The 57,671-nt window shown below is 36.6% G+C and carries 54 protein-coding genes, 3 pseudogenes, 1 riboswitch and 1 other annotated feature (1 of these 59 running past the window's edge); of the genes and pseudogenes, 19 read left to right on the top strand and 38 right to left on the bottom strand.

Annotated elements, in window-relative coordinates; translation table 11 throughout:
• The 4 genes and pseudogenes from M3600_RS29370 to M3600_RS13885 form a co-directional block, all read right to left on the bottom strand.
• Positions 1 to 125, bottom strand: a 125-nt coding sequence (locus M3600_RS29370) for a transposase (RefSeq protein WP_396953814.1), incomplete at its 3' end; no start/stop codon positions are given.
• A 74-nt stretch (positions 126 to 199) separates the two neighbouring features.
• Positions 200 to 490 carry a hypothetical protein gene (locus M3600_RS13875; RefSeq protein WP_237943425.1) on the bottom strand — a complete coding sequence of 97 codons (291 nt, stop codon included), beginning with the start codon at positions 488 to 490 and terminating at the stop codon, positions 200 to 202.
• Between the two features lie 356 nt (positions 491 to 846).
• A pseudogene (locus M3600_RS13880) lies at positions 847 to 1,486 on the bottom strand (NAD(P)-dependent oxidoreductase).
• A 67-nt stretch (positions 1,487 to 1,553) separates the two neighbouring features.
• On the bottom strand, positions 1,554 to 2,123 hold the full coding sequence (locus M3600_RS13885; RefSeq protein ID WP_251646443.1) for an NAD(P)H-dependent oxidoreductase: 570 nt from the start codon (positions 2,121 to 2,123) through the stop codon (positions 1,554 to 1,556).
• A gap of 226 nt (positions 2,124 to 2,349) precedes the next feature.
• Here M3600_RS13885 and M3600_RS13890 point away from each other — a divergent pair, with 226 nt between their 5' ends.
• Positions 2,350 to 2,796 carry an Rrf2 family transcriptional regulator gene (locus tag M3600_RS13890; RefSeq protein WP_251646446.1) on the top strand — a complete coding sequence of 149 codons (447 nt, stop codon included), beginning with the start codon at positions 2,350 to 2,352 and terminating at the stop codon, positions 2,794 to 2,796.
• A gap of 69 nt (positions 2,797 to 2,865) precedes the next feature.
• Here M3600_RS13890 and M3600_RS28970 read toward each other — a convergent pair whose 3' ends face one another.
• From M3600_RS28970 to M3600_RS29195, 4 genes are all read right to left on the bottom strand, one after another.
• A complete protein-coding gene (locus tag M3600_RS28970; protein ID WP_267913447.1) occupies positions 2,866 to 2,988 on the bottom strand; it encodes a hypothetical protein in 123 nt (40 codons plus the stop codon).
• A gap of 450 nt (positions 2,989 to 3,438) precedes the next feature.
• On the bottom strand, positions 3,439 to 3,831 hold the full coding sequence (locus tag M3600_RS13895; protein ID WP_251646449.1) for an MFS transporter: 393 nt from the start codon (positions 3,829 to 3,831) through the stop codon (positions 3,439 to 3,441).
• Positions 3,832 to 3,877: 46 nt separating this feature from the next.
• A complete protein-coding gene (locus tag M3600_RS13900) occupies positions 3,878 to 4,741 on the bottom strand; it encodes an MFS transporter (RefSeq protein WP_251646451.1) in 864 nt (287 codons plus the stop codon).
• Between the two features lie 18 nt (positions 4,742 to 4,759).
• Entirely contained in the window at positions 4,760 to 6,775 is a 2,016-nt protein-coding gene (locus tag M3600_RS29195; protein ID WP_237943418.1) for an alpha-L-rhamnosidase-related protein, read from the bottom strand.
• A 141-nt stretch (positions 6,776 to 6,916) separates the two neighbouring features.
• On the opposite strand from M3600_RS29195, the gene M3600_RS13910 reads away from it, so the two are divergent.
• Both M3600_RS13910 and M3600_RS13915 read left to right on the top strand, forming a co-directional pair.
• The gene (locus M3600_RS13910) at positions 6,917 to 7,888 is read left to right on the top strand and encodes an AraC family transcriptional regulator (RefSeq protein WP_233317009.1); all 972 of its coding nucleotides are present in this window, start codon (positions 6,917 to 6,919) and stop codon (positions 7,886 to 7,888) included.
• 297 nt (positions 7,889 to 8,185) lie between these two features.
• Positions 8,186 to 8,662 (top strand): hypothetical protein, encoded by a 477-nt coding sequence (locus tag M3600_RS13915; protein WP_237943414.1) that lies wholly within the window; start codon positions 8,186 to 8,188, stop codon positions 8,660 to 8,662.
• A gap of 69 nt (positions 8,663 to 8,731) precedes the next feature.
• Here the strand turns inward: M3600_RS13915 and ahpF are convergent, their stop codons facing one another.
• The 5 genes from ahpF to M3600_RS13940 all read right to left on the bottom strand — a co-directional run bounded on the left by ahpF (position 8,732) and on the right by M3600_RS13940 (position 12,941).
• Entirely contained in the window at positions 8,732 to 10,261 is a 1,530-nt protein-coding gene (gene ahpF / locus M3600_RS13920; protein WP_233317007.1) for an alkyl hydroperoxide reductase subunit F, read from the bottom strand.
• A 12-nt stretch (positions 10,262 to 10,273) separates the two neighbouring features.
• A complete protein-coding gene (ahpC, locus tag M3600_RS13925; protein ID WP_233317006.1) occupies positions 10,274 to 10,837 on the bottom strand; it encodes an alkyl hydroperoxide reductase subunit C in 564 nt (187 codons plus the stop codon).
• 457 nt (positions 10,838 to 11,294) lie between these two features.
• Positions 11,295 to 11,597 (bottom strand): hypothetical protein, encoded by a 303-nt coding sequence (locus M3600_RS13930; RefSeq protein WP_233317005.1) that lies wholly within the window; start codon positions 11,595 to 11,597, stop codon positions 11,295 to 11,297.
• A 154-nt stretch (positions 11,598 to 11,751) separates the two neighbouring features.
• The gene (locus M3600_RS13935) at positions 11,752 to 12,282 is read right to left on the bottom strand and encodes a Ger(x)C family spore germination C-terminal domain-containing protein (protein WP_311315919.1); all 531 of its coding nucleotides are present in this window, start codon (positions 12,280 to 12,282) and stop codon (positions 11,752 to 11,754) included.
• A gap of 29 nt (positions 12,283 to 12,311) precedes the next feature.
• The gene (locus M3600_RS13940; RefSeq protein ID WP_251646457.1) at positions 12,312 to 12,941 is read right to left on the bottom strand and encodes a Ger(x)C family spore germination protein; all 630 of its coding nucleotides are present in this window, start codon (positions 12,939 to 12,941) and stop codon (positions 12,312 to 12,314) included.
• 245 nt (positions 12,942 to 13,186) lie between these two features.
• On the opposite strand from M3600_RS13940, the gene M3600_RS13945 reads away from it, so the two are divergent.
• Complete coding sequence (locus tag M3600_RS13945; RefSeq protein WP_251646533.1) at positions 13,187 to 14,752, top strand: histidine kinase N-terminal 7TM domain-containing diguanylate cyclase; 1,566 nt, start codon at positions 13,187 to 13,189, stop codon at positions 14,750 to 14,752.
• 70 nt (positions 14,753 to 14,822) lie between these two features.
• Here the strand turns inward: M3600_RS13945 and M3600_RS13950 are convergent, their stop codons facing one another.
• The 11 genes from M3600_RS13950 to M3600_RS14000 form a co-directional block, all read right to left on the bottom strand.
• Positions 14,823 to 14,942, bottom strand: coding sequence for an anti-repressor SinI family protein (locus tag M3600_RS13950; RefSeq protein ID WP_233317003.1), 120 nt, complete (start codon positions 14,940 to 14,942; stop codon positions 14,823 to 14,825).
• 15 nt (positions 14,943 to 14,957) lie between these two features.
• Positions 14,958 to 15,039: riboswitch (cyclic di-GMP riboswitch) on the bottom strand.
• Positions 15,040 to 15,165: 126 nt separating this feature from the next.
• Complete coding sequence (locus M3600_RS13955) at positions 15,166 to 16,593, bottom strand: sensor histidine kinase (protein ID WP_237943408.1); 1,428 nt, start codon at positions 16,591 to 16,593, stop codon at positions 15,166 to 15,168.
• Positions 16,583 to 17,257, bottom strand: a complete 675-nt coding sequence (locus M3600_RS13960) for a response regulator transcription factor (RefSeq protein ID WP_237943406.1) — start codon at positions 17,255 to 17,257, stop codon at positions 16,583 to 16,585. Before M3600_RS13960 ends, M3600_RS13955 begins: the two co-directional genes overlap by 11 nt.
• Before the next feature lie 95 nt (positions 17,258 to 17,352).
• Positions 17,353 to 18,048, bottom strand: a complete 696-nt coding sequence (locus tag M3600_RS13965) for a M50 family metallopeptidase (RefSeq protein ID WP_237943404.1) — start codon at positions 18,046 to 18,048, stop codon at positions 17,353 to 17,355.
• A gap of 80 nt (positions 18,049 to 18,128) precedes the next feature.
• On the bottom strand, positions 18,129 to 18,797 hold the full coding sequence (locus M3600_RS13970; RefSeq protein WP_237943402.1) for a PspA/IM30 family protein: 669 nt from the start codon (positions 18,795 to 18,797) through the stop codon (positions 18,129 to 18,131).
• Positions 18,798 to 19,223 carry a hypothetical protein gene (locus tag M3600_RS13975; RefSeq protein WP_237943400.1) on the bottom strand — a complete coding sequence of 142 codons (426 nt, stop codon included), beginning with the start codon at positions 19,221 to 19,223 and terminating at the stop codon, positions 18,798 to 18,800.
• Between the two features lie 171 nt (positions 19,224 to 19,394).
• Positions 19,395 to 21,221, bottom strand: coding sequence for an ABC transporter ATP-binding protein (locus M3600_RS13980; protein WP_251646458.1), 1,827 nt, complete (start codon positions 21,219 to 21,221; stop codon positions 19,395 to 19,397).
• Positions 21,214 to 22,941, bottom strand: coding sequence for an ABC transporter ATP-binding protein (locus M3600_RS13985; RefSeq protein WP_251646459.1), 1,728 nt, complete (start codon positions 22,939 to 22,941; stop codon positions 21,214 to 21,216). The genes M3600_RS13980 and M3600_RS13985 overlap by 8 nt, the downstream gene beginning before the upstream one ends.
• 33 nt (positions 22,942 to 22,974) lie before the next feature.
• On the bottom strand, positions 22,975 to 23,340 hold the full coding sequence (locus tag M3600_RS13990; RefSeq protein WP_233316995.1) for a hypothetical protein: 366 nt from the start codon (positions 23,338 to 23,340) through the stop codon (positions 22,975 to 22,977).
• 830 nt (positions 23,341 to 24,170) lie between these two features.
• A complete protein-coding gene (locus M3600_RS13995) occupies positions 24,171 to 24,845 on the bottom strand; it encodes an SOS response-associated peptidase (RefSeq protein ID WP_233316994.1) in 675 nt (224 codons plus the stop codon).
• A gap of 82 nt (positions 24,846 to 24,927) precedes the next feature.
• Complete coding sequence (locus M3600_RS14000; protein WP_237943392.1) at positions 24,928 to 26,109, bottom strand: pyridoxal phosphate-dependent aminotransferase; 1,182 nt, start codon at positions 26,107 to 26,109, stop codon at positions 24,928 to 24,930.
• A gap of 254 nt (positions 26,110 to 26,363) precedes the next feature.
• On the opposite strand from M3600_RS14000, the pseudogene tnpA reads away from it, so the two are divergent.
• Together tnpA and M3600_RS14010 are read left to right on the top strand one after the other, a co-directional pair.
• Positions 26,364 to 26,756, top strand: a pseudogene (gene tnpA, locus M3600_RS14005) (IS200/IS605 family transposase); the annotation flags it as partial.
• 6 nt (positions 26,757 to 26,762) lie between these two features.
• The gene (locus tag M3600_RS14010) at positions 26,763 to 28,076 is read left to right on the top strand and encodes an IS200/IS605 family accessory protein TnpB-related protein (RefSeq protein WP_237943390.1); all 1,314 of its coding nucleotides are present in this window, start codon (positions 26,763 to 26,765) and stop codon (positions 28,074 to 28,076) included.
• Positions 28,077 to 28,386: 310 nt separating this feature from the next.
• Here the strand turns inward: M3600_RS14010 and M3600_RS14015 are convergent, their stop codons facing one another.
• From M3600_RS14015 to M3600_RS14040, 6 genes are all read right to left on the bottom strand, one after another.
• On the bottom strand, positions 28,387 to 29,064 hold the full coding sequence (locus M3600_RS14015) for a zinc metallopeptidase (RefSeq protein ID WP_233316992.1): 678 nt from the start codon (positions 29,062 to 29,064) through the stop codon (positions 28,387 to 28,389).
• Positions 29,065 to 29,085: 21 nt separating this feature from the next.
• Complete coding sequence (locus tag M3600_RS14020) at positions 29,086 to 30,138, bottom strand: hemolysin family protein (protein ID WP_237943388.1); 1,053 nt, start codon at positions 30,136 to 30,138, stop codon at positions 29,086 to 29,088.
• A 44-nt stretch (positions 30,139 to 30,182) separates the two neighbouring features.
• On the bottom strand, positions 30,183 to 31,514 hold the full coding sequence (locus M3600_RS14025) for a hemolysin family protein (RefSeq protein WP_233316990.1): 1,332 nt from the start codon (positions 31,512 to 31,514) through the stop codon (positions 30,183 to 30,185).
• Between the two features lie 42 nt (positions 31,515 to 31,556).
• Positions 31,557 to 31,946 carry a MerR family transcriptional regulator gene (locus M3600_RS14030; protein WP_233316989.1) on the bottom strand — a complete coding sequence of 130 codons (390 nt, stop codon included), beginning with the start codon at positions 31,944 to 31,946 and terminating at the stop codon, positions 31,557 to 31,559.
• Between the two features lie 186 nt (positions 31,947 to 32,132).
• A complete protein-coding gene (locus M3600_RS14035) occupies positions 32,133 to 32,585 on the bottom strand; it encodes a helix-turn-helix domain-containing protein (RefSeq protein ID WP_237943383.1) in 453 nt (150 codons plus the stop codon).
• 179 nt (positions 32,586 to 32,764) lie between these two features.
• Entirely contained in the window at positions 32,765 to 34,183 is a 1,419-nt protein-coding gene (locus M3600_RS14040; protein ID WP_237943381.1) for a right-handed parallel beta-helix repeat-containing protein, read from the bottom strand.
• Positions 34,184 to 34,801: 618 nt separating this feature from the next.
• On the opposite strand from M3600_RS14040, the gene M3600_RS14045 reads away from it, so the two are divergent.
• Both M3600_RS14045 and M3600_RS14050 read left to right on the top strand, forming a co-directional pair.
• Complete coding sequence (locus tag M3600_RS14045) at positions 34,802 to 35,293, top strand: hypothetical protein (RefSeq protein WP_251646460.1); 492 nt, start codon at positions 34,802 to 34,804, stop codon at positions 35,291 to 35,293.
• A 439-nt stretch (positions 35,294 to 35,732) separates the two neighbouring features.
• Positions 35,733 to 37,154, top strand: coding sequence for an NAD-dependent malic enzyme (locus M3600_RS14050; protein ID WP_233316984.1), 1,422 nt, complete (start codon positions 35,733 to 35,735; stop codon positions 37,152 to 37,154).
• 50 nt (positions 37,155 to 37,204) lie between these two features.
• Here M3600_RS14050 and M3600_RS14055 read toward each other — a convergent pair whose 3' ends face one another.
• From M3600_RS14055 to M3600_RS14070, 4 genes are all read right to left on the bottom strand, one after another.
• Positions 37,205 to 38,152 carry a cation diffusion facilitator family transporter gene (locus M3600_RS14055; RefSeq protein ID WP_251646461.1) on the bottom strand — a complete coding sequence of 316 codons (948 nt, stop codon included), beginning with the start codon at positions 38,150 to 38,152 and terminating at the stop codon, positions 37,205 to 37,207.
• 157 nt (positions 38,153 to 38,309) lie between these two features.
• Complete coding sequence (locus M3600_RS14060; RefSeq protein WP_251646463.1) at positions 38,310 to 38,711, bottom strand: YhfM domain-containing protein; 402 nt, start codon at positions 38,709 to 38,711, stop codon at positions 38,310 to 38,312.
• A 105-nt stretch (positions 38,712 to 38,816) separates the two neighbouring features.
• Complete coding sequence (gene tyrS / locus M3600_RS14065) at positions 38,817 to 40,067, bottom strand: tyrosine--tRNA ligase (RefSeq protein WP_233317078.1); 1,251 nt, start codon at positions 40,065 to 40,067, stop codon at positions 38,817 to 38,819.
• A 43-nt stretch (positions 40,068 to 40,110) separates the two neighbouring features.
• Positions 40,111 to 40,323: a binding site (T-box leader), on the bottom strand.
• A 4-nt stretch (positions 40,324 to 40,327) separates the two neighbouring features.
• Positions 40,328 to 40,813, bottom strand: coding sequence for a MarR family transcriptional regulator (locus tag M3600_RS14070; protein WP_267913446.1), 486 nt, complete (start codon positions 40,811 to 40,813; stop codon positions 40,328 to 40,330).
• Positions 40,814 to 41,027: 214 nt separating this feature from the next.
• Here M3600_RS14070 and M3600_RS14075 point away from each other — a divergent pair, with 214 nt between their 5' ends.
• Positions 41,028 to 41,798: an SDR family NAD(P)-dependent oxidoreductase gene (locus M3600_RS14075; protein WP_233316981.1), complete on the top strand. Its 771-nt coding sequence runs from the start codon at positions 41,028 to 41,030 to the stop codon at positions 41,796 to 41,798.
• Between the two features lie 56 nt (positions 41,799 to 41,854).
• Here the strand turns inward: M3600_RS14075 and M3600_RS14080 are convergent.
• Positions 41,855 to 42,821, bottom strand: a pseudogene (locus M3600_RS14080) (NAD(P)H-dependent flavin oxidoreductase).
• A gap of 202 nt (positions 42,822 to 43,023) precedes the next feature.
• On the opposite strand from M3600_RS14080, the gene M3600_RS14085 reads away from it, so the two are divergent.
• Positions 43,024 to 43,344: a HesB/IscA family protein gene (locus M3600_RS14085; RefSeq protein ID WP_233316979.1), complete on the top strand. Its 321-nt coding sequence runs from the start codon at positions 43,024 to 43,026 to the stop codon at positions 43,342 to 43,344.
• 50 nt (positions 43,345 to 43,394) lie between these two features.
• Here the strand turns inward: M3600_RS14085 and M3600_RS14090 are convergent, their stop codons facing one another.
• Positions 43,395 to 44,159, bottom strand: coding sequence for a MerR family transcriptional regulator (locus tag M3600_RS14090; RefSeq protein WP_251646465.1), 765 nt, complete (start codon positions 44,157 to 44,159; stop codon positions 43,395 to 43,397).
• A gap of 316 nt (positions 44,160 to 44,475) precedes the next feature.
• Here M3600_RS14090 and M3600_RS14095 point away from each other — a divergent pair, with 316 nt between their 5' ends.
• The 4 genes from M3600_RS14095 to M3600_RS14110 all read left to right on the top strand — a co-directional run bounded on the left by M3600_RS14095 (position 44,476) and on the right by M3600_RS14110 (position 50,027).
• Positions 44,476 to 45,891, top strand: a complete 1,416-nt coding sequence (locus M3600_RS14095) for a hypothetical protein (protein WP_233316977.1) — start codon at positions 44,476 to 44,478, stop codon at positions 45,889 to 45,891.
• Between the two features lie 1,231 nt (positions 45,892 to 47,122).
• Positions 47,123 to 48,562, top strand: coding sequence for a hypothetical protein (locus M3600_RS14100; RefSeq protein ID WP_251646467.1), 1,440 nt, complete (start codon positions 47,123 to 47,125; stop codon positions 48,560 to 48,562).
• 749 nt (positions 48,563 to 49,311) lie between these two features.
• Positions 49,312 to 49,656: a hypothetical protein gene (locus M3600_RS14105; RefSeq protein WP_237943371.1), complete on the top strand. Its 345-nt coding sequence runs from the start codon at positions 49,312 to 49,314 to the stop codon at positions 49,654 to 49,656.
• Between the two features lie 62 nt (positions 49,657 to 49,718).
• Positions 49,719 to 50,027: a hypothetical protein gene (locus M3600_RS14110; RefSeq protein WP_233316974.1), complete on the top strand. Its 309-nt coding sequence runs from the start codon at positions 49,719 to 49,721 to the stop codon at positions 50,025 to 50,027.
• A gap of 278 nt (positions 50,028 to 50,305) precedes the next feature.
• Here M3600_RS14110 and M3600_RS14115 read toward each other — a convergent pair whose 3' ends face one another.
• Together M3600_RS14115 and M3600_RS14120 are read right to left on the bottom strand one after the other, a co-directional pair.
• Positions 50,306 to 50,893: a hypothetical protein gene (locus M3600_RS14115; RefSeq protein ID WP_233316973.1), complete on the bottom strand. Its 588-nt coding sequence runs from the start codon at positions 50,891 to 50,893 to the stop codon at positions 50,306 to 50,308.
• Positions 50,890 to 51,315: a hypothetical protein gene (locus tag M3600_RS14120; RefSeq protein WP_233316972.1), complete on the bottom strand. Its 426-nt coding sequence runs from the start codon at positions 51,313 to 51,315 to the stop codon at positions 50,890 to 50,892. The genes M3600_RS14115 and M3600_RS14120 overlap by 4 nt, the downstream gene beginning before the upstream one ends.
• Positions 51,316 to 52,441: 1,126 nt before the next feature.
• Here M3600_RS14120 and M3600_RS14125 point away from each other — a divergent pair.
• The 5 genes from M3600_RS14125 to M3600_RS14145 form a co-directional block, all read left to right on the top strand.
• A complete protein-coding gene (locus M3600_RS14125) occupies positions 52,442 to 52,858 on the top strand; it encodes a hypothetical protein (RefSeq protein ID WP_233316971.1) in 417 nt (138 codons plus the stop codon).
• Positions 52,858 to 54,294, top strand: coding sequence for an FtsZ/tubulin family protein (locus M3600_RS14130; RefSeq protein WP_233316970.1), 1,437 nt, complete (start codon positions 52,858 to 52,860; stop codon positions 54,292 to 54,294). Before M3600_RS14125 ends, M3600_RS14130 begins: the two co-directional genes overlap by 1 nt.
• A gap of 1,141 nt (positions 54,295 to 55,435) precedes the next feature.
• Entirely contained in the window at positions 55,436 to 56,386 is a 951-nt protein-coding gene (locus M3600_RS14135; protein WP_233316969.1) for a hypothetical protein, read from the top strand.
• A 207-nt stretch (positions 56,387 to 56,593) separates the two neighbouring features.
• Complete coding sequence (locus M3600_RS14140; RefSeq protein ID WP_233316968.1) at positions 56,594 to 57,019, top strand: DMT family transporter; 426 nt, start codon at positions 56,594 to 56,596, stop codon at positions 57,017 to 57,019.
• 15 nt (positions 57,020 to 57,034) lie between these two features.
• Positions 57,035 to 57,671, top strand: partial view of a Crp/Fnr family transcriptional regulator gene (locus tag M3600_RS14145; protein ID WP_251646469.1) — the 5' portion only. 65 nt of this gene lie beyond the right edge of the window; 637 of the gene's 702 nt are visible here — the first part of the coding sequence; its start codon is at positions 57,035 to 57,037; the stop codon falls past the right edge of the window.

The raw sequence follows: 57,671 nt of genomic DNA on the forward strand, positions 1-57,671 counted from the left end.
TTAATCCAATCTTGGAATAGAGCATAGCTAACCCCAATTTTTCTCGCTATTGTATTTACGCCATCATCACCATCTATATATTCCAAAACGGCACTAATTTTTTCTTCTATTGAAAATTTGGCCATAAAAAAGGCACCTCCAATTGTTAGACCTTCGTCTAACAATTGGGGTGCACTTCAGGGAGAGCTGTTCATTTAAATTATTTTGAGTTATTCATCTGATCTGTTAAGTTAGCAAGAATCGCACTATTCTCTTGGTCTGCATCAAACTGGATGACATCATCATAGTCAAAGGTAGTTAACGAGTCAGGAAATGATTCCTTTAAATAATGGACAAATGAATGAATGTCATCTCCTACTGTGTTATTGCGGCGATACTCCATCATAATTTGGCGGAATTTATGCGGAGGTAAATCGCATTGAATATGAAAGGATTTGCTAATGCCTAAGTGATCTTCGTCTGAGCTGTATAGATTATAGATGTTAGTCAATATTAACTCTCTCCTTTTGTATAGAATGAACTTGATTATTTTGCCCTTTTAGGCAAGTATTATAAAATTATTGACTATATAAATACTTCCTCACTACATTCATACCCTCATATTCGGCTTATCATTCTCTTTCTTTCTCACTTTGCTTAAACGCTTTGTATTTAAATACTTTCAAATCTAATTCTTTTCACTACATTGAGGTGTGCAGTTATCTGAAAGATTTCTTCTTACCAAAATTAAATACTGCCGCCACTGGACAGGTCTGCTCTACTACCAATTACAATCTGATTTGCATAATTTATTAACATGAATAAAACCGCCCCTATATACAGGTCGGTTTTTGGCGAAATCTAAAATTATTCAGCTTCCCCAACAACAGCAAAGCGTTGGTTTTTATGTTGTGGATTTTCAATTTCATCTAATAATGCGATTGCATAGTCGGCATAACTGATATAGCTGTCACCTTTAGAGTTTAGAAAAAGAACATCTCCGCCCTTTTGATAGAATCCTGTGCGCTTGCCTTCTGGATTAAAGAAACCTCCTGGACTAATATATGTCCAGTTAATATCATTCGTATTTTGCAGTTCTTTTAAGTTTTCTCCCATATTAAAAGCCGTTGGATAATAAGCTTTAGGGAATTCAGATGTTTCCAGCACAAGCATTGTTTTCGTTTCATCTACAAATAAGCTTCCTGCTCCACCTACTACAACTAGTCGAGTGTTTGGGGCAGCTTTTAACGCTTCTATCAGCACCTGACCTGCCTCAATATGCTGGATTTCTTGGCCTGGAGCAGAATTAAAAGCATTTACTACCATCGTAATTTTGAATATCTTCTGTTTTCAAATTGAAAACATTATTCTCAACGACAGTTACCTGATGATTTTGTATTTTTGCAGTGTCTCTTACAATTGCTGTAACCTCATGGCCCCGTTCTACTGCTTCTTTTAAAATTAAGTTTCCTGCTTTACCACTAGCACCAATAATTGCAATTTTCATTATAAACTCCTCCTATAATTATAATTTTAATAGTTACAACTCTTCCACCTAAAGGCTACTTGCTTAGTTAAAACAATGAGTTTACTTCGTTTTTAATTTCTTCAAGCATTCCTTTTCTTGTTGAATCATCCACTGAAGGAACGCTGCCAAAAGTTAAATGACCAACACTTTCAATACCGCAAAATTCAAATATTCCTGTTGTAGAGGTTTTCTTTAGTGCTTCTGTCATTCCAATAGAATCATAAATATCCTTCGGTGTTCCGTGAGTATTGATAATAAGACCTTTCTTCCCTGCTAGCAGCTTATCTATACCACCATCAGTATTGTACTGATAAGCAAATCCGTAGGAGTACACTCTGTCAATATAGCCTTTTAAAATAGCCGGCATTCCTGTCCACCAGATTGGATAAATGAGTGTAATAACGTCTGCTTTGCTGATATATTCTTGTTCTTTTTTAATTTCTGGATCTACTTCACCCTTACCATCAAACTTTAAAACCGGGTCTATCCCAATTGCATATAAATCCCTAACAATAACTTCATGACTTTTCTCTTGTAAAGACTCAACGACCGTACCGAGAATAGCATGGTTAAAGCTTTCTTCGTTTGGATGTGCATAAATAACTAAATGATTCATTACCATTCCTCCACTTTTTTCTATGCTTATCATTAATAACTTCGTTCACAGTTAATCACTTGTATCAATAGTTGTTACAAGTAATAATATAAGTTACATGTATCTAACTTGTCAACAGGTATATAAAATTGTTTTTCCCGAGACTTTTTAAGATTTTTAGGTATAATATAGTTGTAACCAGAATAATTACATGAAAATTGAACTTATCGTTAGGAAGGTGTTTCACATGTCGATCAGCAGTCGTTTTGCTGTTGGTATTCATATACTGACTCTTATTGAAATAAATAAAACAAGTGTTAACTCCTCTGAGTTTCTAGCAAGCAGTGTAAATACAAATCCCGCTGTTATCAGAAAGATAATGGGCATGCTTAAAAATGCCGGCTTAATTAACGTCCGTCCAGGAATTGCCGGAGCTCAAGCAGCAAAAAAGTTATCTGAGATTACTTTGCATGATGTTTATAAAGCTGTAAACGTCGTTCAAGAAAAAGAGCTCTTTAGTATACACGACAACCCAAACCCTGATTGTCCTGTTGGAAGAAATATACAAGACGCAGTACTTCCTCTCTTTACCATTGCTCAATCAGCAATGGAGAAAGCTTTAAGTCATATTACCATTGACGATGTTGTAAAAGATATTATTGAAAAAGAAAAGAATCATGAAAGCATTAAATAGTGCTATAAAAATGAAAAGAAGTCTGTTAAATGCAGACTTCTCTTTTTGTACGCTCCAACTGTTGGATAACTATAAACTCGTATTGTTGTTATTCTTATATTCCTTGCTGTACCTCTTTTCCGCAAAGAATAAAATAAACCCTGCCAGAAGTGAAACACTGAATACAATCCCGTACACTAGTTTATTTTTCATTTTTGTCAGCTCCTTATTTTATTCCACTCGTCCGTATCCTCCTCTATACATTTATTATAAAAGAATTCAAAACAAAAAAAATCGTACAATCAGGCAAATTCACACGTACACTAGGGAAAAAATATTAAAATCATGGAGTAAACATCCATATTAATGTCACTCCCTATAGTTTCCATCGATTATTGATTGTTTTCTTATTCTCCGTAACCCACTACTTAAAGTCCCTTAATTATTCTTTTCGACCAATATAATACTTTAGCCACTTCTTTAACAGAATATCCTTGAAGAGTTCAGAATATAAGTACCTGTCTATAAGAATTCTTTAGTTTTCTAATGAAATCTAACAATAAATTATGTTATCTGTCACTTAACACAAGCAGCAACCAATTAACTACATACAAAAAAGTCTCATGTTAACTCTTAAGAAACATGAGACTTCTTAAATCAAAATCACCTTTGTGAAAGACCAGTATCCTTATTTGTTACAGAATGTCTTATTCCAGGATCGTGAATATTATATTTTTTTACTAATTTTATTGTTGCAGCTGCGAATGCCCAGCAGATGACTAGTGAGGCAACTAGCATCCACATTAGAAGGTCTGGTGAGTAGTTCATAATGACTGGTGTAAATACAGAGCACACCGCTGTTAAAATACGGACAACAGCAATTGAAAAGCCTGTGACGCTTGCCCGCAAATCTGGCGGATAGAATGATTGGGTCCAAATTTTATAAATTGATTCTCCATGTAAGTTATTACAAGCAGAGTAAATAAAGTAAGCGGCAGAGAAAATAATCCATGATGTTCCGCCAAAATTCCAGAAATCACGAAAGACAGAACACAAAGAAAAATTCCGGTATGCATCATTGTGTATCGATATTTAGTATCAGCTAATTAATGAAAAAGAGAACGGCAATTGCAGCAAGGTTGGCAAAGAAGCCTAGTGCAGTTGAATATGATTGGGTCCGTCCGTTAATGGTAACAAGGAAATAATTGACGAACGAGCCCCAAGTATTTGTTGGGATATTCCAAAACAGATAAAAACCAGTAATCGAGATGAGCGGCACCATATACTTTTTGGAAGCAAAAATTGCTTTGATGGAAACTTTTTGTGCTGGTTGAGCGCGATTATTTTCATGTGCATTTTGTTCGTAAAGTTCATGTTCAACTTGACGAAACTTTTTGGAAAACACCCTAATGCCCCAATTAATCATGGCTATTGCGGCAATCCAAATGAACAACACCCGTGTCCCTGTCATATCCATGGTAGAAGTTAAGAAACCAAGTGCTTGTGAAAGGAGAATCCCGAGAATCCAAAACATCTCCGTAATAGTGATAACTTTACCATGATGTTTCGGTGAAACACGCTCCGTAATGACAGCAAGCGATGTTGGCAGATCTGCCCCTGATGCAAGTCCTGCGATAATTAACCCAATGAGTAGCATTGGCATACTATTAGAAAAGGCGATGATAATACTGCCGATTGCTACAAGCAGAATATCGATGTTAAAGACACGGACCCGGCCAAATTTATCAGATAAACGGCCGCCAAACAATGCCCCGATCGCAACAGAAAGGGTTAGCGCTGTGCTGATAACTCCTGTCCACCATGGATTAATGCCGAAATGGTCAGACCAAATTGCTAGAGCAATGCCGGCGCTGACAAGCAATGCGGCATCCAGGTAGGAAGCAACACCTGCAACACTTGCTAAAAACCAGTCTTTACCTGAAAGCTTATCTTGTGATTTCTCCATATTCATTTACTCCCTTTTTTATAAGTTAATAATTAATTCCTGCTCTCTTTCGATAGGAATAATTCGATTAGCTAGATGAAGAACTCCTCCAGATACGTTTGCTGTAACAGTAAGTTGTTGCTTGCTCCATTCAACTTTTACTTGCCCTGCTCCGACTGGCAATTCACAGGAGAAATCTTTAAAAAGGCCTACTTGTGGAGCCACTTCAAAGCTTTTGTACCCTGGTGCTGTGGGCTGAACGCCTAACAGGTAACGCCCGACTAAATAAATAGGACTGGCCCCCCATGCGTGACAGAGACTTTTCCCATATTTATCACCATACATTGCATATTTTTCGGCACCTGTTTCGTTAGGGTCGTAATATTCCCAGAAAGTCGTCGCACCTTCAGCTAACATCCCGCCCCAGTAGGATTTAACTTGCTCAAGGACATACGAATATTCACCAATTTGTGCCATTACTTCAAGCTCCCAAAACTTAAAATACGGTGTATGAATATCATTAATTGCTGGATTTAATAAAACATTCTTTTTAATAATCGCTGCTTTTTTTTCATCAACTATATTAAACAGTATGGCAAAGATGTTAGCATGTTTTGTTATGTTCCGTTTACCAGATTCATAACTGTCTATAAAGCCGCCCTTCTCTTCGTCCCAATAATATTTATGGATATTGGCTATTAGCTTTTCTGATTTTGCTTGTAAGTCTCCATTTGGCATTCCCAATGCTTTCTCAACGCTCATCATGCTTTGATAAGCACGGGCCAGCAGCATTTGTTCTGCACAGAGCGGGCCTGAAATATCAAACTCTGCCCAATCAATATACACCCAATCACCTGGTTTACCGTAAATAAAACCGTGTTCATTCGTTTGGGATTCACAATATTGCAGCAGGGATACCATTTTCGGATAAATTCCCTCAATAAATCTGCGATCACTAAATGTTTGATAATACTCTTCAATGCTTATCAGCCAATACAGGGAATAATCGATAATTGTATTAAGATGTTGTTGCATAAGATTGGTACCGCGGAGCCCAAGAATTGTCCGCTCAACAATTTCTTTGTTGAAAAAACTATAGCGATTAATGAAATAGCTTTGATAGGCATCTCCCGACCATACCCATTTATCCCGTTTAACTCCATCTAAAAAGAAGATATCACTGCAAGTACGGAAAGTGCGATCGGCAACCTCCCAAATTTGGTTGAGCTGCTGATCTGATGAGTGGAACTGACTTACTCCGCCGAACTCAACATATTGCCGGATAGCAGTAATCATTACTGAATCTTCCATTACATTGGGTAAAAAGATATAGCGAAACGCTCGCAGTCGGGTAACAAAAGTGTTTTCTTCCAATAGTTCAAGGTCTTTATCATCACGAGTGTTTATCACTTGTTTGAGGTAACAGTCCTTAACATCAAGTGCTTCTGTCCTGCTCTCACCATAACAACACGTAATAGGTTGAAATCTTTCGGAGAAAGTCACTTTTGTTTTTGCTGTAATGGTATGACCGAAATCTAGCAATGTACCTCCATTTACATATTCAATCTTCGAGGGTGTCTTCTGTTCATATGTGTAAGGAAATTCCATCGGATCTTGCTCTTTATCCACAAAAAGAGCGCTTACACCTACAGCCTGATCTGATTCGATATAGTTTGAAGCCAACCAAGTCTCATCAGAAAATATAGTTTGCCCGCACACAAAGATACTAGGCAATCCTTCCAAATGACAAACAATCACTTCAACCGTTATTTTACCTGGATTACAAGTAATAGTTTGTTCAAATGGGTATTTATCGACTTGTTCACTACCAGCCTCCTCCCGTCTTGTAACAGCTACATGTCCCTTCCCCTTAGCATGTACCGTAAAAGTTGTCTTTTCTTTGAGATGATACGTTTGTTTAAACTTAACATTATGGTTCCAACCAGCTGTAAACCAATAGGCAGGCCAATCAAAGCCACGTTCTTCTCGACTAAAATTTTGTTTCATAATATGGTAAATTTCAAAATCTCCTGGAAACCAAATCCAATAATTCACTATTTTCATCCTTTCTCACTACTTGTGAAACGCTTACATACGAAGTATAATCTAAATAAAATCTAGATAAAATGGCATTTATTCTTGAAAATATGGTCTTTGTTCAGGTTTAGTAAAATATTCGGAAAGGATATTAAGCACATGGAATTATCGACATTAGATGAGTACCTTTTCAGCCATACAGAAGTTGAAAAGATTCAACGAAAAGAAAAACAAAATATTAACGAGTTAAACCTTCCTTATGCCCTTCAAAAAGTCCCGAAAATCCCAAAAGAGGCATTTTTTCTTGAGGGAAATATTTTTATCAATAAACAGCAAAGATTTTCATACACTCCAGCACACACCCACGACTTTGTTGAAATAAACTATATGTATTCTGGAAACTGTACGCAGTATATTAATGATGAAAAAATTGAACTAAAAAAGGACCACATTATCGTAATGGATAAAGATGTGGTCCAAAAAGTTGATAATATTGGAGAAAATGATATTTTAATCAATATTTTAGTACATGAGAATTTTTTCTCGATGGATATTTTGTTTGACTCTTTCCAATCACATTCGATTTTCAGCGAATTTCTGCTTAATGCTATTCGCGAAAAATCCGCTCACAGCACTTTTTTACTGATTGATGTGTCAGGAAAAGAGACGATTTTATCCGTACTACGGAATATGATGGTTGAATATTTTAATCAAAAGCATTTCAAACAGGAGGTTATGAAACATTACTTTTCCATATTAAGTTATGAACTGAGTCGTATACTGGAAAATCGGGCTTGGGGCGAGAAGCAGAACACGATGGACAGTAAAATGATTGAAATCATCCGCTACATAGACTGTCATTATCAGGATGTATCACTTGCTTCCCTTGCAAAAACATTTAAATTTAATAAAAACTACCTGTCTTCTAAAATTAAACAAAATTTAGGGAAAGGTTTTTTTGAATTATTGAACGATAAACGATTAAGCGTAGCAAAAAAACTGCTGCGGGAAACGAATATGCCAATTGCAGATATCACTTATGAAATCGGCTATAATGATCCCAGTTATTTTTACAAAATGTTTAAGCAGAAATATGGAGAAACTCCTTTGCACTATCGGAAAACACGATAAGGAGAGCATACTGTTGTTTTAAAAATCCCCTTCTAACATTAATTTAGAAGGGGATTTATCTTCTTATAAGAGTTAAAAAATCATTTTTCTGAAAATGGCGCGCTAGCAGAGGTTGTGGTTTCTCCATCTAGCATGCTTGGCGTATGAAAATTTTCTCCTTTCATTGCTCTTATTCAAGCTGTATGCCCTCCAATATCAAACAGACTTTTCAGTACTACAGCAGTGTACGGAAAACACTTTTTATGAATAATAAATACTAAAAAAAGAATCCTAATAAAAAAAGTGTGAGGGTTCAATATGTCATTTAAAATTCAATCGCTACTTAATATTTGTATGGTTACGATTTCATGGTTGTCGCTATATTTTATCAGTGTTAAAAATATAAAAAGATTTCTTCCTGCTACCTTAATAATTGGCATTATTGAAATTTTGCATGCAAAAGTTGGCAAAGACCGTAAGTGGTGGGTTTTTTATAATAAGCCAAACACCTATTGGGTCGATGAATTGCCTTTTAATACTGGTCCATTTATTTTCATTTCCATGTGGACATTAAAGATAGCCTATGGGAATTTCAAAAAGTTTATGATAATCAATGCATTAATACATGCTTTTTTCGCATTTCCTTATACTTTTGCTGCAAAGAAACTTAAATACTATACATTAGTTCGCTTTAACAATGTGCAGTTTTTTATTTATTTCTTTATGAAAGCTCCTTTATTGTATTTATTACAATTCCTTGTTGAACGGAGCAGTGACAGGTTACGGAAGCTATGATAGGGGAACAAATAGAAGGTAAAAAAAAGCTTTCGGCAAACTAGTTACCGAAAGCCTTTTATATTATATTTAGTTGCGAATCAGATAATCAAATGCGCCTAGAGCCGCCGTTGCCCCTGATCCCATGGAAATAATAATCTGTTTATAAGCACTGTTTGTACAATCTCCTGCAGCAAAAACTCCAGGAATGTTTGTAGCACCGTGTCTGTCTACAACGATTTCACCGAAGCGAGTACGTTCGATTGTGTCACCTAACCAGTCAGTATTTGGCACAAGACCAATCTGAACAAACACACCTTGAAGTTCAACATGATGAACCTCTTCTGTATCGCGATCGATATAAGAAATACCGTTTACTTTATCTGTACCGGTAATTTCTTTTGTTTGTACGTTCTTTAATACTGTAACGTTTGGAAGGCTGTATAGACGATCTTGAAGTACTTTATCTGCTTTTAGTTCAGGCATGAATTCAAGCACTGTAACATGCTTTACAATACCAGCTAAATCAATTGCAGCCTCAATACCAGAGTTACCGCCGCCGATAACAGCTACGTCTTTTCCTTCAAACAATGGTCCGTCACAGTGAGGGCAGTACGCAACACCTTTGTTTTTAAACTCAGCTTCACCAGGCACGCCTACATTTCTCCAACGAGCTCCTGTAGAAAGAATGACAGATTTACTTTGAAGAACTGCACCATTCTCCAGCTCTAATTCAATTAAATCTTTCTTTTCTAAACGCTTAGCACGCTGTAAGTTCATTACATCAATGCCGTATTCCTTCACATGCTCCTCAAGGCTGGCAACAAGCTTAGGACCTTCAGTATGCTTCACACTAATGAAGTTCTCAATACCTAATGTATCCATTACTTGACCGCCAAAGCGTTCAGCAACAAGCCCTGTGCGAATCCCTTTACGTGCTGCATAAATAGCTGCACTAGCACCTGCTGGACCGCCGCCGACAACTAGTACGTCGTAAGGGTCTTTACTAGAAAGTTCAGAAGCATCTGGACCGCTGCCGATTTTATTAAGAATTTCTTCTAAAGTCATACGGCCGCTGCCAAATGGCTCACCATTTACGAAAACAGTTGGCACTGCCATGATATCTTTGCTTTCCACTTCCTCTTTAAATGCTCCGCCGTCAATCATTGTATGTGATATTTGCGGATTAAAAATGCTCATCACATTCAATGCTTGAACAACATCTGGGCAGTTATGGCAAGTTAAGCTGATATACGATTCGAAATGGTATTCGCCTTTGATGTTCTTAATTTGGTCTAGCAAGCTTTGGTCTACTTTAGGAGCTCTTCCGCTAACCTGAAGCAGTGCCAAAACTAATGAAGTAAATTCATGGCCTAATGGAATTCCTGCAAAGATGACACCAGTGTCTTCTCCGATACGGTTAACACTGAAGCTTGGTGTTCTTTGTAAAGTAGTCTTTTCTACTTTAATTCTTGGCGACATAGTTGCCAGTTCATCTACTAAAGCAAGCATATCAGTAGATACTTTATCAGTACCTGCACTAACCTTTAATAAAACGTCGCCTTCCATCAGCTGAAGATATTGTTCTAATTGTGCTTTAATGTCTCCATCTAATATCATTGATGACACTCCTTAGATCTTTCCTACAAGATCAAGGCTTGGCTTAAGTGTTTCAGAACCTTCTTGCCATTTAGCCGGGCAAACTTCACCTGGATTGTTGCGAACATATTGTGCAGCCTTAATTTTATTTACAAGCGTGCTTGCATCACGGCCAATTCCGTCTGCATTGATTTCAACTGTTTGGATAACTCCGTCTGGATCGATGATGAATGTGCCGCGATCAGCAAGGCCTTCTTCTTCATTCAACACATCAAAGATACGAGAGATTTTTTGAGAAGGGTCACCGATCATTATGTATTCAATTTTTCCGATAGCATCAGAATGATCGTGCCATGCTTTATGTGTGAAGTGAGTGTCAGTAGATACAGAATAAACTTCTACTCCAAGATCTTTCAAAGCACCATATTGGTTTTGAAGGTCTTCTAATTCAGTTGGGCATACGAATGTGAAATCTGCTGGATAGAAACAAACTACACTCCATTGACCTTTTAAATTTTGTTCAGAAACATCGATGAACTCACCGTTGTGAAATGCTTTAGCTGAGAATTCTGCTACTTCTTTACCGATTAATGACATAAAAAATTTCCTCCTAAAAGTGATTTGATGTATTATTAAATTAACAATAAATTTTATAACTTAATAATATTAAATTAATAATTAGTATTATAAAACAATCATTATTTATAATCAAATAAAAAATGTAATTATTTTAATCTAGATAAAATGAAAAGGCTATCAAAAAATCGATAAAATCAACATTTTTTCTCATAAGGACGCTGTAGTTTAATTCATTTATTGCCGAATTTCATTACTATTCATCAGCAGTTATTCTCAATTGAACAACAGAAATCGGCATTTTTTAAGTAGGAATTTTTTCAATTAAAAATTATAAACAATAATTTAAAGTCTTTTTGATTTATAATGATTTTTTTCTTCGTTTCTAAGAAAGATAAGCTTTGAAAATAAGCTGTTCCTCTAATATCTATTGTTACCAATGGCTACTTTTTTATAAATTCATGTGAACAACAAATTTTTAGATAAAATAAAGCCACCGAATAGGTGGTGGATTCCCCGCTTCTCCTAATAGATATATAAAAACAAAATAGATGCAAATCAGCAGCCCAAACCCCATAACAAAAAAGGAAAGCATTATATTTTCTTTTTTTACCAGCCCGATAATTCCGCAAATAAAGCTACCCAAACCTATAAACAACTCAAATAAAGCTACATGATAGATAGAGTATTGCTCCATAACAAAAACGCGCACATGATTAAACATGGTTATCAACAGAACGAATACTATTTGTAATAATAAACCTAAAAAAGATATTTTCATTTCTCTAAACTCCATTCAAAAGTGAAGTACATAGAATATTTATGTACACAGTATTTCTACGTATAATAACGTAAGCTACCATTAAAGTAAATTATTTTAAAAGAAAGTTTAAAACCTCGACATATTGGTCGAGGTTCACGTGAATATCAATTATTTATTTCATCATATATGGATTGCTTCTCAAACCAGTTCTTTTTACTTCTGCAGCGAAAGTAATATTTATATCTGCTTTGGCAAAGCCTTGATCCCATTGAACTCCGTATTTCTTAAAGTGCTTATAATCTTGTTCTCGTAAAAACTCTCCAAAACCAAATATATCCGCATTATACTCTTCTCTAGATTTATTAATAAATCGCATTATCTCGTCTTCCATCATTTTGTTAATAGCTTTTTCCTGTCCTTCAAAAGCAGACTCCTTTTTAAATTCATTTGTACAACCTGTACTTTCTAAATAGCCTTCTGCCTTAATTTTAACATGGAAGGTTGGAAGGCCATTTTTCTCTTTCGCTGTTACCTTTGTTTTTGTGCTAGTAATACGATAGCCAAACTTCTTATCTCCCTTAATACATTTAACCGTCAATTCTGTATTCTTTATTCTTCCCTGAATAAAGAGCATATCTCTAACTTCCTTTAATGTTGCAAAACCAACGAGTTTACCGTTTTTGATTACGCCAATTGAGTCAATAACTACTGAACTCTCAGGGACTTCACTCTTTAAGTTCTCAACATTTCCGCCTTTTTTGGATCACCAATTAATCGGGCTGCTGCAAGGACAGGAGACTGACCTTGTGCATTATATAAACGCACAAAATCATTTAACTTAATATCAGGTGCCCCGCCCCACTCTTTCTGCATCGTATTCAATTGTGTAAAGATTTTTAAGGACGGGCTTTTTTTGTACATATTTGTAACTTCCAACAAACTTCCTGCATCTTGTCCTCTAACGATCACTATACTAAAGTCATCACGCATTTCTCTGTTGCGGTCAAAAAAATCCATGAAGTCCATCGTGCCGGTTTCCGCCACTTCCTGACTAATTGCAAGGAGTCTCATATGAGAGTAAACTAGACGAGATGCATTAGATATATTAAATTTATGAGCAATTTCTCCTACTGCATCCCCCTCTAATGAATAAACAAATGATGGGGCCATGCCTGTTGCAGTTTGGTAATTCATTTCTCTCGCTTCCGTGGTCTCAATGGTTAACCTGTATTTTTTCGTTTTTCCTTTATCGATTGCCACACCTGTTACGATAGACACCTCTGATAGCTCCGCTCTATCCCAGCAGCCTGTTAAAAATAGCAGTGAAAAGCTTATTATGACTGTTAATTTAAATAATTTCATAAGTATCCCTCGCCTGTATAAGGATGTTAAAAGTTTCCTATGTAGGATGTTATTTATTATTTTTTGTATTACTGATGCCTTTTTTGCATGAACATGGTGTACGAAGGTACTCCATCACTATTCAATAGTTTCTAAAATAGCTTACCTAATGCAGTATCTTAAAGTATAATTGAAGAATGACATACTAATATAATCAGCCAAGTTTTTGTTAGATCCATTTAAAATTATTGGAGTACTACAATTTGATGTATAACGAATTGATTTTTTATATACTATTGGTTATTGTTGCAGGTTCTTTAAGCTTATTTCTGTACATATTTTCCTACTTTAAGCTGAAAGGTGCACCAGGTGCCAGATTTTATCAATATGCAACTTTATTTTCCTCTATATTTTCCTTTTTTTATGTCTTTGAGTTATCAAGCACCTCTCTTAAGACAATAAAACTTTGGGTAACTATGGAGTATCTTGTTATGCCTTTTATTCCGGCCTTTCTCTTTTTAATGTGTTTGGAATACGTTGGCCAAAAGCTAAAGCAGTGGAACTATTACATCCTATTTCTAATTCCATGCTTTACAATTTTCATGCAAGCAACCAATGACCTTCACCATCTGTACTACTCTTCTGTTGCGCTAAGAAGCGATGTACCGTTTCCTATCTTAAAGTTGGAATATGGACCATTATTTTATGTTCATGCTTTTTATATGTTCTTCTGTTTAACTGTTAGTATTATTACATTGCTACAACAACTGAAAAATGCTTCCTTTATGTTTCGAATACAAATAGTTACTATGTCAGCAGGCTTAATTTTCCCAATTATTGCAAATTATTTTTACTTAAACAATCTAAGCCCTTATGGAATTGATCTTGGACCAGTATCCATGAGCTTATCCTTTATATTTCATTCTATTGCTCTTCTGACCTTCAAGATGTTCAATGTAATGCCAATATTTAGGGATACTGTATTTGAGAGAATGAAAGAAGGGGTTATTGTATTAAATCAAAATGGTGTAATCCTTGATTATAATGATGCTATACTTCCTATCATTCCAAGTCTAAATGCTTCTGTGATTGGAAAACCTTTAAGCAGCCTTCTTATAGGCAACCAAAAGCTTATGAAGATTATTGATAAAGGTGTAGATTGTGACTATGAATGGAATCAAGGGAATAGAAACATTTATCATCAAGTACATTTCTCTCTTGTCGAGGATAATAGGTTAGGGAAAATAGGGAAAATAGTCTCGTTTGTTAATATTACAGAAAAGATAGAAATGCAAAAAATGCTCAAGCAGCTTGCATCTATTGATGGCCTTACACAAGTATACAACCGTACCTATTTTTTAAAAAAAGCAGAAGAAATGCTTTCAGCTTCAACAATTCAAGCAAATGTCTCTCTCATTATGTTTGATATAGATTTTTTCAAAAAAATTAATGATCAATACGGACATGAAGCTGGAGATATCGTTTTATCTCATGTAGCTAAAGTAGCAAAGAAAACCATTCGTGACGAAGATATAATTGGTAGATACGGAGGAGAAGAATTTATCATCCTCCTTCCAGAAACGTCCTTAAATGAAGCATACCGTTTAGCCAATGTTATCCGCCTGAAAGTTTCAGAAAGCTTCGCCACCGTTCACGAAATAAATATATATACTACTTTAAGCTTAGGTGTTTCCCATACAGCCTTTATTACAAATGATGCTGCCGAAACTATTCAAACTTTAATGCGAGAAGCAGATGCCGCACTTTATACTGCCAAACGGAGCGGACGAAATAATGCTCAAATGTTTTTGCCGGAATTTATCAAACAATAAGCTGGTAATAAAAAAGGTCAAATCTATAGATTTGACCTTTTTTCTATCCATATATGTATGTTAAAAACGCTTAGCTCTGCTGGTTAATAAATTCTTTAATTTGTTCAATCGTTAATCCAAGTTCTTTTGCTTCTACTATTAATTGAATCCATTCCATATCCAATTTTAATTCAGCACTTGTGTCAGCCATACGCCCTCCTGGTTTTTAGGCAGCACAGCCATCATAGAAATCCCTTAGATCTGTTGCTTTGCGCCCTACTCTTTCAAGCAGTTTGCCCTTTACTTATTCTTATATTTTAATTTTACAAAAAATTCTATAAATACAAAACTGTTTTTTATCGACAATTTTCGACTAACGCAAAAAGAGCCTAACCTCTCCTAAAGATTAGGCTCTTTCCCTGTCATCAAACAGATTATTTATCATTTTCTTTTTGTATAGGAATTCTAATGGAAAACACACTTCCTTTGCCTATTTCACTGCTTACGTGAATCGTCCCTGCATAGCTGTCGACAATCCATTTTGCAATAGAAAGCCCAAGGCCATGACCCCCGACTTGTCTTGTTCTTGATTTATCTGTGCGATAAAAACGGTCAAAGATTCGCTGCTGATCTTTCGGGTCGATTCCGATGCCAGTATCTTTAACTTCCACCACTAGTTCTCTCCCATCAGCAGCCAATGACAGCAAGACTTCTCCGCCGTTCGGAGTATACTTAATTGCATTATCTACTAGAATATACAACAGCTGTGTAAAACGCTGTGAATCTCCATGCACAATCAGTGCTTCAGGGGCATGTAAGTATAATTTAATTTGTTTCGAATCAGCAAGCATTTTTAAAGATTGGATTGTTTTTTTTGCTAATGGGCAAAAATCGAAGGTTTCATTTGCCAACTCTATTTTCTCCATGTCTGATCGGGCAATTGTTAATAAATCTCCGACTAAACCGGTCATTCTTTTCACTTCATTTTTCATATTTAAAAGAAGCTTGTGTGAATAATCCTCTTCTTTAAACTCTGCTGTCATTTCCATTGCATTTATAGAAGATAGCATCACACTCAACGGTGTCCGCAATTCATGAGACGCGTCTGCAACAAACTCCTTCTGTCTCGCAAACGTTCTTGAAATCGGAATCATCGCTTTTTTGGACATATAGTAGCTGATATAAATAGCGACTCCCATAAAAAGAACGGCTATCCCTAGCAGGATAAAGGGAAGCATTTTAAAAAGCTGGTACGCAAACGAGATTTCCTTACCTATGTAAAGCAAGCCGATTTCTTGGCCATGATGGTATATAGGCTGTGCTGCTACAAGGAGCCGCACGGTTTCTTGCTTTTGATCTGACTCAAACTCTTCTACTCTGCCTCTCGTTTTAAATCTTCTTTCGGCTGTTATATTGTCCACTTTTATCGTTTCACTGCGAATTTCGTTTTCAGAAGGATCCCAGCCATCCAGCTTGTTTAAAATTTCAGACCGGGAATCAGACACCGTTTCATCTCCCAGAACAAGTGAACCAGAAGTATTAACAACATAAAAGAAAAACTGATCTACATCCTTCTCCAGTGATTTCTGGTTTTGAAATTCAAGAAGATTAGTTTGATTTGTCTGTGTCAAATAGGCTTCAATACTGGTTGCTTCCTGTTCTGCAGTCACCTTCAGCTCGCGTTCTTGCTCCTTAAAAATAGTAAAATATAATAGCAAATAAACAACAATAATGAACAGGAGCAAAAACAGCATTAGCAAGCCGCTGTAAAGTGCAGTCAGCCGATATTGAGTGCTTTTAAAGATATCCTGGTTGTCTCGTCCTTTCCAGATAGAAACAAGTGACGCTATTTTAGCTTTCAAATTTATAACCTACCCCCCTTATACTTTGGAGCAGCCCATTTTGACCAATCATGTCCAACTTCTTGCGGAGCAGCTTGACTGTTGCATCAATTATTTTCATGGATACATCTGCATCCAAACCCCAAATCCTGTCAAGAATCACTTCCCTTGGCAGCACTTGTCCACGGTTTTGCACGAGCAAGTCGAGCATCTGGAACTCACGAGGACTTAACTGTACTTCTTCTGCTCCATTGGAGATTGTCTGGCTGAGCCTGTTTAATTGCATTTCATGAATGGACAGCTGCTCTTCAAGAATAGGTGCATAATTGCGTCGGGACAGAGCACGCAAGCGGGCAAGGAGCTCTTCAATTTCAAAGGGCTTTACAAGATAGTCATCTGCTCCCGCGTCCAATCCGATGATTCGATCCTCTACAGCATCTTTAGCAGTCAGCATTAAGATTGCTCCAGAATAGCCGCTGGATCTTAACCGTCTGCAAACAGACACACCATCCTCATTAGGCATCATCCAATCCAATATCAATATATCATAGTGTGAGGCTTTCGCGTAATCGTATGCGTCTTCCCCGTCCGTAACCCAATCGACCTTATAGCTGCCCTTCTTCTTTAACATATATTCAACTAGCTCACCAAGCTGGAAATCATCTTCCGCTAAGAGTATGTTCATGTAAAACTCCTCCTCCTTTTTTATTATTTCTTGTATCTATTATAAGTCTGAAGTCTTACTCACTTTCTGCCAATCCTAGCAACATATTCTTAAAATTAACTTAAGAAAGTAGTAACAATGAAAAAGCCTGCATAAAGAGATTGGCCAATCAGCACTACTCCAAACATCATTGCTGGGACCCACTTAAGCCTTCCGAAGATTCCTTTTCCTTTCATTAACTTTCTATTAGAAACGCTGCTTTTCAGCTGAACAAAGGACCCGAGGACAGATTGAACAAGGATAATAGCTGCTAGAAATATCGCACCATGCATAATGATCGTTTCATCGCCGTAATACAACGGTGCTGTTAGCATGGCAATAGAAAGAATGGCCCAGACAAAGCCGACAAAGCTGCGAATCCAGAACAACAACGATAACCCAAGAAGCCCGATTAATATATAGAAAATAAATTCGTACTGCTGCTTTGAAACTAAGTAAAATAAACCAGTAGCTGCTATTAAAGCGCCTGTGTGTCCTAAATACATATGAAAAGCAGCTTTTAATGTTTTCCCGTCTGCTTCACCCTCAAGCAGCTGTTTCTTCTTCTTAATGCCCCTGATTTTTCTGCCAGCAGCTATATCGCTGATAATATTCAATAGCAAAGTGTTCCAAATAGAAAAGCAAGCTTTAACAATCGGAATGACAGACACAATTAATGCTATTGCTAGATAAATAAAAATTGGCAGTGCCTTGTCATAACTTAGATAAGATATAGGATTGATTTGAAGTAAGTCTTGAATTGTTTCTCTCATTTTTTTAGCTCCTTTCACGTTTATTAAAGAAGGAGAAGCACCTATTTTTACTTCAGGCACTTCCCCTTCTTGTCAACCACTCATATTGCTTCTTTATCAGCTTTAAGCTTGTCTAGTTCTTTGGCGATTTCCTCATCGCTCACATTGGAAAAGCTTATTTTGTTATAGCTGTTTAGCGGGTTGGAAGTATAGCTGCCTGCTTGCACTTCTGCTTCCATAAAGAGGATTCTTTCCTCTGCTCTTGTTATACCTTTTGTGATTGTTTCGCCATTAAAATCAATAGTAACCTTTTGAATCTGCTTGATTGATTTTGCTGCATTTGCACGGGATGCAAGTAAAATTTTCTTATGCTGAAGCTCATTATAAGTTACTTGGAGCTCATTGAATTTTTCCTTCAAAATATTCGTTTGTTCCTTAAGTGTGATTAGCTGCTGTTCATAAAGATTAAGCTGAGTCTCTAAATTGATTTTTTCTTGCACTGCCAATTTAGCAATCCCTTCATCACCCTTCTCAAGAGCCAGTTTCGCTTGGCGGACTCGCTTTTCCACTAATTCCTTTGTTTGTGAAATAAGTGCCGCTTGCTTTTTTTCCACAAAGATTTGTCTAGATAAAGCGGACTGTGCCTTGCTAAGCTCCTGTTCCATTTCTCTAGTGTATTCATTCAGCATCGCAATTGGATTCTCCATGCTGTCTAATAAACTATTAATATCCGCTCTAGCAATTGTCTTTATTCTTTTAAAAATACCCATTTACATTCTCTCCTTTTTTTCTGCGTTATTCTTTTCCCATTCATCTAAAATCGTTGCATTCGTATAATTCACAGACGGTTTTGGTGTACTCATGATGGAAGTATCAATAAATTGCTGCATCGAAGAAGCTTGCGATTTCTTCCTGAAGCTTTTAACGGCAAGGACAGTCACTGCTATCAGGATGATAATAATAATGAGGGTCCAAATCCACGGAAATGCTGGTTCATTATGATAGCCGACTAAAACTCGTTCACGCACAACTACATCGTGATGATGCAGCACCGTTTCTCCTGGGCCTCCATGATCGTGAAAGCCTGCAGCAAGTGTTGTTGTCCCCCCAATCAGATTAAAGATAAAGCTTATCGCAAGCGTCATAGAAGCAACAATTGCTCCCCAGAAAATACCTTTTTTCAATCTAGCATTCACTGTTTTGTTTCCTCCTTTCTTTGTTCATATTGGTAGTTTAGTAGCCTTTAGTGAAAAGATGGTGAAAAGATAGAGCTATTCTATCTTTTATTGAATTTGTTTATTCTAAAAGCCGAACAGCAAAAAAGACAGCACTCATCATGTGCTGTCCTGTCTTCCTTACTCATTCTATTAAATTACCTTTTTAAATTGGCTAGTATACAAATCATAATAGAAGCCTTTTTGTTCTACTAGCTCATCATGGGCGCCACGCTCGATTATTTCGCCGTCTTTTAGTACAAGAATCTTGTCTGCCTCCCGAATTGTACTAAGCCTGTGGGCAATAACAAAGCTGGTCCGTCCTTTCATAAGCTCGCTCATAGCTGATTGGATCTGCATTTCAGTTCGTGTGTCTATACTGCTTGTTGCTTCATCCAGAATTAACACAGCAGGATCTGCTAGTATGGCCCGGGCAATTGTCAACAGCTGTCGTTGACCTTGACTTAAGTTTCCTCCTTCTGCTGTCAGAACTGTGTCATAGCCCATTGGCAGTTTACGGATAAATCCATCTGCATTGGCAAGCTGTGCCGCTTGTTCCACCTCTTCATCTGTAGCATTCAGGCGGCCATAGCGGATATTTTCCCTAATAGAATCAGAGAATACGTACGCATCCTGCAATACTATCCCTAATTTGCGGCGCAGACTGTCTTTGCTGATTGTTTGAAGCTCTGTTCCATCTATTAAGATTCTGCCATTGCTTATCTCGTAAAATCTCGTTAATAAGTTAACAATGGTTGTTTTTCCTGCACCTGTCGGCCCAACTAAGGCAATCGTATCACCAGGCTTTGCAGTTAAAGTGATATTCTTTAATATGGAGTGTCCCTCTTTATAACCAAAAGAAACGTCCTCAAAAATGACTTCTCCTGTCAAATCCTCTACAACTTTGACAGGTTGCTTTTTGGCATATTCTGTTGGAGTATCAATTATTTCAAAAACACGCTCCGCCCCTGCCACTGCTGATTGAAGCATATTGAATTGGTTTGCTACTTGATTGATTGGATCGTTAAACTGCCTTGAATACGAAAGAAAACTAACAACCACCCCAATTGTAACCATGCCTTCAAGGGCCATCCAGCCGCCTGCTGCGGCAATGATTGCAAAGCTAGCGTTTTTCATTACATTCATGACAGGGCCCATAAACCCTGAATAGATTTGTGCGCGGATAGATGCCTCGCGAAGCTTTACATTAATGTCCTGAAACTCTTCCTTCACCTTTTCCTCCCGATGAAAGACTTTAACTGCCTTCTGTCCAGAAATAGTTTCTTCTATATACCCATTTAGCTCTCCTAAATGCTGCTGTTGGCTAGTGAAGTATTTTCTCGTAAATTTAGCAATTTTTGATGTCAGGAACATGACAATTGGAATTGTTACAAAGCTTAACAATGTCAATCCAATATTAAGGCTAAGCATAAAGCATAATGCACCGATCAGTGTCATAATGCTGGATATTAATGTTGTAAAGCTTTGATTCAGCGTATTTGATACATTTTCCATATCATTTGTCGTTCTGCTCATCAATTCTCCATGTGACTGTCTATCAAAAAAATGCAAAGGCAGCTTTTGAAGCCTGGCGAACATATCTTTGCGCATTGCAAGTACTGTATATTGAGAAACAGCTGCCATGAAATAAGATTGAAGCCAGGTAGCAATAGAGCTGCATATATAAACACCAAGCAAGCCGGCACAAAACCAAACAAGGCCGTTTACGTCGCGAGTGATGATATATTTATCGATTGAAACACCAATTAAGTAAGGACCTAGCAGGTTTAAAACTGCTGTTGTCATTGTCAAGAATACAACCAGCACTAATCCTTTCCGTTGATGACCAATATAGCGCCATATTCTTACCAATGTTTCCTTCATATTGTTTGCCCTCTGAACTGGCAAGTTTCCGCGGAAATGCTTCGGCCCTCCTAACCCCATCTGTTGAGGAGGCATGTTTGTTTTGCGATCATTCATAAACTACTTCCTCCTTTCCCAGCTGGGAGCGGTATATTTCCTGATACACTTCACTAGTTTTCATTAACTGTTCATGCGTGCCTTCTGCGGAAATCCTTCCATCCTCCAGGACGACAATTTTATCTGCCTCCATTACAGAAGAAATACGCTGAGCAATGATGAAGGCAGTGCTATGTTCCAGCAATTCCCCTAGTGCTTTTTGTATGCGGGATTCAGTTCCCAAATCAACTGCACTTGTACTATCATCTAGAATCAAGATTACGGGGCGAACTAACAGCGCTCTGGCGATCGAAATCCGCTGTTTTTGCCCTCCAGACAAATTCATGCCTCTCTGGCCAAGTACAGTATCATATCCATCTGGCATAGTCATTATAAATTCATGGGCACATGCTGCTTTCGCCGCTAATTCAACTTCAGCTTGTGTTGCAGCCGGTTTTCCATAACGAATATTATCCCGGATTGTGCCGCTGAACAGGATGGACTGCTGTAAAACTACACCTACAGATGTCCGCAAATGTTCCAGTTTAATATGACGAACATCTGTGCCGTCAATCATAACCGTGCCGCTTGTCGCATCATATAATCTCGGAATTAATTGCACCATTGTAGACTTTCCAGAACCAGTCGCCCCTAGAATGGCTACAGTTTGGCCGGCCCTTGCAACTAAACTGATGTCCTTTAACACTTCAGATTGTCCATCATAGCTGAAAGATACGCGGTCAAAAGTTACTTCCCCCTTCACGATTGCTTGCTGGTCTGCGTGCTGATGATCCACTAAATCCAGGTCTGTATGGAGAACTTCTTGAATGCGGTCTGCTGACACCTTTGAGCGGGAAATCGTAATCATCATCATGCCAATCATCATCACAGCAAACAACACCTGTGTCACATAGTTAATAAAGGCAATAAGATCGCCCACCTGTAAAGATCCGCTCCACGTCTGATGTGCTCCAAACCAAAGGATAATAACTAGGCTGAAATTAAGAATGAGCATTAACACAGGCATATTGAAGGATACAATGCGAGCTGCCCTGACTGCATTATTTGTATAATCCTCGTTTGCTTGCCCAAACCGGTTATTTTCAAAATCAGAGCGTACAAACGCTTTAACTACTCGAATACCCATCAAATTTTCCTGGAGGACAGTATTAACCTTATCCAGCTTTTGCTGAACTATATTATAGGTAGGAAAGGCTTTTCGAATAAGCAGATAAAGAATAATAAATAAAACAGGAATAGTTGCGGCAAATATTAACGCAAGCTTAAAGCTGATAGTAAATGCCATAATAACACTTCCAATCGTCAAAAGCGGTGAGCGAATGCTGCGCAAAACCATCATCACAAACATTTGCAGCTGGACTATATCGGCCGTCAGCCTCGTAATTAAACTGCCTCCTTTAAACTTATCCAAGTTTTGAAAAGAAAAGCTTTGCACTTTATCAAAAACTACTTTTCGCAAATCGGTGGCAAAATTCATCGATGCCGTACTGGAAAACACCGTACAGCCTGCACCGCCAATCAAACCGATAAATGCGACAAGAATCATCAGCCCGCCAGTGCGCTGAATTGTCTCTAAATCCCCTTTCATCACACCCTCATTGACGATTTGCGCCATTAAAAATGGCTGAAGCAAATCCATCGACACCTCCAGCACCATAAACAGTGGTGCCAGTATGGTTATTTTCCAGTATGGCTTCAGAAAACCCATTAATTCCTTCATAGTACCTCCCCTTTAAACAGGAAACGGACTAGATTATTCCAATCCACTCCTATCTTCCTCATTTAAAGATTCCTCCCCTTTATGCGGATTGGCTTCTTCTGTCTGTATCTTTGCATCGCTAGTGTCATTCACTTCATTTTCTTGAATTTCAAAAAGCTCAGTAAACTCATTAATAACCATATCAATCGCTTTCAATTCTCCGACTAGGATCGGTTGAATAGACTGAAATTCAGGAGCTTCAAGCTGCTGCTTTATGGTAGAGCGTTTTAATTTCATCATCTCCAGAAAGGCAATAGCTCGGCCGCGGCGGAATGTTTTCGCGCCTTTATGTCCTTTATTCTTCCGCTTATGATGTTCACCATGATGATAGCTATCTTTCATAAAATGCTCGTTTCTCATTGTTCACCCTCCTTGTATACATATGTATACATTTTGTTTCTATATTCAATGTATACATTCGTATACAAAATGTCAATATTCTCTAACTCGTTTGAAGAACAAAAAAACAGTATCCTATTTAGGACACTGTAAAAAGGAGGAGTACCATATAAAAAAGAATTAGCATTCACCAAAGCTGTAAGGGGAAAAACTGATAAAATTAAAATAAGTGTGCAATCGATTAATTGTATACTGTGCTATGTCATCAAGAGGGTCTTAGTACAACAGCAGACATAAACAACCTAACTTTTTCATTGAAAAGTATGTTAATGACTTACCGTACCTTTTTTTGCTACTGCCGTAAAATAATCTAAACCTAATCCTAGAAATTAAGGAGATGCTAGAACCTTTATTACCGCTCTGTTTATTTGCCTGTAAAGCCCCTCTAATCATGGACATGCTCGGAAGCCGAAAAGCCTACTATAGGAATGGTTGAGTATAGACTATTCGGCTCATTCCCTGTTTTGAAATGCTGTAAATATGAAGGTGATTGTAATAAGTATGGAAACTACCTAATTTGATAAGCAGCATGCACTCTGATTATTTAACGAAAGTGCACTTTCAAACAGGAAATAACATATACAAATAAATCTGTGGATCCTCTATCCTTCCACGCTTTTTTTAATTCATCAATGTGCATTCCATTTCCCCTGACAAATTCACCTTAACAATTCCTCATAAATATTTATATACTTACTCGCATTTGTTGCGATTATTGTCAAATTTTATGGGACTTTCACTTTGAATGCCTGTAGTATTTTTTCATTAATTTTATTCATGTCATTAATTTGTCACTGACTATTAAACGGGATGGCCAATTCTTCCCCTTCATTTTTTGGTGAATTGACAAGGGTTGAAACCTCATATTTATCCATTGCTTCTGCACTATATGGTACAAGTAGCTGCTTTAATTCGTTTATGTTACTGTTCTTCGGGTTCATCCAATAATCATAATCTTCCTGCTTCAAAATAACCGGCATTCTATCATGAATATCTTCTGTACTAGCATTTGCTTCTGTTGTTATAATGGTACAAGTAGCAAGAGGCTTCGTTCCATCTGCTTTTTTCCAAACCTCAAATAAGCCAGCCATCGCAAATGGCCGCCTATCTTTCATGACAAACCGAAAAGGCTGCTTTTCACTCTTTGTCTTTTTCCATTCATAGTAACCGTCGCAAATGATTAAACATCTTCTTTTTTGAAAGGCATGTTTGAATGAAGGCTTTTCTTCCAGGCTTTCCATACGGGCATTGATTAGTTTATAGCCTATTTTTTCTTCCTTCGCCCAAAAAGGGACTAGTCCCCATCTTAAGTAGCTCCCTATCCGTCTTCCATTGTTATATCCTATTGCAAGGACATCCTGCCCTGGAGCAATATTATATCTGGGCGTAAGCTCAGCAGAAAACTCAAAATCAAATTCTGCTTGTAATTGGGACAGCTCACTTACTAATGAATATCGACCGCACATCAGGCTCCACCTCTTTTGCTTTTTTTATAGTTTACCTAAATAACAGAATAGAGACATGAAATCTCCATGCCCCCACGCCTTACTAATTTGTCTTTCTTTCTTCTGTAAACAGATCTTGAACAAACCTGTCAATCCGGTCAAATCCTTTATAAATATTTTCAACAGATGACGCATATGACAGCCTAACATAACCTTCTCCCATACTGCCAAAGCAATCGCCAGGTGACACAACTACGCGCTGTTCGTTAAGCAGCCTTATAGCAAACTCATCGGAAGTTAAGCCTGTTTCTTTTATGTTCATAAAGACGTAGAAAGCCCCTTTAGGCATTACACAGGATATCTTATCTATTTTGTTAATACGCCCCACCATGATGCTTCTGCGCTCCTTATATTGCTCATTCATATAAGCATAAGCTTCAGTCGGACCTGTCAACGCTTCGATTGCTGCAAATTGAGCTGTTGTATTTACACATGACAGCATAAATTCCTGGATTTTCTGCATTTGAGCAATTATTGGACTCGGTGCGAGACAATAGCCGACGCGCCAGCCTGTCATAGCATAGGATTTAGAAACAGAGTCAATGATGATGGTTCTTTCTCTCATGCCCGAGATTCTCGCTATATTAAAAAAAGGCTCGTCATACGTCAAATATTTGTATACCTCATCAAAAATAACATATAAATCATGTTCAATCGCCACCCGAGCAATCATTTCCATTATTTCCTTGCCTGCGACAGCACCTGTCGGATTAGACGGGGAGTTCAGAATTATTGCTTTTGTCTTAGCTGATATCGCTTCTCTCAGACGCTCTTCTGTAAAGTTAAAACCTTCTTCCTCATAAACAGGCACTGTAACAGGCACAGCATTATTCATCTCAATCATGCCAAAATAGTTCGTATAGCATGGGTCGCTTACAATCACCTCATCACCTGGATTGGTTAAAATAAACAAAGATAAAGACAATCCTTGCATACCGCCAACAGTAATAAAAATTTCATTAGCAGGATCATAGCTGACTTTATCGAAATTCTTAAAGTGTTTGCTAACTGCTTCACGCAATGGAAGTAACCCAGAGTTAGGAGTATAGTGGGTTTCGCCATTATCCATTGCTGATTTAGCAGCGTCTATTATGTTTTTCGGGGTATCGAACTCTGGCTCGCCAATAACAAAACTGACCACATCCTCTAGCCCTTGTGACAGCTCATACATTTGTCTTACTTTTGCTGCTTTAATTCCTTGAACCTTGGTTGATAACTCCTTCATACTTTTTTTCCTTTCCGAATAGAAGCATTCTATGTATATTCTTTATTTTCCAAATATTCAATTTATTAAATTCTACCATATTCATAATTAATAATTAATATTTATTTTTGAAGATATCGTGTGACGCATTCCTCTTATTTCAATGAGAGGTTAGTCACATTTTTTTAGCGAATTAAGCGAACGTACTTTCTTATTATGTTTACGTATATTATTATATATGTATCAAGAAAAACCTAGGTGGTTAATAGATGTAACTAAGAAGAAATCGCAACAGTGTATTCGAGATTGGGTATCATTTTTTCTGGTGTACGAAATATAGAAAACCTATACTTACTGGAGAAATCCAAGATGATTTAAAATTAATTCTAAATGATATATCCAGTCAAAATAATTTTAGTATCGAGCAAATGGAAGTAATGGAAGACCATGTTCATTTGTTTATAACAGCCACTCCTAATGATTTAATAACGAATATAATTAAAAAATTCAAAGGTGTTTCTGCTAGACTTTTATTTAAGAAACATCCAACTATTCAAAAAGAATTGTATGGAGGTCACTTATGGAATCCCTCTTATTACGTTGGAACCGTCGGTTCTATATCGGAGGATACCATAAGAAAGTACATAGACAATCAAAAGAAGGGTTAAGACGCAATGGCACATTTATATGGTTTTGCAAAGACAAAGAAAATTCAATTGAATACAGATGAGGAATTGGACTTCCTTTGTCAGAAGACGACAAACCAATACAATGATGTCATGTCTTTTTATTTAGAAGTCATCCGTGAGAATATGGATACGATGGATGGGGATTGGTTAGGAAAATTAGAAACTTTAACTCACCAAACGAAAAGCAATCTAAATCCAAGGTATTCATTGAAAGAAAAATTCGGCAAATACCCGTCTGGTTTTAGAAGAGCTTCTATATCGGAATCAGTTGGACAAGCCTCTTCTTGGAGAACAAGATACGAAAAATGGCAAGAGAAAAAAGAAAAACACTTAGCTAAAAATCTGTTAAGAAAACAAAAAGGCAAAAAAGAAATCTCTTTCCTTGAGCACCCACCTTTATATGTCACAAAAACGGAGTCCTGGGTTTCTTTTTATAAAACAGAATACAAAGTGTTAGACCCCTATCACATCTTATTAAAAATGTTTACGGGTACTTCCTATGTCAAAAGGAAAGTGACCTTATCAGAACCTCTTATCATACCGGAAGGGTATGAATTGGGGTCTCCTAGTTTAGTGAAGAAGAAACATGGTTGGGAATTACATATCCCTATGGTCTTGCCTGTAAAAGGGTTAAAACTGGGAAAGGTAACAGAACGAGTAAAAGAAGATAATTTCCGTAAGTGCTGTGTAGATTTAGGAATCAACCACCACGCGGTTTTATCCATTCAAGATGCAGAAGGCCGAGTCTTGGCTGTCAAATTTATTTCAGCTAAACAAGATAATCGCCTTAGGAAGATGTATCTGGACAGAATAGTAAAAAAACAACACCAAACAGGTGTTGCACCGGAAGATGAAAAACAATGCCAACTATTGTGGAAAAAGATAGCTAATTTTAACGATTATATTGCACATAAGGTTTCAAAAGAAATTGTAGACTTCGCCTACGAACATGGAGCGAGAACTATCGTATTTGAACATCTAGATAACTTGAAACCTTGCAAACTGCGAAAATCTAAAAGACTAAACCGGAAGTTTGCCTTTTGGGTAAAGGGACGTATCGTAAAATACACCAAATATAAATCGGTGCATAAGCGAATTGTGGTAAATCGTGTTTCCCCAAAGAATACATCAAGAAGATGTCCAGATTGCGGTCATCTTACTATCATTCGATATAGCCAAAGTAAAAAATATGGCGTTAGTTTAGCTCATTGTATCAATTGTAAGCTGCACGATGTCAATGCAGACTATATTGGTTCATTGGGTGTGGGCTTGAATTTCCGTTTAAAGTATATGGCTTAATTGCCTCCAAAGCCCTTTCTAGTGGTATAAAGGCGTTATCCTTGGCTAGATGTTGAGGGTAATCATGCAAGAACCCGCTGGTTATTGGCCTGTGTAATATTACGGTAGAATATGTGGTGTCCCCGACACAAGCACGATTTCTATTTGTTTACCATAGACAGTACGAAGTTCAGTGAATTAACACAGAATCCTTCCATTTCAATGGAGGGAGGTTCAAACGAAGAAATACATACCTTTTTTAAGTCATGAGTTTGGCCGCTTCATAAGGCATAAAAAAGAGGCACCTATTAGATAGGTGCCTCCTGATTAATCAGTCTTCATCTCGCTGCATTCCAGTATAGATTAAAATCAAACGAATCAGCTCCAGAACAGCAACTGCTGCAGCTGCAACATATGTCAATGCTGCTGCGTTTAGCACTTTCTTCGTTTCTCTTTCTTCGTCATTGCGAATAATACCAAGGGAAACGACCTCATCCATCGCTCTGTTAGAGGCATTAAACTCTACAGGCAATGTCACAAACTGAAATAATACCGCTGCTGCCATGAATACAATTCCAAGAAGTAATAAATTGCTCATGCCTGCGATCATTCCGATTAGAATCAAGATCCAGGAAAAGTTACTGCCGATATTCGCTACAGGGACAAGAGCGTGACGGAATCTTAAAAACGCGTAGCTTTGTTGGTCTTGAATCGCATGGCCGACCTCATGGGCTGCAATCGCCGCTGCTGCCACTGAATGGCCATGATAGTTGTCAGAAGATAAGCGGACAACCTTAGAGCGCGGATCATAATGGTCAGATAATACTCCCCTTGTTTCCTCAATAGAAACGTCATACAAGCCGTTGGAATCAAGAATTCTTCTGGCTACCTCTCTCCCGGACATTTGGGATGACGCTGTTACATTAGAATACTTTTTATAAGCGCTTCTTACTCTGAATTGTGCCCATATAGGGACAATTAGGATAATCAAAAAATATATGATAAACATACTGCTTCTCCCTTCCTAAAATTATTTAGCTGGAACGGCTGCTTCGATTAAGTCATCGCCGATTTCTCCGACGATTTCTTCTAATATGTCTTCCATCGAAACAATACCTGCAGTTTTGCCGTTCTTATCTTTTACAATCGCTAAATGTGTACTGCTTTGCTGCATTTTTAATAATGCATCTTTAATTGGTGCTGTCTCTTTAAAGCTAGGCAGTGAATGGACAACAGAATCCATTGTCAGTTTCCTGCCTGCCACAACACTTGTAAGCATTTCTTTTGTGTTAATAAATCCGATATATTCCCCTTTATCTGTAACCGGATATCTCGTATATTCATACTGATCTAAAACAGTTATTATTTGATCAAAAGGCATGCCTTTTTCAACTGAAATAATTCTCTCTTTCGGTATCATAATATCCTTCAAAATCCGCTCATCAAAGGCAAAGATATTTTCCAGGTATTCAAGCTCTGTTCTATTAATTTCTCCGCTCTCATAGCTTTGTGTAACAATGAGCTTCAATTCTTCCTCTGAATGGACCGTCTCATGCCCAGCTGGTTTAACCCCAAACATACGCAGGAGAATGCGGGAAGATCCGTTCAATGCGGAGATAATTGGCTTTGTCACTTTACCAAACCAGTAAAGAGGCGGTGCAAGCATAAGTGTCATTTTTTCAGCATATTGAATTGCCAATGTTTTAGGTGCAAGCTCTCCTAATACTACATGGAGAAATGTAACAATTGACAGGGCAATAGCATAAGACAGGACAGTGGCTAATGCTTCTGGAACATTAAACCTTTCAAATAAAGGATGAAGCATCTTCTCCACTGTAGGCTCTCCTAATGCACCAAGTACTAGGGCAGTAATCGTAATACCCAGCTGACAGGCTGACAAGTAAAAGTCAAGATTCTGTGCAACTTTTTTCGCGATATGAGCCTTTTTATTACCCTCTGTAATCAATTGATCGATTCGTGACATCCTTACCTTTAATATCGCAAACTCCGCACCAACAAAAAATGCAGTCAATCCGATAAATACGGCCACAAGAAACAAATTCAAAGCTATTAATCCGTCCAATTCATGCGCTCCTATTTTTAAAAGTTTTCATGCTTAGTAACTGATCAGTTGAGGACCATTTCGACATCATCAGTTGATTCCGTTTTAGCAAGTGTAACCTGTTTTATTTGATAATTGTCCATCTCAGTGACAGTCCATACATACTTTCCATATTCAACTTGGTCGTCTAATTGAACATTATCAACTAATTGGTATTGCATCCAGCCACCGATTGTGTCAATTGTTTCTTTTTCTTCAAAGCGGATGCCGAATTGATCTTCCAAATCTTCCAGCAACACACGGCCGTTGACTAAATAACGGTGTTCTCCAATGCTTTGAATATCTTCCACTTCATCAGCATCAAATTCATCTCTTATTTCGCCGACTAATTCCTCAAGGATATCTTCCATTGTCAGTATTCCAGATGTTCCTCCATACTCATCAATAACCAATACCATATGAATTCTTTCCTTTTGCATTTTATACAAAATGTCCTGTATGCGAGTAACTTCCAGCACAACTGGCAGTTCACGGATAAATTCATTTAGCTGACGGTTTCTTCCTGTAGCCATATTGGCTAACATTTTTTTTATGTTTACCATACCGACTATATTGTCTTTGTCTCCGTCTAATGTTATTGGATAACGAGTATAGTTAAATTCATCAAGAACTTTTATGATTTCTTCCCGGTCCATATTTTGGTCCAATGTAATTAAGGATGTTCTCGGCACCATGATATCTTTAGCAACACGTTCATCAAACGAGAAGACATTCTCCATATATTCAAGCTCTGTCTCGTTCAATTCACCGCCCTGATAGCTTTGCGCCATAACAATCTTCAGCTCTTCCTCTGAGTAGGCATGCTCGTGTCCGGCTGGTTTTACTCCGAATACGCGCAGTATTCTGCCAGATGCTCCATTTAGTGCCCAAATAAACGGGTACATTACTTTACCAAACCAATACAATGGACCTGACAGCATTAATGTCAGCTTTTCTGGAAATTCAATAGCTAATGTTTTCGGTGCCATTTCACCAACAACGACATGGAGGAAGGTTACAAGAATAAATGCGATTGCATAAGAAGCAATCGAGGATACCGACCCTGGCACATTCAACAAATCAAAAATAGGATAAAGAATTCGCTCTACAGCCGGCTTTCCAAGGGCACCAAGACCTAGTGCCGTAACGGTAATACCAAGCTGGCAGGCGGAAAGATAATAATCGAGATTGCTCGCCACTTTTTTAGCCATTACTGCTTTTTTGTTCCCCTCTGCAATCAGTTGATCAATTCGTGACAGACGGATTTTAACGACCGCGAACTCTGAGCCGACAAAGAATGCCGTAAGCACGATCAATATTGCAAGTATGAACAGATTTGTAAGAGTAATTATGTCCAATCAATTCCCTCAAGGTTGAGGGATTCACCTCCGTATGAATAGTTATAACAATGTTAACAGCGTCATAATTGCTGTCATTTTTGGTTCAATTCTTTTATAAACCTTCATTCTTTCTTCTGGAGGCACATTTTTTAGTTTTTCTTCCAAAAGGGAAAGTTTCCTTTGCAAGCAGTTTATTTCATCTTGAACATCGCAAATAATCGGTTCGATGTCTCCAGAAACATCTGACTTCAAGGCTTCCTTTATTTCCTCCATCGACATCCTTTGCTGCTTCAATAGCTTAATTCTTTCCAATGTTTCAAGGACGTTCTCTGGATATAAGCGGTAATTAGAAGAAGACCGTTGTACCTCCAGTAAACCAATTTGAGAATAATAATCTATTGTCCGTGTTGACAATCCACTTAATTCAGCCACTTTTCCGATACGCAGCAACGCCTTCCCAAATTACTCACCCTTTCCGTTCATTATTTATATATAATATATCATACCAACCAGAAACTGTACAGTATAACGTTATGGTTTAAGTTTTCCCCAACAGCTTCTATACTAAACTTTTCTGGCATATGCTTTAAGATTAATTAAATTAAGCCTGCAGGCTTTAGCTGTATTTTGTATTGCTTACTCTACATATTTATTCTTCAGCTGATCTGCCCCAATTCCGCCGACAAGCATCAAAACTAATGGTAAAAACGATACGATTCCTGTTGGTATTCCTTCTAAACTTATAGCTTTCCCTCCGAAATGATTTAACAGTAAGATAATTAATTTTGCAACCAACAACAGGACACCAATGGAAAATATACTTTCAAAAAAAACCTTCCATTTCGGGTGGGCAAGCTGCTTGCTGTCTTTAATAACTTTATCCTTCAATTCTTTATCGCTCCTTAACAATTCATCAATTGTAACGCCAAATAAATCACTAAGATGAATGATCATTTCAATACTGGGATAATTCTTGCCTGTTTCCCACTTTGAAACAGACTGACGACTTACATGAATTCTTTCTGCTAAATCATGTTGAGACCATCCCTTTTTCTCCCTTTCCTTTTTTAGTCGCTCACTAAAAATCATCTTATTGTTCGCCTGCCTTTACATTTTTTATATTAATGCGATAAGTCATAAAGTAAAGATACTTCTATGCGCACCAAGGCGCAACTAATGGTTGTTCCTTGATATTTATGGTGAAAATTCTCCTATACAGCGAAAAAAGGTTAATGCATAGTAGTTCTACACATTAACCTTAACATCATCTATTCTATTATATTCTTAACTGGCGAGTCAGACGTTAATGTAAAATCACCATTTTCTGGATCCGCAAAACCAAGATCAAGTATGCTTGAATTACTGTCACTATCTGCTGCTGTTTCGAAGGAAGCGAGGCTAGTATATTCCTCATCCTTCCAAACCCAGATTGTCTCCTTATCCTCTTCTAGATGATATACATTGCTTGAAAGGGTATTGCTGCTGTTCGCGGTAAAATAATTAATGATAAATAGTCCATTTTCACTTGAAGAGAAAACATTCTTCTCGATTTTATTACTGCTCGTATCATGCTGCAGCATCAGCTGACCGCCATCCAAACCTTTTGTATCATTTTTATACAAAATATTTTTGGCTATCGTAGAGTTTTTTGTACCTCCTCTTTCTGTATCATAACCGCCGATAGAGATGCCTGTATAATTATTTTCATATACAGTATTACTTGTAATATCAATATGGACGGCATATTTTTTATGATGCTCAGAGGTTGCTTCGATTCCAAGGTCATTATGATGCACAATGTTATGATCAACAGTAATGTTACGGCCGCCATCAATATAAATTCCGCCAGCACTGTAATCTTCCCCATATGCAGGGTTGCCGTAGGAACTATTATTATAAACAATATTGCTTTCAACAGCTCCGTTTCTAACGTAATCATTTTCCTCGCTAGTGCCTTCATAACCAATCATATCAATACCGATGTTGTCATTATCTCTTACAGTGTTATGAGATATTTGAAATCCATCAATATTTCCATTAAGAACTAGTGCTTCACTTGCACCAAGCTTCAAATTTTCCACGAGATTATCTTTTATTGTTATGTCCTTCATTGCCTCTGTTGCATAAACAGCAATTCCATGGCCATTGCCCTCATCATGGAATGTCTCAATATTTCGGACAGTGTTATTCTCAATCGAAATATGACTGCTGTTGCCAGTAACGTATATACCTATAACCGTTTCATCTGCCAGCTCTGTGGAGAGATTAGTAAACGTCAGGCCTTTTATTGTAATATAGCTTTTATCATTAATGGAAGCGAGGGCTGTGTCCTCCTCTGCATCATCCATTTTTTCTCCGCTTATAATAACTTCTTCGCCGTCATAGGCCTGAAAAACAATCGGCTCTGTTTTTGTTCCGCTGTGGTTCACCTGTAAAGACTCGTAATAAGTCCCTCCGCGGATATATACAGTTGTGCCGGGAATTGCTGCTTCACTTGCCTTTTCCAATGTTTGAAAAGGTTCTTCTATGCTACCGTCATTCGCGTCATCCCCATCTTCTGCTATAAAAAATGACTGTTTAGTTGCTGCTATCTTGATCTCTTGTTCTTCTGCATCATCTCTTTGAAGGTAAACAAAAAGACATACAGCAATGCCGATAATTGCAAGTATTACTAATAACTTTTTCATGATAACGCCCTTTTCTTTTATATATACTTTCCCTCTTATATTGAGGGAAATGCAGCTGCTTGGCAAGGGAAGTCATATAGGTCCATCCTTGCTCAAGATACTGGTAAACCATTTTGTTAATTTCGGGCAAATATAACAGCAGAAGAACGGATCTTGCTAAACTAAAAAGGATAAAGGCAAGCCACAATCCGTGGTTTCCCCAAGCATGTGCTGCAGGTAACAGAATCAGGAAAAAGAGCAGAACGGCGCCTATCATCGAATTTTTCACATAACCAACTTCAGTAGCTCCCGTAAAAACTCTAACAGCCCAGTCCAACTGGTCCGTACTTGCTAGAAGAATTATTCCTAAAACGAATGCTGTTATGTATTTGAACATGCTGCTAAAAGCAGTACTAAAATGACCGCCATGAGCATAAAAATATTTTTATTTAACACAATCCATTTCACGTTAATAATCACTTACTCTTGCTTTTTAAATAAATAAGAACTATTTAGTATCATATTTTAATTATGCTTAGTTGTAAATAGTAATTATTACGGTTTGTAAAAAATATGAACTCTATGCTTTGTTAACAAGCAACAGAAAGTCTTTTTTTTTATTAATTGGAGGGAATAAAAATGGTTAAATTTTATTTTTTTCAAGGCATTGTCACCAATATATCTGATTTTCCAACCAGCCAAAATAATGAGGGGAACGGTTGTCATAAAATTTTTACCGTTGAAGATCATACAGGGTCCATCGTTCACTTCGTCATCGCCCCATCCACTTATTTTATTGACCATTTAATCGTGCAGCCTGGTGATCGGGTAACTGGATTTTATGATGGTAATGCTCCTGTCCCCCTTATTTATCCCCCCCGTTATGAGGCCATTGCTATAGCAAAGGAATTACCATATCAAAATGTGAAAGCAGACTATTTTAACAGCCAATTAGCCAGCAGTGACGGAACTTTGAAATTAAATATTGCTTCAAGCACCCAACTACGCTTAAAAAATGATCAGCCTTTTACAGGGACGCTTATGAACCGAAACCTCATTGTCCTTTATGGAGCTTCCACTAAAAGCATTCCAGCCTTAACAACTCCTTACAAAATCATTGTTTGGTGCTAATCTATTGATTTCATAGCAACCAGCCTGTTTAGTTAAGTTGAACAGGCTGGTTTTTACTTTTAAGGAAAAGGAATCAGGATATTGCGCCAAAAAGCAGCATATACCTAAATGCAGCATTTAAATACTTCCTTTTTTAGGATATCAATTGCTTTTTATAAGCGCTTACATTATTATTTTAATGAAAAGAAAAGCAGTTAACCTCGTCCCTTCTTTGCCTTCCCACTGACATTTTATAACACTTCCTAAGAAGGCCTTGTTTCATAGAATGGACAATGAATAGGAAGGGAGATGATTATATAACTTAAGGCCTTTTACTGAGGTTTCCTGCCTCATCTAAGGTTTGGATATACAGTATCCAACATTTTGATCATAACAACCATGTTTATTACCATTTATTTATGATGTAGATACTTAATAATTGTTAATGGGAGTGGATGAAATGTCTATACCGAGCGGGGCAAGCATGAACATTATTATTCGGATACAGTTAGAGACTAGCATCATTTCTTTAGGAGAAATTGTTAATGTAATCGGAGATGCTGATGGAGATATTATCGGTCTTGACGTCATCTCTTCCAGTAAAACAAATACAGTTCGCGATATTACAGTGCGAGTACATAATAATGATCACGGGCAAAAGGTAGTCAGTAAGATTTCCGAATTGGCTGGAGTTCATATTGTCAACGTCTCTGACAGCACCTTCCTTTTGCATTTAGGTGGCAAAATTGAAATGAAAACGAAAGTGCGGATTAAAAACCGTGATGATTTGTCAAGGGTTTATACACCTGGTGTAGCTGCCGTCAGTGAAGCAATACATGCTGACCCCAGCAAGGTTTATTCTCTCACCATGAAAAGCAATACGGTCGCTATCGTGACAGACGGTACAGCTGTCCTTGGTCTCGGTGATATAGGACCAGAAGCGGCAATGCCGGTAATGGAAGGTAAAGCAATGTTATTCAAGCAGCTGGCAAATGTCGATGCATTTCCGATTTGCTTGGATACGAAAGACACAGAAGAAATTATCCAGATTGTCAAAGCTCTTTCCCCAACATTTGGAGGGATAAATCTTGAAGACATCGCTTCTCCTCGCTGCTTTGAAATAGAGCAACGCTTAAAGAAAGAGCTTAATATTCCTGTCTTCCACGATGATCAGCATGGCACAGCTGTAGCTATCTATGCAGGTTTACTTAATGCCTTGAAAATTGTGCAAAAAAATGTAAAGGATATTAAAGTTGTCATCAATGGCATCGGTGCAGCAGGAATAGCTTGTACAAAAATTCTTCTAGCTGCAGGTGTGCAAAATATCATTGGTGTTGATCGCAATGGTGCGATTTACCGCGGTGAAGGCTATACAAACTCTCATTGGCAAGCATATGCGGAAATGACTAATCCTGACAACCTTCAAGGCAGCCTGTCAGATGTTATCGGAGGTGCAGATGTTTTTATCGGAGTTTCTGCACCTAGGGCTTTAAAAGCCGAAGATGTCCAAAAAATGGCCAATGATGCCATCGTTTTCGCAATGGCCAACCCAATCCCTGAAATTGATCCTGATATAGCAGCTCCTTATGTAAGAGTGATGGCGACAGGCCGCTCGGATTATCCAAACCAAATTAATAATGTATTATGCTTCCCTGGTATTTTCCGCGGAGCATTGGATTGCCGGGCAAGTGAAATAAATGAAGCGATGAAATTAGCAGCTGCTGAAGCAATTGCTTCAACGGTTTCAGATGAAGAATTAAATGAATCTTACATTATTCCTTCTGTTTTTAATAATACTGTTGTCGATAAAATACGTGACGCTGTCGTTAAAGCTGCTGTCGATACAGGCGTTGCAAGAAAAATCCCTAAGATTAGTAAATAGTTACAAGTAAAACTCACCAAATGGTGAGTTTTACTGCTTTTTAGCATAACTCAATGATGGTGATGAACATGAAGCGGCTTATTTTTAGCCTGACAAAGGATAGCATTATCATGACGGTGAGACGCAGTTTCTAATTGGATTGTCACATGAGAAATCCCCTTATGTTCCAGTTCATGTTCAATATTGCGTAAAATCGCTTCACTTTCCGCTACCGTAAGCTGACTGTCTACAACAGCATGACAGGACAACGCATGCATTTCACTGGTAATCGACCATATATGCAAGTCATGAATGCCTTGAATACCTTCTGTTTTTTCTATATCTTTAATAAGTTCCTCAACATTTACCGACTTTGGTGTCCCCTCCATTAATACATGAAGGGCATCCTTCAACACAAAGTAACCGCTTCTTAGAATCAAGACTGCTACGATGACACTTGCAAGGGGATCAGCCCAGCCCCATCCAAACATCATCATTAAAATGGCTGCTATTATCGCCCCGACACTGCCCAGCATGTCACTTATCACATGCAGGAAAGCTCCTCTCATATTTAAGTTATGTTCGGTATCTCCGCCGCGAAACATGATCCAAGCTACGACCAGATTGACCAGCAATCCAATAATGCTGATAAGGAGCATTCCAGTTGTTGCAACTTCCGGTGGATTAGCAAAACGAATGATAGCCTCGTATATAATATAAAGGGAAATAAGCATCAAGGTAGCACCATTTATCATGGCCGCAATTATTTCAAACCGCCTAAACCCATATGTGTTGCTGTAGCTTGCTGTTTTCTCTCCTAATTGAAAAGCAAGAAGCGCAATTACTAATGAAACTGAATCACTTAACATATGTCCAGCATCTGATAACAAGGCAAGACTGTTTGTAAGAAAGCCGCCGACTGCTTCAATAATCATGTAACTCGTAATAATGATAAAAGATATTAACAACACTTTTTTATTCGAATTGTGAGCGTGTCCATGACTATGGTTATGTCCCATTTTTCATTCCCCCTTAAGCTACATTATGCCGCTAAATTGTTTTTACATAAGCATTTTATTTTAATATTGTTTATATGAACATATATTCATATATAGAATACATTTATATATACCGTAAGTCAAAGGTATTTTCTATGTTTTCCCCCTTTAGTCTCATTTAAAACATTATTAGCTGGGACAATAAGTTTGTCCATTTTTCTGAGACAATATAAATCGTATGGGAGTCTCCTTCCTTCATTAATGTGCTTTGTTGCCCTTTTTCACCAACCCAAACATAAACATTTGCAGTTTGATCATTTGCTTTTATATTAATGCGGTATTCTGCTGATGTTAAATTAACAATGCCGTCCTTTTTAATGGCGTGAGAAAAGATAGCTTGAAAGTCTTGCAAGGAATCTTGGTCCTTGATAAGAAGTAAGTTTTTGCTATCAGCAAGCTCCGAAACTGTAATGGTTAAGTCACTATTATCCCATTGAAGAGCTAATCCATCCGTTTCTTTTTGACACCCTGTTAGTGAGACAATTACGAATACTAATAACAAAAACCATATCTTTCTCATAATAAGCCCTCCATTTCTTTCTATTATATTAGACTTACAGAAACCATTAATTGTTACATATGGAAAAATATTAAAAGGCGCGATTTGAAATCGCACCTTTTTCTGTTACTCACCAGTAATTATTTTCACAAATTTGCGTTTGCCGACTTGAACGATTAAACCAGCGCTGACGGTTACTTCAAGTTTTGTATCTTCTGCCTTAATATTGTTCAGCTTGACTCCTCTATTTTCAATCATTCTTCGTGCTTCGCTTTTAGAGCTTAATAATTGAAGTTTCACGAGCAGGTCAATCAGTGGAACTTTAGATTCTCCATCCCATGTAATAGTTGGGATATCTTCCGGCATAGCGCCCTGCTGGAAGACGGATATGAAGTGCTGCTCTGCTTTTTCAGCTGTGTTAGCACCATGGTACATCCTGACAATTGTTTTAGCTAGGAGCATTTTCGCATCTCTCGGGTGAAGGCTGCCTGACTCTAACTGACCTTTTATTTCTTTCATTTCTTCGGGTTTGAAATCTGTTATCAACTCAAAGTATTTACTCATTAATCCATCTGGGATGGACATCGCTTTACCGTACATTTCCGTCGGGCTTTCGTCAATGCCAATGTAGTTTTTCTTTGATTTGGACATCTTTTCAACACCATCGAGCCCCTCTAATAATGGCATCAGTAACGCCACTTGCTTTTCCTTCCCAAACTTCTCTTGAAAATGCCTTCCCATTAAAATATTGAAATGCTGATCTGTTCCGCCCAGCTCAATATCACATTCCAACATAACAGAATCATAGCCTTGCATTAACGGGTAGAAGAACTCATGCAAGGAGATAGGTTTATTAAATGCCATTCTTTCTTCGAAATCATCTCTTTCCAGCAATCTTGCCACCGTAATTTTTCCTGCTAATTGTATTACATCTTCAAAGTCCAGCTTAGAAAGCCATGCTGAGTTGTAATGCAATTCAACTTTATCCATATCAATAACCTTAGCAAATTGCTCAAAGTATGTTTTGGCATTATGCTTGACCTCTTCATCAGTCAGTTGTTTTCTAGCAATCGACTTCCCTGTAGGATCACCGATCTTACCAGTAAAGTCACCAATAATTAGCTGGATTGTATGACCATTTTCCTGAAATTGTCTCATTTTATTAAGGACGACTGTATGTCCTAAATGTACATCAGGAGCAGATGGGTCCAATCCTAATTTTATTTTCAGCGGTCTATTTTCCATGATTGACCTTGCTATCTTACTTTCCAGCTCTTCTGTTGGGATTATCTCTTGCACCCCTTGGCTGTATATTGCCATTTGCCGCTTCACTTCATTTCGTTGTCCTTCTGTCAGTTGCTCTATCAACTTTTTCATCATGATTCCTCCTAAATGAAAATATAAAAAAACCACATCCCAAAAAAGGGACGTGGTTTCTTGCACGCGGTACCACCCTTATTGAAGAACTTCTTCGTCCTTCCACTTAAACGATTAACGGATCGCCCGTTCTTTGCTTTCACAAAGACAGCTCCAGGAATGTAATTCGTGTTATCTATGTGTCGATTCGCACCAGCCACCGACTCTCTTTAAACAGGGAGATAACTACTACTAGGTTTCCTTTCATTGCTTTTTCCATATTAAAAATTATTTTTACGGATTACGTTACGAAGTAAACTTGACATGTTTTTTTGCTCTTCTACTGACATATGTGCAACAATGTCTACTTCACCAACATGAAAGCGTGGATAAAGCTCCTCCATTACTTGCTTTCCCTTGTCTGTGATTGCCACATAAGTAATTCTTCTATCTCTGATGTCATTTTTCCTATAACAATACTCTTTTTTTTCCAATGTTTTTGTAATATTGCTGATTGTGGCTTTCGAAACGCCGTTTGATTCAGCTAGTTTCTTTGTCTCAATGGACTCCCATACCCATAAATCATAAAGCATGGAAAACGCTGTCCAAGACAGACCATATTCAGACAGAACTTGCTGCTCCATCTTATTTTTTAATCCTTGTGCAACTCGGTAAATATTAGTAACAACAGCAATTGCATCAAGATTTAAAGACTCAATCGGAATTTTAGTGATTCGATTGATGGTGTCCACTTCTTCAGGAAGCAATTCCCCTTTATCATCAAATGAGTATATACCGAACCACCTCTTCTCTTATAAATTTTCAAAATCATTAGCTTTGAAACGATATTATCAAATATATAAATTGAATGCAATATATTTTTATGTTTCAGGCAAAATTAATGATTAGCAACCCGAAAAGCTTTATAATGAAATATAGGTTATTAAAAATAACCTTTTTTTAATACAGGAGGGAATTGGGATGAATTTTTCTGAAAAAGTAGTTTTAATAACAGGGGCTGCTGGCGGAATCGGTATTGCTGCAGCTAAGAAGTTTGCCGCTGAAGGAGCAAAACTTGCATTAGTTGACCTAAAAAAAGAAAGCCTTGCAAATGTAGCTGCAGAGATTAGTAGCGAAGATATCCTGCTTTTAGAAGGTAATGTTGCGATTGAAGAAGATGTGAAAAACTTTGTTGAAGCGACGAAAGATCATTTCGGACGAATTGATGTTTTCATTAATAATGCTGGTATCAATGGCAAGTTTGCTAACTTGGTGGATCAAACAGCAGAGAACTTCGATGCTGTTATTAATGTTAATTTAAAAGGTGTATTTTATGGCCTTAAATATGTGCTAAAAGTGATGAATGAACAAAAAAGCGGAGCTATCGTAAATACAGCTTCAAACGGCGGGCTTCTTGGAGCTCCAGGTATGGGTCTGTACGTTGCGTCTAAACACGGGGTAATTGGCTTAACAAAAACAGCAGCGCTTGAGGGTGCTCCATATAATGTGCGCGTAAATGCAGTAGCTCCTTCTGGAGTTGATACCCAAATGATGCGCTCTATTGAAACTAATGCAATGCCTGGCAATGAGGGGAATGCTAAAGAGCAATTTGAAGCTTCTGTTCCAATGAACCGCTATGCAACAGCAGAAGAAATTGCTAACTTAATGGCATTCCTGGCTTCTGAAGAAGCATCCTTTATTTCCGGTACTTATTACCGAATAGATGGTGGACAAGGTGCTACTTCAGCTTAATTAAAGTAAAGAAGGGATGCCACACCGGCATCTCCTTATCTTTTGCTACGATCCCTTTACTGCTTAAATAAACTTTGCAAACGTTCTGTTCCTGCTGTTGCGTCTTCCACCATTGTATGGATCAATTCCTTGACTGTCGGCACATGATGAATCAAGCCGATTACTTGGCCAGCCCAGGCAAATCCATTTACTGGATCGCTCTCATATATAAACTTCAAATTAGCTTTCCCGCTGATAGTATCCTTTAACTCTTCATAAGCAGCCCCTTGCTTTTCCCTTTCTATGATATTCTTTGTATAGTCAGATTTCAGCACCCTTCCAGGAGTCCCAAAGGTTCGTTTTATAACAACGGTATCCATCTCCGTTCCTGCCACAAGGGCATCCTTATAAGATTTCACTGCATCAACACATTCTGCAGTCGCAATAAAACGCGTACCCATCTCAATTCCTTGTGCTCCCAATGCTAAAGCAGCTAAGAATCCTCGGCCGTCTCCTATTCCTCCGCTTGCGATGACAGGAATAGACACAGATTCAGCAACCCGCGGTATGAGAACCATTGTGCCAATATCATCCTTGCCTATATGCCCTCCACCTTCCTGACCAACTGCTATGACAGCAGAGGCACCAAGCTGCTCTGCTTTCTTTGCTTGTCTGACAGTCGATACTAGTACTAGCGACTGAATATTTTCCCCTTTAATGCGGTCTAAAATAGGCTGTGGATTGCCTCCGGTGATAGAAATAATCTCTACTTTTTCCTTAATTGCTGTCTCAAGAAGCTCCATATATGCTCCAATTATAGGATCCAATTGCAAAATTGACTCCAAAGGGTTTATCCGTCATGCTTCGTACCTTTTGAATTTCCTCCTGCAATCTCTCTGGCGTAAATAAAGTCATGGCCGTTATTTGACCAAGACCGCCAGCATTTGATACTGCTGCAGCAAGCTCTGCATTTCCTAAGTATGCCAAACCGCCTTGAATAATCGGATATTTAATATTTAATAAATCAGTGACTGTTGTTTTCATATTGTATTCCTTTCCATCATAAATTACATTGAGTTAAGCATATCATAGTTTTACCGGTCGCCTATATCTCCATGTTTTAGTATCTTTGTATGGGGAAGATTAAAAAGAGCAGCTAAAGGCAGAATATTTTATTAAGCAATCCTTTCATATTATAATTAATACTGTATACAATTACTTGTTTCTCTATGAAGGAGCGATTTCTATGAAGGTTACCATTACAGATAATGCTGCAGCAAAATTGCGCGCGTATGACCAGCCAGAAGGTGCAGCATTTAAATTAACAAGCATTTTTAGCGGAGGTTGCAGCTACACATACAATTATGATCTTGCGATTGATCATGAGAAAGACGAAGATACAAAATTTGAGGATAATGGCGTTGTTCTTTATTTAGATAAGATGACGATAAGTCATATCAATGAGGATTTAAAGGTTGATTATGTAGAAGGTCAAGGTTTTCGCTTAGTAGGTGCCAGCCAAATTTATACTTTTAGATTAGATGTAAAGAATAAAGTGCAAGCCTAAAAAACAGTGGGATTAAAACCCCACTGTTTTTCGCTAAGGAGAATTCCTCTTTAACTGTTACCACCTGCCATACTATATATTATCGCTTCGTGCAGCCACTTCTCTTCTGCTTCGGTAAAAGGGGAAGGCGCCATCTCCTCCAACTCATCAATATTGATGCTTTCAAGGTCAACTTCAGCTAGCTTTTCTATGACATCCTCCCCAATAAAAGCAAAAGATGATTGTAAATAAGCGGCAACCATTTGTTGCACTTGAGGATCATCTACAGGTCTTCCATAAAGTTCCTTTAAATCTTTTGCCATTTGGATAAAGCTTTTATCTAAGTCTGCTGTTTCTTTCTCTGATTTTTGAAACAGGCTTTCGCCTATTTCAGCTAACTGGTTCTTTTCCATCCATTCTTTTTGGCGGTTCTCTATTTGGATTGCTTGAATTAGAGTAAATAATAAGCTGCTGTCAACCTCATCCTCTTGTTTAAGCAGAGCAGCAATCCTTTTTATTGCTTTAATAGACAATTCAAGTTTTTCTTTTTCTTCTTCCAATGCTTGAAGATGTACCTGCAAAGTTTCATTCAAGCTCACCGTAAAGCTGGATTCATCTAATAAACTTGCTGCTTTCTCAAGACTGTACCCTAAAAATTTTAAGCTTATTATTTTTTGTAGGGTTATAATATCCTGTATTTTATAGATACGATGACCAGATATCGCATGCTTTTCTGGCTTTAATAAGCCTATTTCATCATAATAATGCAAGGTGCGCACAGATATGCCAGTTTTAGCTGAAAATTCCCCAATCGTAAATTGTTCTTTCCCTGTCATTTACATACCTCCCATAAAAAGTATATTTTTATTATAATTCCTAACGTTACTGGAGGTTCAAGAGAAAAAATAAATTAAATATTGTCTTAAAATATCTACTCTTGAGTGAGACAGGAGTTAGTGTGTATAATAAAGTGGGCTAGACTATGTCTGGCCTGCTTTTTTTGCAGGGTAGCTGCCCCCATACAATTATTTGCTCTTCTTTTTTACATAATCATCACATATGAGAATCGGACTTTCTCTTTAAATTAAATTGAGGTGAGCAAACAAAGCAGTTTATAATATAGATATGGGAGCAACAAAGGAGTTGGTATTATTGGCCTTACCAAAAAACTATCTAGTAGACGCAACACTTGAACGGTTGGGAACATCCTTTTTGGATTTATATAACAGCAAAATCGGCGATGATGTTAGAGAATTTTTGGCAGTCATCTTCTTCGAGGAACTGATTGAGCCTGAAACCGGCAGACAAAGGAACTTAAAAGAACTACGTTCTCATTATTATCGAGATAAGTTCAAAAGGACGAAGAAAAACTGGTATTCTGCTCTTATTAAAAGCATTAATAAAAAAAGCAAGAACCCTAAGGAATTGATGGCTGAAGTTAAATTCATCCATGAAGGTATTGAAAAAGGATTTATTGACTTAGTGAATAACTATCATGTCACCGATATAAAAGACTTGATTGCAGACCGCTTAAGTGAAGTTGATAAATGGGTCAATGATGATACAAAGCTCTTATCAGATTACAAATATATTAAAGACAAAACGAAAAACCAAATAAAAAACACGTTAAAAATTGATTCTATTATTACTGTAACAAGCCTTGTTATTGAAGAGTTCGGCGGTGACTTTAACCGAATTGTCAAAGAGGTTAACGACTTGTTCAGTGAGCTTCCTTTACCAGGAAAAACAAGCAGAACAAAATTTATGGACTTTCATGAAGATCCAGCAGTCGAAAATAGTGTAACAGCCGAAATATATGAAGATGGCAATCTGTCCATCCGAACACTGCTCGGCAAAACTTTAACAGAAGAAAAAAATTCAATTGCATTAACTCCGATGGATTATGAAATATTCAATTTTATTCTTTCCAAACGAGACTATGAATTTGTGGAAAAACAAAAAATATATGTCGATATCGGAGACATTGTAAAAAATATGTACTCCTCTAGGGGTGTCAAAGAATATAAACGTATTAGAGAAAGACTGGAAAAGCTAAAGCATCTAAGCTTCGATATTAAAGCAGATGATGGAAAAAAATACATCTTTGACCTCTTTGATCATATTACTTATTTAGATGAAGCGGAAACGAAAGCAGAGATAAAGATAAATGAATTTATGCATCAGCGCTATATAGATAATCAAGTGACGAAAATCTATAGTGATAAAATCCAAAATTTCCAGCTGGAAATCTCAGAGAATATTGTCTTCATATTACAGAAAGAGCGATTTGCAAAGAGCTCCCTTTCTGATGACTCAATCGACGGGAAAAAATCAGTTGCTTATCCCCTCGCGTTTTTTACTAGACGGCTTAGATTACCGACGAGAAAAAAAGACGCTTTAGCTAAAGTTGAAAACTCTCTGCATGAGCTTGTGGACAACCAAGTGACGATAAGAAGCTTTCGCCGTGTTAACGATGTATTTCACATCGAATTCCTGCCTATCACCGAACATGAAGCAGAGGATTTAATTGACGCTAAACATCAGAAAGTTTTATTCCTTGAAACATAATGAACACCCCAATTAGTGAATAATTGGGGTGTTTTTGCTTTATAATAGTACCATTTATCATGAAAAAGCATTTTTAATTTGGAGCAGATACAAAATGCCCCAATTTTTTTCACCATTTTATCGTGCTTTTTTTCTTAAAGCTAATATCCCTAATTTTTTTCACCATTTCTTCGTGCTTTTTTGGGCAAAGAGCTTTCTTAAACATAACCTTAATTTTTTTTTCACCATTTTGTCGTGCTTTTTTTTCAAAAAGCTTCTATTAATTAAATCCATTAAATTTTTTCACCATTTTATCGTGCTTTTTATATAACTTATATTTTTTTCACCATTTCTTCGTGCTTTTTATATACATTCTCTCGTTAAGGATGGCAATAAGCTCGGTTTCTACTTTAGATTGCTTAATACTGCATCCTTTAAACACCCTTTTTATTGGCAATTCACAAATGCTAACTGAAGTAATATAATGAAACCTTAATTTTTTTTCACCATTTTGTCGTGCTTTTTATATAAATCGATATTTTTGCACCAAATCTTCGTGCTTTTCGTTGTTTTTACATAGAAATAGGAAAAAGCAGAGTTTTTTTCACCGTTTTATCGTGCTTTTTTCTTTACTGGAATGTTTAAATACGAAAGTACTTATTGGTTCTTCTTTTTCTATATCAATCTCATCTTTTTTTCACTAATTCTTCGTGCTTTTAAGTTTTTTTCATCATTTCATCGTGCTTTTTTCTAAGTCTTGTTTAATGGATAAAATTTTCACCTATTTTTCGTGCATAATAGTGGACTTCTTAAGATTTTTTTCGACAAATTTCGACAAACGCTATAGTAGTCTACACTTTTTTTCACAAATTTCTCGTGCTAATTTACTTTATTGCTCTTTATTGGAGAGAATGCGCAATCTTTTCACCATTTTTTCGTGCAAAAATTTTTTTACACAGAAAAAACCTCCCCTAAACCTTGCTATTATACGTTTCTCAATAAATTTTCACCATTTCTTCGTGCTTCAATATTTGTTGTAATATAGCCTTCTACACGTTTTTTCACCATTTTTTCGTGCCATTTACACCCCTTTTTTTCGGTGTATATAATAAAACATAGATAAATATAGATATTAGTTTATAGACTTTTTTTATGGCTAACAGCGCAAACCAAAAATCGAAAGGCCTTAGGCTATTTTTGGTCTTTTAATGATTTATTTTTTTCTATCGTTTCAGAAAGGAGGTTAGAACCAGTGATATACGAGGAAACGTATCAATATTTATTACATAATGTTTCATCAAAGGAATTTGACGTCTGTCTATATTCCCTTCTTCATACGGATTGGGACGGAATAATCCAGGCACCAGCTTCTGTTATTGCAGCTAAAGCCGGTACAAAAAAGAAATACTTAAAGCAGATTATTAAAAAATTCACTTCCTTTAAACGGGGCAATATTTATATTCCTGTGGAAACATCAGAAGGAGTGAAATATAAATTTAAGCGCGGCCTTTCAAGGAATCTAGGATTTAACAGCAAAACTGATCGTTATTGTAAAAAATATTCCTTCTTTTATGAAGAGTCCTTCCAGAATCTATCAATCAATTCTAAAAGATTGCTTTTGATGGCAGCTTTTCGCATGTCTGTGCAAAAAGCTGAATCCGTGATGTTCGATTATCATGATATTGTGCCTTCTAAGTATACATATGGTCATCCTTACTTTACAAAGGGCCGTCTTTACGAAGCGATTAGTGAAATCAACAACTCTAAAATTGCCGATACAGTTAAAGTTCAATTAGTGGGTAATATTTACACACGAAAGCTTGCTGTATCGTTTGAATTTGTACAAGGAACTTTAAATGAATTTGCCAGCAATTACACAGAAAGAACGCTTTTGCGCAAAAAAATGTTCCAAGCAGGCTATCATGGCTACCTTAATGACAGTTTTTGCATGGAAATCGAAAGTGTAGGCAAATATTTATATAACTCTCTATTTAGCAATGAAAAAATAATCGCTAAACAGAGGGTTATTACTGATGCTAAAGATGAGATACTTTCATTAGCTCGATTTATCTACGATACAGCAATTGAGCAGCTGGCAACAGCACTTCCTTCGAATACTCATTTTTTGACTGATCCAAAACAGGCTTCAGCTTATTTCAGCACGATTATATACAATGTGCTTATTAATGAGATGGGTAAATACGGTCATCAGGCAGAGAGCATTAAATCCCTTCTAGACAATCATTATTTACATAAAACAATTGTAGAAAAAGAAACCGGCAGAGAAATTATGCATGTTGGGATTGAAGATCAAATTAAACCAATTAAACAGCGCTTTGAAAAGGCAAATCATATCTTTGATGTTCTAAAAAGTTGGTCTGAGAACTGGGTTATTGCCCGTACAAAATCAATTATAGAGGATTCACAAGTACTGATATCTTCAAAAGATGAAGATAAAAAGCAGGAAATAAAGCAAAAACGAGGCTGGAGTGATGCAGAAGCGGCGAAGAATCATATCCAAACATTAAAGGAGCAGTCTTACGAGCAAATTAACAAGCTAATAAACCAATGTATAACATATGGAAACAAAGCTATTGAAAAGGATGAACGCATTAAATCCATAACAACTGCTAAAGATTCTTTAGCTTCCTTTTTTGCGATACATACCGAAAAAATTTTAAAACCACTATAACGACACAGGCAAACACTGGCTATTAGGCGAGTGGATCTTGTGCTGCCCACAAAAATACTAATTTATCAGCATCCTTTTTATTCCAACATTTATTCCCCTTCATTAAACTTTTCAACTACTAAAAAAACCATATATTGTAAAAACTCTATTTTTTTGCCCTTTTTTAAGGCTGTGAATTGTAATTTAATATTTGTTATTAGTTTTTTATTTATTGTTATTTGCTTTATTACAATGTGATTTAATTTATTTAATTTGTTATTGGTTATTGTTAACTTGTGGAAAGATAATTTTTTCTGTTAGAGAGGATTTTTTGTCTGTTTATCTAAAAACTTTACTTGTGACTGGCATTTTACTGCTTTTTTTGGTTTTAGAAAATTGGATAATAGGAAGGTTTGTTGAGGATTTTTGTTAATGGTTCTAAGTTATTGTTCTAATTAATGTCCTAAATATTATTCTAAATAGTTATCTAAAATAAGGAAATAAAGCTTACCACCCATTTTTTGCTATATATAATGAAAATCGCTATTTCTTTGTAATTGGCATTTAACTATAGCAAAACGTCTACTTATAGTATATTCGTCTAGCATTCAATTATTCCTATTTCAAACAAAAAAGTTTCCAACATACATGGATATACTTTATAAATACTAATAAATCTAAAAAATCCATTCTTTCCCTATTATATTAATCTATTACACTTTTTAATTTATGCATAAAATAAAATTAAATAAGGTTAAGGAGGAATTTTAATGAGTAATGTTTGGTTTCCAGGTGGAAGAAATGGTGATAATAATCAAAGAAATAAATCAAATTCACGTTCAGGTGACAGTGATAGCCGCTCCGATGCTAATGTAGATTTTGAATCTGATAATGACTTAAGAAATGATACTGATGTTGATAACCGCAATGATTTAAAGAATGTTGATAAAAATACTAATATTGCAAAGGTAAAAGACTCTGGTAATGCGAAGATTGATTTGAAAATCGACGTAGATTCAGATTCAAATGCTCGTGTACGCTCTCGTTCCAGAGCAAATGCAGACACAGAACAAGATCAAGACAACAACCAAGATAATGACCAAGACCAAGAATAATACAACGAAGGCGAGCACGGTATAACCATGTCTCGCCCATTTTTATGTAAGGAGAGTTGTTCATGTCTCCCCATCGCAGACAAATAGATAAGGAAAACAATATCTATCAGTTTCGTAATAACGGGAATGCTGAACTTGATACGAACAACGCACAAATCGGCCAAAGCGGCAATTCAGATGTCGATGTATATGTAAATATTGAGATAGATACAAAACCTATTGCTTATGCACTGTTGTCCTCATTACTGGCCACAAAGCAAATTACCCGTTTCGAATTTGAAGAAGCGATAAAAAACTTAGAAAAATTAACAAAGAAACAAAAAAAGCATATTCCTGGATTACGATTTTTTGGTCCTTTGAAGGATAATTAGAAAGAAATTATCTAACTCTTAAGGTCTCTCTTAAATGAAGTCCCTTCTGTTTCTATTCTAATCACTAAAAAACCTCAAATGAGAGTCTAACTTAGCATATTAACTAACAAGGCTTGTAGTGCCGTCACAAGCCTTGTGAAGTACATATAAGAAATTGGGGTTCGGATATGGAGCGGAAATTACAAAATGTATTGCTGAAACTGTTCAAGTAGCATTTACTTCTTAATAGATAAAATGGCTATATGGCTGCCTCCTCAAAAGCCATATAGCCATTTCTATTATTGGGACAGTCTTAAAATAATATTGTCTACAACATTGGATAAATTTCCGTTTTTATACTGCAGTATGAAATCACTGTATAACATTCTAAGCACATCTTTCACCTCAAAGCTATACTCCATATTCAACTCTGCAATATCACTTAGCATTACCTCTAGCCTCAAAGCTTGTTTTCGATTGATTAAGCATTTTATCATTTTCTTTTTTGGGGAATTTACAGGAACCAATATTTCACTTTCTTCCTCTTGATAGGAGTTAACCTTTATGGCATTTTGAGAGCGCGCTGTCAGTTCATGATAAAGCTCGACAGGATTGCTTCTCTTTTTTGCTTGGTATAAAAAATCATCCAACAGTAATGTTACTAAATCAATATGAGTGAATTTCTCATTGGCAGCTTCAGAAACATCATCACAGAAGAGCTCTCCACGTAAATATTCGGAAACAGGTACGTAAAAAGTATAAGACAACAATGTTGGTGTCGTTAACTTTCTCGTAGCTTTCATGAACCATTTATCAAAAAAATTATAGGGACTATAGGAAAGCTCCCGTATTTCATCATCGTAAATAGGAAATCTGCTTTTTTTCACCTGTTCCTTTTCACCTCTTCTTCGAGCATAAATGCAAGTATTCGATATGCTGCCTCTTTCAAGCTGCAGTCCCATCTTACCTTCATTTCAAAAAGTTGATCATGATAAACCTTTTCTAACTTAGCTGGATATGGTTGTCCTTTTGGATCATAAGGACGTATAGGGAAATCTTTAAATTCCTGGAGTCCCTTCTTTACTAAAATGGAACAATAAGGAGTCGGATCAAGTCCCATTTTTTTGGCTAATATTTTCAGTAGTCTCCGTTCTTGCGGATTAAAAGGGATTTTCACATCCTTTTTTTTATCGCTTCTCTCTTTTCTTCCTTCCATCTTCGTAATCGGTTTTTTCCGAACTATTTCTTTTTTTGTTTCTAATATAGATCTGCTTGTTTTATTCGTAAATATCGGATTGATTGGTTCCATCTTCTCCCTCTCTTCCTCCCTTTTGTCTTTTATTTCATTTATCTTAGTGTCAAATTGTCAGAATGTTATAGTTCTAGACTATGAAGAGGTCTATGAATATAGAACGTATAAACTTTAAGTTTTTTGGACAAACTATGATCATACGAATATTACTATCGATTAGGAGGTAAATAATATGGCTTCTGGAAAAGGAAAAAATACAGGAATTGAAAATGATAAATTGAGAAAGTTAGCTGAGTTAGCAAAAAAATCTAAAACAGTAAAAAAAGGAATCGTAAAATAAATTTAGTATTTATGTTCAAAGGTAATACATAGATGTAATGACTACTATAAATCAGCGTACAATTTACGTCATTACGATAACTAAATAGCTTAAAAAATACCAACAATTAGAAGAAGCAAATAAGGTGGAATATAATCATTCAAACCTTCATAGCCTAATATAAACACCTTGAAAATATCGTCGTAAATAGAATGTAAAAGTTGGTTTTACGTAAAAAACTAAGTTAATAACATGCTATTTACGTACATACTATCTTCAGTAATGAAGTAGTCTTGTCAAAACAATCTTGTTTTTACGTAGAAAAGGGGATTTGAACGAATGATCCTTGTAAATAAAAAACTTGGTTTTTAAATAGCTGGGAACGTTTTGACTAAGAACTTAACTAAAAATATTCCTATAAATTTGAATTTATAGACACTATATAAGCCCACTATATAAAGTGGGCTTATATAGTGTCTATACTAATTTATAAAAAATAATTACATCTAATCACTTGTTATATAAGGATTTAATTATGGTCACTATATAAAGAGACTATTATAACTAAATATGAAAAAATACAACTAAAAAACAATTAAAAAAACATGAAAAATCAATTGTTTTTGCATGATTATCGGTATTTTAGAGATTTATGGTGTTTTTTCTATTCGAAAAAGCTATAAAAATAACGAATATCACTATATGGTGTCTTTATATAGACACTATAAACAAACGCCTATATTATAGGACTTTTATAGATATATAGTTAAAAATACACCTATAAATATGCTATATAGACACTTGTATTAGAGACTATAATTAGTTATTATAGAGTTTATAAGTAATATGTTAGGAGGAAGATTCTTGGATCATAACCTTCATGAGTTACATAAGCATGTTAAGTTTAGTGATGAGGTACTGGCAATGTTCATTGATATTATTGGCCAAGACCCCAGCTTACTTAAAGTGTTCCAGTACATAGCTATTGAGGAGCAAAGAAATAAAGAACGAGGTGTGTCTATAAGTCATATAATTGAAAATGTAAAAGTTGAACGTCTTGTCAGGAAAACTGTTGGCAAAAACAAGTACGTATATGAGGAAGTATTTACGAACATTGAACGTAAAAATGTTGAAAAAATGGTAGATAAGCTTATGTTTATGTCGCTTATATATCATGAAGCAATTAAGCCCTATAAGTTTCTGTTTCTTACAAATCGAGGAAAACAGCTTATAGCCAAACTAGTCGAGAATAAATCGAAGGACAAGGAGCTGCGTAAATAATGGCAAAAACATTCACTAAGAACCAGCCGGCAATAAATATCACTATGGTGGGATTTGGACAAGCCGGAACAAGGATGGCAGACCGTTTTGCTGCTTTTAAAAGAGAGGATAATACATCTGTTTACAATTGCATTGCTTTAAACAGCAATGATGGTGATTTAGCCGGTTTAAAAAACATATCTACAAATAACAGAGTAAGCCTGGAACTTGGCGGATTAGGCAAAAACCCAGAAGAAGCTGTACATATATTAGAGAAAAATGAAAAAGCGAAGGAAAAGCTGAAGTCCTTTATACAAGAAAGAATCAGACCGCAGGATGATCTAGTTATGTTCTTCGCTGGTCTTGGCGGCGGAACAGGCACTTCTACTATCGTTAAAGCAATTGAGGAGTTTTATGATTACAACAACAAACCGAAAATCATAGAAGAATTTAATCTAATTCGTCAGGAAATCGGTGATGCTGAAGTAAAGGCAAATGCCAAGAAATACTTAAAAGAAGCTTCTATTAGAGCAAGAAGAAAATTCATTAAGATTGGTGTTGTTGTGACAATACCTACACGTGCGGATGGTCCTGATGCCCTTCGACAAGTAAATAATTTTGCTCAACAGATTTGGGATATCGCAAAAAACCCTAATAAAGGCGTTGCTTTTGTAGTTTTTGCAGACAATCAGCATTTTTATGATGAGTTTAAACAGCTGCCTGAAAACAGCAGAAATGGTATTGATAACTACAGAGACTATGCAAACAATGAAATCGCAGAGATTTTCCATGAATTGAACACTGCTACTACTGGCGGCGGAACAGCGGTCACTTTTGATAGTGCTGACTTTAGACGGGTTGTACTGGAGCATACAGGATCACTTGTTATCAGCAGATTTTCTAAGCCGAGCAATTCGGTGAGAAATGGTCATGATGTTACTGCAATGTTTAAAGAAGCGATCGAGAGCAGTAATTTACATCAGCCTATACAGCTGTTTGATAAAGAAACGAATACATCAGCAAGAATTCATCATATTGGACTGCTTGCAATCCTCGATAAATCCAATGATATTGGCAGTTCTTTTATTGATGATGCCAGAGAAGAAATTATTGAAAAACTTCCGTTAAACGGTACAGTTTTTAGTGGATATTTGGAGGAAAAAAACAACTTTTCAACGAGTGTTTATACGTTCTTTAAAGCTGATGCCCTTCCAGAACGCTTAGCTAAAGGTTTAGTAAAGGAATATGAAGATTTTAAAGCAAGACAGCAGGAAGTAAGCTACCAGCAGTCAGTAATCAGCTCAATCGCTGCTGCCAATGATGATGAAGATTTTGATCTTGATTTTGAAGAATTAGGCTTAGCAGAATTTATGAGTAATGAAAAACCGGCTGATAAAAACGATACTGACAGTGATATAGATTTAGATGATATCGATTTAAGCTTGCTAGATGACTAATTTTAAAGGTAAAAGCTATTGAATTCCCCTTTCCTATCGTACATTTAGACTGGGATTTGGGCTTTTCTAAGAAAACTTCAGGTATAAAGCCTGAAGTTTTTTTGTTTTACAGGAATTTAATTAGGTTTATCCTATTAAAACTTCTTGGTAAGGCCCCTTTTCGCTGTTTTTCCACCAATATTACCCCTAATTTAGTATTAGTAGGTGTATTTTTTGTAATGTAAACGATTCATAAATGAATCCATTTATGTAAATGTATATATTTTTATATAAATGACTACTTAAATACCGTTTTTTCATTCGTGCATATACGTAAAACTTCGCTTAATTGCCTATTAGAAAACCTCATATTTATGTGATTTTAACGATCTTTATATATAAAATCCATCGTAAATGATAGGTAAATCTATAATTTACATAAAAAGCAGAAAACTATATATGTAAAACTACGTAAAAATAATATTATATTTATATAGCTTTATTTGGAAACTATATTGCGTTTACGTAATTATTCTATAAATACCGTATGTATTTACAATAACTTAAATCGTAGATGATCCGTAAGAGTGTATTCTATGTAAATCCAATGTATTTGTTTACGTAAATGATAATAAATCCAAAATTTAATTACGTAACTAGTATGTAAATATAAAAACATAGCATCGTACGGCTAACGTAAATTGACAAAGTGTAAGTCATTTTATAATTCGTAAACATCTCGTAAAAAGAATCTTTATGTAAAAACTAAGTTATATTTACGTAAATTATATAGTGGTTGATGAGATTGAAGTATCGTTGAATGGTTTACTTTACGTACGAATTACGTAAATAATATACGTTGATAACTAAGTTGTTTTCGTAAGTGGTTCGTAAAACAATGGTTTACGACATGTTTTGATTTGTATAGTTGGTCAATGTCGTAAATATTATGTTTATTTACGAAATGAATTGAGGTGTTTATGTTTTCCAGTTCGATAAACAACTTCTCTTCAACGTAAATACAACGTTGCAATTATATAGATTTATAAAGAGAAAATTCGTAAACGAACCGTAAAAATACCGTTTACAAGCTTTGATTTTTTTAGAAACTAAGTGTAAAATCAAATAAAGTGGTTTTTTTGAGCAACTGGAGGTGAGCAAAGTGGAAGATAAACATCAACGTGAGGAATTAAAGGAATTATTACTAGAAGAATTTCAATTTGACCAAATTTATAATCTAGCATTATCCCATACTTCTGAAGAGGATATTTGGACAGATTCAATCTTATCCATTAATCCAGATACTCATTATGTAGCGATTAAGGCTAGCGAATTTATAGGCAGAGATGATGCCACTATTAGGCATTATTTACGGAGTGAACTTTCTGATATATACATTAAACCGCAAAAGCACGGTAGGTACTATCGCCTGAATTACATAACTATATTTAGGATTCACCTTATTTCATTATTAATGGAAAAGGTAGGGATGACAACAAACCAGCTGTTGGTGGAATTAGGTGCCGAGCCTACATTTGAATCCAATAGAAAGAGTTCAAACGATGCTTTGCTTGAACAAATTTCTAACTTTAAAGAGGCAGTAAATTATTTATATAACAGTAATATGAACTATCAAAACTTGCTGCTTGAAATCCTTTCGATGGATCGTTCCGTAAATCAGCTGAAATATGAAATTACCCAGCTTGAAAGAGAAATGAGTGAAAGTAATCAGGAAATTAAGCAATTAGAATCATCTGCCTATCAGGATTATTTACTAGATCGGCAGAATCATATTATGGTTGCCTCATTAAGGAAAAAACAAAAGACCTCGATATTTTCCTTGTTTAAAAAGGAAAGTGATGATGAGCCCTTAATCACAGATGAAGTAGATAAGCAGCTAAAGGAAAAACGGATGGATGCTATAAAAGACCAAATAGCGCAGCTGAAATCAGATATACAAGCATACAGTGAAAAAAGGGAATCTTTAGTTACGAAGTTGACTGAAGATGAAAAGAAACTGTTAGTTCTTACAGAACAGCAAAAATATATGCTTTCTGACAGCAACAGTGGCAGAATGATAGAGGCTGCTGCCGATCTTGAAACGGTTGAATAATGTTAAATTAGTTACCCAGACATTGTGCTTGGAGAGAGGGATATCTCTCCTGATGCGATGCTGGGTTTTTTTATGTTCTTTTGAAATATATAAGGTGGATATAACTGTATATGACTGCAGTCGAACGTATATTTTAAAAAGGGACATATGTCCTTTCTAACTTACTTGTTTTTCTATTTAATAGAGGAAGAAGGGTGGAAGGATAAGATGAAGGGTATTCTTTTTGCGTTACTTGGCGGTGTTTTTATTACAATTCAGAATATAGCAAATGCCCATATACGGGAGGATATTGGTATTTGGCAAACAGCCAGTTTAACTCAGTTCTCTGGATTTGTGCTGGCTTTAATAATTCTTTATTTTTCTAAAGATATAAATTGGAAAAGTGTTGGAAATGTTCAGCCTATCTATTGGTTTGGGGGAGCATTTGCAGCGATAATCCTGTTTAGTAATATGGAAGCAATAAAGCATATTGGTGTTACATTTACTGTATCATTTGTTCTCATATCCCAGCTTTTGCTAACATTTATAATAGACATAAATGGCTGGTTTGGAATGGAGAAGCGTAAATTAAGAGCTGCTGATTTTATAGGAATTGCGATGATGATAGGTGGAGTATTGTTATTAAAACTGTGACTGGCGGGAGTATGAATGAAGGAATGGAAAGATGATGTAAAGCTAAATTCTTTTTTGGAGCAATATGGATTAACAGCCGTTTTTAATGAGCATTTAATAAAGCATGCTCTGTTATGTGAATTTGAGCAAGGGGAAACAATTTGTACACAAGGAGAATCAGCACATTTCCTTTACGTGCTAGTTAGCGGCAAGATTAAAGTATATACAACTTCCTTGGATGGTAAAATACTTATTTTGTCCTTCAAGCAGCCGCTAGAGATTATAGGTGATGTAGAGTTCGTAAATGGAGCAGAACTACTCAATACTGTAGAGGCTGTGTCGGATAGTGTAATGATGGTTGGAATCAGTTTTGAATGGCTTAAAAGATATGGTTATAACGATGCTGAATTTCTTCAGTTTCTGCTCAATATTATATCTCATAAATTTTACAGAAAGTCCACTACGATGAGTTTTAATTTAATGTACCCAGTTGAAGTCAGACTGGCTAGCTATTTACTTTCTGTTTCAACAATGAAAGAACATACAGTAGCTGAAAAACTGGATTGGCTTGATTTAAAGGATGTAGCTAACTTCATCGGCACAAGCTATCGGCATGTGAATCGGGTAATAAAACAATTCTGTTTGGACGGGTTAATAGAAAAAAAGAAAGGTG

The organism is Niallia sp. MER 6 (assembly GCF_023714395.1).
In the GTDB taxonomy this organism is placed as follows: domain Bacteria; phylum Bacillota; class Bacilli; order Bacillales; family Cytobacillaceae; genus Niallia.

Coding starts and splice junctions, on each gene's coding strand:
- M3600_RS13885 (WP_251646443.1), bottom strand. CDS start 2,123: ATGAATCATTTAGTTATTTATGCACATCCAAACGAAGAAAGCTTTAAC.
- M3600_RS13890 (WP_251646446.1), top strand. CDS start 2,350: ATGTCGATCAGCAGTCGTTTTGCTGTTGGTATTCATATACTGACTCTT.
- M3600_RS28970 (WP_267913447.1), bottom strand. CDS start 2,988: ATGAAAAATAAACTAGTGTACGGGATTGTATTCAGTGTTTCACTTCTG.
- M3600_RS13900 (WP_251646451.1), bottom strand. CDS start 4,741: ATGGAGAAATCACAAGATAAGCTTTCAGGTAAAGACTGGTTTTTAGCA.
- M3600_RS13910 (WP_233317009.1), top strand. CDS start 6,917: ATGGAATTATCGACATTAGATGAGTACCTTTTCAGCCATACAGAAGTT.
- M3600_RS13915 (WP_237943414.1), top strand. CDS start 8,186: ATGTCATTTAAAATTCAATCGCTACTTAATATTTGTATGGTTACGATT.
- ahpF (WP_233317007.1), bottom strand. CDS start 10,261: ATGATATTAGATGGAGACATTAAAGCACAATTAGAACAATATCTTCAG.
- ahpC (WP_233317006.1), bottom strand. CDS start 10,837: ATGTCATTAATCGGTAAAGAAGTAGCAGAATTCTCAGCTAAAGCATTT.
- M3600_RS13930 (WP_233317005.1), bottom strand. CDS start 11,597: ATGAAAATATCTTTTTTAGGTTTATTATTACAAATAGTATTCGTTCTG.
- M3600_RS13940 (WP_251646457.1), bottom strand. CDS start 12,941: ATGAAATTATTTAAATTAACAGTCATAATAAGCTTTTCACTGCTATTT.
- M3600_RS13945 (WP_251646533.1), top strand. CDS start 13,187: ATGTATAACGAATTGATTTTTTATATACTATTGGTTATTGTTGCAGGT.
- M3600_RS13950 (WP_233317003.1), bottom strand. CDS start 14,942: ATGGCTGACACAAGTGCTGAATTAAAATTGGATATGGAATGGATTCAA.
- M3600_RS13960 (WP_237943406.1), bottom strand. CDS start 17,257: ATGAACATACTCTTAGCGGAAGATGATTTCCAGCTTGGTGAGCTAGTT.
- M3600_RS13965 (WP_237943404.1), bottom strand. CDS start 18,048: ATGAGAGAAACAATTCAAGACTTACTTCAAATCAATCCTATATCTTAT.
- M3600_RS13970 (WP_237943402.1), bottom strand. CDS start 18,797: ATGGGTATTTTTAAAAGAATAAAGACAATTGCTAGAGCGGATATTAAT.
- M3600_RS13980 (WP_251646458.1), bottom strand. CDS start 21,221: ATGAATGATCGCAAAACAAACATGCCTCCTCAACAGATGGGGTTAGGA.
- M3600_RS13985 (WP_251646459.1), bottom strand. CDS start 22,941: ATGAAGGAATTAATGGGTTTTCTGAAGCCATACTGGAAAATAACCATA.
- M3600_RS13990 (WP_233316995.1), bottom strand. CDS start 23,340: ATGAGAAACGAGCATTTTATGAAAGATAGCTATCATCATGGTGAACAT.
- M3600_RS13995 (WP_233316994.1), bottom strand. CDS start 24,845: ATGTGCGGTCGATATTCATTAGTAAGTGAGCTGTCCCAATTACAAGCA.
- M3600_RS14000 (WP_237943392.1), bottom strand. CDS start 26,109: ATGAAGGAGTTATCAACCAAGGTTCAAGGAATTAAAGCAGCAAAAGTA.
- M3600_RS14010 (WP_237943390.1), top strand. CDS start 26,763: ATGGCACATTTATATGGTTTTGCAAAGACAAAGAAAATTCAATTGAAT.
- M3600_RS14015 (WP_233316992.1), bottom strand. CDS start 29,064: ATGTTTATCATATATTTTTTGATTATCCTAATTGTCCCTATATGGGCA.
- M3600_RS14035 (WP_237943383.1), bottom strand. CDS start 32,585: ATGATTTTTAGTGAGCGACTAAAAAAGGAAAGGGAGAAAAAGGGATGG.
- M3600_RS14040 (WP_237943381.1), bottom strand. CDS start 34,183: ATGAAAAAGTTATTAGTAATACTTGCAATTATCGGCATTGCTGTATGT.
- M3600_RS14045 (WP_251646460.1), top strand. CDS start 34,802: ATGGTTAAATTTTATTTTTTTCAAGGCATTGTCACCAATATATCTGAT.
- M3600_RS14050 (WP_233316984.1), top strand. CDS start 35,733: ATGTCTATACCGAGCGGGGCAAGCATGAACATTATTATTCGGATACAG.
- M3600_RS14055 (WP_251646461.1), bottom strand. CDS start 38,152: ATGGGACATAACCATAGTCATGGACACGCTCACAATTCGAATAAAAAA.
- M3600_RS14060 (WP_251646463.1), bottom strand. CDS start 38,711: ATGAGAAAGATATGGTTTTTGTTATTAGTATTCGTAATTGTCTCACTA.
- tyrS (WP_233317078.1), bottom strand. CDS start 40,067: ATGAAAAAGTTGATAGAGCAACTGACAGAAGGACAACGAAATGAAGTG.
- M3600_RS14075 (WP_233316981.1), top strand. CDS start 41,028: ATGAATTTTTCTGAAAAAGTAGTTTTAATAACAGGGGCTGCTGGCGGA.
- M3600_RS14085 (WP_233316979.1), top strand. CDS start 43,024: ATGAAGGTTACCATTACAGATAATGCTGCAGCAAAATTGCGCGCGTAT.
- M3600_RS14090 (WP_251646465.1), bottom strand. CDS start 44,159: ATGACAGGGAAAGAACAATTTACGATTGGGGAATTTTCAGCTAAAACT.
- M3600_RS14105 (WP_237943371.1), top strand. CDS start 49,312: ATGAGTAATGTTTGGTTTCCAGGTGGAAGAAATGGTGATAATAATCAA.
- M3600_RS14110 (WP_233316974.1), top strand. CDS start 49,719: ATGTCTCCCCATCGCAGACAAATAGATAAGGAAAACAATATCTATCAG.
- M3600_RS14120 (WP_233316972.1), bottom strand. CDS start 51,315: ATGGAACCAATCAATCCGATATTTACGAATAAAACAAGCAGATCTATA.
- M3600_RS14130 (WP_233316970.1), top strand. CDS start 52,858: ATGGCAAAAACATTCACTAAGAACCAGCCGGCAATAAATATCACTATG.
- M3600_RS14140 (WP_233316968.1), top strand. CDS start 56,594: ATGAAGGGTATTCTTTTTGCGTTACTTGGCGGTGTTTTTATTACAATT.